At 65.6% G+C, this 57,249-nt stretch carries 53 protein-coding genes (2 of these 53 only partly in view); 22 read left to right on the forward strand and 31 right to left on the reverse strand.

Annotated features, from left to right (window positions below; translation table 11 throughout):
• Positions 1-440, forward strand: partial view of a hypothetical protein gene (locus U1708_RS05230; RefSeq protein WP_332743413.1) — the 3' portion only. 463 nt of this gene lie to the left of the window's left edge; only the last 440 of its 903 coding nucleotides appear in the window; its start codon lies beyond the left edge, outside the window; the stop codon is at positions 438-440.
• Positions 441-699: 259 nt separating this feature from the next.
• Here the strand turns inward: U1708_RS05230 and U1708_RS05235 are convergent, their stop codons facing one another.
• Positions 700-3,012: a S9 family peptidase gene (locus tag U1708_RS05235; RefSeq protein WP_332743415.1), complete on the reverse strand. Its 2,313-nt coding sequence runs from the start codon at positions 3,010-3,012 to the stop codon at positions 700-702.
• 220 nt (positions 3,013-3,232) lie between these two features.
• Here U1708_RS05235 and U1708_RS05240 point away from each other — a divergent pair, with 220 nt between their 5' ends.
• From U1708_RS05240 to U1708_RS05260, 5 genes are all read left to right on the forward strand, one after another.
• Entirely contained in the window at positions 3,233-3,907 is a 675-nt protein-coding gene (locus U1708_RS05240; protein WP_332743417.1) for a DUF6975 family protein, read from the forward strand.
• Positions 3,908-3,974: 67 nt separating this feature from the next.
• On the forward strand, positions 3,975-4,829 hold the full coding sequence (locus U1708_RS05245; RefSeq protein ID WP_332743419.1) for an AAA family ATPase: 855 nt from the start codon (positions 3,975-3,977) through the stop codon (positions 4,827-4,829).
• Between the two features lie 76 nt (positions 4,830-4,905).
• Complete coding sequence (locus U1708_RS05250; RefSeq protein ID WP_332743421.1) at positions 4,906-5,484, forward strand: CHAP domain-containing protein; 579 nt, start codon at positions 4,906-4,908, stop codon at positions 5,482-5,484.
• Between the two features lie 172 nt (positions 5,485-5,656).
• Entirely contained in the window at positions 5,657-6,829 is a 1,173-nt protein-coding gene (locus tag U1708_RS05255; RefSeq protein ID WP_332743423.1) for a vWA domain-containing protein, read from the forward strand.
• 90 nt (positions 6,830-6,919) lie between these two features.
• Positions 6,920-7,246 carry a hypothetical protein gene (locus U1708_RS05260; protein WP_332743425.1) on the forward strand — a complete coding sequence of 109 codons (327 nt, stop codon included), beginning with the start codon at positions 6,920-6,922 and terminating at the stop codon, positions 7,244-7,246.
• A 397-nt stretch (positions 7,247-7,643) separates the two neighbouring features.
• Here U1708_RS05260 and U1708_RS05265 read toward each other — a convergent pair whose 3' ends face one another.
• Positions 7,644-8,786: an anhydro-N-acetylmuramic acid kinase gene (locus tag U1708_RS05265; protein WP_332743427.1), complete on the reverse strand. Its 1,143-nt coding sequence runs from the start codon at positions 8,784-8,786 to the stop codon at positions 7,644-7,646.
• Positions 8,787-8,880: 94 nt separating this feature from the next.
• On the opposite strand from U1708_RS05265, the gene rimO reads away from it, so the two are divergent.
• Positions 8,881-10,233: a 30S ribosomal protein S12 methylthiotransferase RimO gene (gene rimO / locus U1708_RS05270; protein WP_332743428.1), complete on the forward strand. Its 1,353-nt coding sequence runs from the start codon at positions 8,881-8,883 to the stop codon at positions 10,231-10,233.
• Between the two features lie 84 nt (positions 10,234-10,317).
• Here the strand turns inward: rimO and U1708_RS05275 are convergent, their stop codons facing one another.
• On the reverse strand, positions 10,318-10,464 hold the full coding sequence (locus tag U1708_RS05275) for a lmo0937 family membrane protein (protein ID WP_107954842.1): 147 nt from the start codon (positions 10,462-10,464) through the stop codon (positions 10,318-10,320).
• A gap of 164 nt (positions 10,465-10,628) precedes the next feature.
• Here U1708_RS05275 and U1708_RS05280 point away from each other — a divergent pair, with 164 nt between their 5' ends.
• Positions 10,629-12,020: a serine hydrolase domain-containing protein gene (locus U1708_RS05280; RefSeq protein ID WP_332743430.1), complete on the forward strand. Its 1,392-nt coding sequence runs from the start codon at positions 10,629-10,631 to the stop codon at positions 12,018-12,020.
• Entirely contained in the window at positions 12,017-13,402 is a 1,386-nt protein-coding gene (locus tag U1708_RS05285) for a leucyl aminopeptidase family protein (protein ID WP_332743432.1), read from the forward strand. The genes U1708_RS05280 and U1708_RS05285 overlap by 4 nt, the downstream gene beginning before the upstream one ends.
• A gap of 138 nt (positions 13,403-13,540) precedes the next feature.
• Here U1708_RS05285 and U1708_RS05290 read toward each other — a convergent pair whose 3' ends face one another.
• Positions 13,541-14,239 carry a hypothetical protein gene (locus U1708_RS05290; protein WP_332743433.1) on the reverse strand — a complete coding sequence of 233 codons (699 nt, stop codon included), beginning with the start codon at positions 14,237-14,239 and terminating at the stop codon, positions 13,541-13,543.
• A gap of 185 nt (positions 14,240-14,424) precedes the next feature.
• The gene (gene tpiA, locus U1708_RS05295; protein WP_443029951.1) at positions 14,425-15,168 is read right to left on the reverse strand and encodes a triose-phosphate isomerase; all 744 of its coding nucleotides are present in this window, start codon (positions 15,166-15,168) and stop codon (positions 14,425-14,427) included.
• A gap of 173 nt (positions 15,169-15,341) precedes the next feature.
• Between tpiA and U1708_RS05300 the strand changes: the two genes are divergently transcribed.
• Entirely contained in the window at positions 15,342-17,297 is a 1,956-nt protein-coding gene (locus U1708_RS05300; RefSeq protein ID WP_332743434.1) for a SurA N-terminal domain-containing protein, read from the forward strand.
• A gap of 4 nt (positions 17,298-17,301) precedes the next feature.
• The gene (trpE, locus tag U1708_RS05305; protein ID WP_332743435.1) at positions 17,302-18,795 is read left to right on the forward strand and encodes an anthranilate synthase component I; all 1,494 of its coding nucleotides are present in this window, start codon (positions 17,302-17,304) and stop codon (positions 18,793-18,795) included.
• 84 nt (positions 18,796-18,879) lie between these two features.
• Here trpE and U1708_RS05310 read toward each other — a convergent pair whose 3' ends face one another.
• On the reverse strand, positions 18,880-19,284 hold the full coding sequence (locus tag U1708_RS05310; RefSeq protein WP_307085597.1) for a hypothetical protein: 405 nt from the start codon (positions 19,282-19,284) through the stop codon (positions 18,880-18,882).
• A gap of 238 nt (positions 19,285-19,522) precedes the next feature.
• On the opposite strand from U1708_RS05310, the gene U1708_RS05315 reads away from it, so the two are divergent.
• From U1708_RS05315 to moaC, 4 genes are read left to right on the forward strand one after another with little or no spacing between them, the layout of a single operon-like run.
• Positions 19,523-20,206, forward strand: a complete 684-nt coding sequence (locus U1708_RS05315; RefSeq protein ID WP_332743437.1) for an anthranilate synthase component II — start codon at positions 19,523-19,525, stop codon at positions 20,204-20,206.
• The gene (gene trpD / locus U1708_RS05320; protein ID WP_332743438.1) at positions 20,203-21,183 is read left to right on the forward strand and encodes an anthranilate phosphoribosyltransferase; all 981 of its coding nucleotides are present in this window, start codon (positions 20,203-20,205) and stop codon (positions 21,181-21,183) included. Before U1708_RS05315 ends, trpD begins: the two co-directional genes overlap by 4 nt.
• 1 nt (position 21,184) lies before the next feature.
• On the forward strand, positions 21,185-21,976 hold the full coding sequence (gene trpC / locus U1708_RS05325; protein ID WP_332743439.1) for an indole-3-glycerol phosphate synthase TrpC: 792 nt from the start codon (positions 21,185-21,187) through the stop codon (positions 21,974-21,976).
• Positions 21,973-22,440, forward strand: coding sequence for a cyclic pyranopterin monophosphate synthase MoaC (moaC, locus tag U1708_RS05330; protein ID WP_332743441.1), 468 nt, complete (start codon positions 21,973-21,975; stop codon positions 22,438-22,440). The genes trpC and moaC overlap by 4 nt, the downstream gene beginning before the upstream one ends.
• Positions 22,441-22,531: 91 nt before the next feature.
• Here the strand turns inward: moaC and U1708_RS05335 are convergent, their stop codons facing one another.
• Complete coding sequence (locus U1708_RS05335; RefSeq protein WP_332743442.1) at positions 22,532-23,272, reverse strand: energy transducer TonB; 741 nt, start codon at positions 23,270-23,272, stop codon at positions 22,532-22,534.
• A gap of 532 nt (positions 23,273-23,804) precedes the next feature.
• On the opposite strand from U1708_RS05335, the gene U1708_RS05340 reads away from it, so the two are divergent.
• The gene (locus U1708_RS05340; protein ID WP_332743443.1) at positions 23,805-24,986 is read left to right on the forward strand and encodes a molybdopterin molybdotransferase MoeA; all 1,182 of its coding nucleotides are present in this window, start codon (positions 23,805-23,807) and stop codon (positions 24,984-24,986) included.
• A 68-nt stretch (positions 24,987-25,054) separates the two neighbouring features.
• Positions 25,055-25,729: a transcriptional repressor LexA gene (gene lexA, locus U1708_RS05345; RefSeq protein ID WP_248520978.1), complete on the forward strand. Its 675-nt coding sequence runs from the start codon at positions 25,055-25,057 to the stop codon at positions 25,727-25,729.
• Here the strand turns inward: lexA and U1708_RS05350 are convergent.
• The gene (locus U1708_RS05350) at positions 25,720-27,885 is read right to left on the reverse strand and encodes a ComEC/Rec2 family competence protein (RefSeq protein WP_332743447.1); all 2,166 of its coding nucleotides are present in this window, start codon (positions 27,883-27,885) and stop codon (positions 25,720-25,722) included. The genes lexA and U1708_RS05350 overlap by 10 nt on opposite strands.
• A 90-nt stretch (positions 27,886-27,975) precedes the next feature.
• Here U1708_RS05350 and gltX point away from each other — a divergent pair, with 90 nt between their 5' ends.
• From gltX to U1708_RS05365, 3 genes are read left to right on the forward strand one after another with little or no spacing between them, the layout of a single operon-like run.
• A complete protein-coding gene (gene gltX / locus U1708_RS05355; protein ID WP_443029952.1) occupies positions 27,976-29,406 on the forward strand; it encodes a glutamate--tRNA ligase in 1,431 nt (476 codons plus the stop codon).
• A gap of 25 nt (positions 29,407-29,431) precedes the next feature.
• Entirely contained in the window at positions 29,432-30,715 is a 1,284-nt protein-coding gene (locus U1708_RS05360; protein ID WP_254687336.1) for a citrate synthase, read from the forward strand.
• A complete protein-coding gene (locus U1708_RS05365) occupies positions 30,715-30,918 on the forward strand; it encodes a hypothetical protein (protein ID WP_056058354.1) in 204 nt (67 codons plus the stop codon). Before U1708_RS05360 ends, U1708_RS05365 begins: the two co-directional genes overlap by 1 nt.
• On the opposite strand, the gene U1708_RS05370 is transcribed toward U1708_RS05365, so the two are convergent.
• Genes U1708_RS05370 through U1708_RS05380 form a run of 3 tightly spaced genes read right to left on the reverse strand, consistent with a single transcriptional unit; the run spans position 30,892 to position 34,585 of the window.
• Complete coding sequence (locus tag U1708_RS05370; RefSeq protein ID WP_332743451.1) at positions 30,892-32,274, reverse strand: sensor histidine kinase; 1,383 nt, start codon at positions 32,272-32,274, stop codon at positions 30,892-30,894. The two genes, U1708_RS05365 and U1708_RS05370, sit on opposite strands and share 27 nt — an antisense overlap.
• Positions 32,271-33,368, reverse strand: a complete 1,098-nt coding sequence (locus tag U1708_RS05375; RefSeq protein WP_332743452.1) for a DUF2336 domain-containing protein — start codon at positions 33,366-33,368, stop codon at positions 32,271-32,273. Before U1708_RS05375 ends, U1708_RS05370 begins: the two co-directional genes overlap by 4 nt.
• Before the next feature lie 35 nt (positions 33,369-33,403).
• On the reverse strand, positions 33,404-34,585 hold the full coding sequence (locus tag U1708_RS05380) for a hypothetical protein (protein ID WP_332743453.1): 1,182 nt from the start codon (positions 34,583-34,585) through the stop codon (positions 33,404-33,406).
• A gap of 277 nt (positions 34,586-34,862) precedes the next feature.
• Between U1708_RS05380 and U1708_RS05385 the strand changes: the two genes are divergently transcribed.
• Positions 34,863-37,148 carry a coiled-coil domain-containing protein gene (locus U1708_RS05385; protein WP_332743454.1) on the forward strand — a complete coding sequence of 762 codons (2,286 nt, stop codon included), beginning with the start codon at positions 34,863-34,865 and terminating at the stop codon, positions 37,146-37,148.
• 100 nt (positions 37,149-37,248) lie between these two features.
• Positions 37,249-38,028, forward strand: a complete 780-nt coding sequence (locus U1708_RS05390; RefSeq protein ID WP_332743455.1) for an SDR family oxidoreductase — start codon at positions 37,249-37,251, stop codon at positions 38,026-38,028.
• A 152-nt stretch (positions 38,029-38,180) separates the two neighbouring features.
• Here U1708_RS05390 and U1708_RS05395 read toward each other — a convergent pair whose 3' ends face one another.
• The 20 genes from U1708_RS05395 to U1708_RS05490 form a co-directional block, all read right to left on the reverse strand.
• Positions 38,181-38,462 (reverse strand): DUF1467 family protein, encoded by a 282-nt coding sequence (locus U1708_RS05395; RefSeq protein WP_248520993.1) that lies wholly within the window; start codon positions 38,460-38,462, stop codon positions 38,181-38,183.
• Between the two features lie 4 nt (positions 38,463-38,466).
• A complete protein-coding gene (locus U1708_RS05400) occupies positions 38,467-40,104 on the reverse strand; it encodes a ribonuclease J (RefSeq protein ID WP_332743456.1) in 1,638 nt (545 codons plus the stop codon).
• Between the two features lie 63 nt (positions 40,105-40,167).
• Positions 40,168-40,944, reverse strand: coding sequence for a type III pantothenate kinase (locus U1708_RS05405; protein WP_332743458.1), 777 nt, complete (start codon positions 40,942-40,944; stop codon positions 40,168-40,170).
• A gap of 10 nt (positions 40,945-40,954) precedes the next feature.
• Positions 40,955-41,686 (reverse strand): biotin--[acetyl-CoA-carboxylase] ligase, encoded by a 732-nt coding sequence (locus U1708_RS05410; RefSeq protein ID WP_332743599.1) that lies wholly within the window; start codon positions 41,684-41,686, stop codon positions 40,955-40,957.
• Between the two features lie 2 nt (positions 41,687-41,688).
• Complete coding sequence (nuoN, locus tag U1708_RS05415; RefSeq protein ID WP_332743459.1) at positions 41,689-43,134, reverse strand: NADH-quinone oxidoreductase subunit NuoN; 1,446 nt, start codon at positions 43,132-43,134, stop codon at positions 41,689-41,691.
• The gene (locus tag U1708_RS05420) at positions 43,134-44,669 is read right to left on the reverse strand and encodes an NADH-quinone oxidoreductase subunit M (protein WP_332743460.1); all 1,536 of its coding nucleotides are present in this window, start codon (positions 44,667-44,669) and stop codon (positions 43,134-43,136) included. Before U1708_RS05420 ends, nuoN begins: the two co-directional genes overlap by 1 nt.
• The gene (gene nuoL, locus U1708_RS05425) at positions 44,669-46,774 is read right to left on the reverse strand and encodes an NADH-quinone oxidoreductase subunit L (protein ID WP_332743462.1); all 2,106 of its coding nucleotides are present in this window, start codon (positions 46,772-46,774) and stop codon (positions 44,669-44,671) included. Before nuoL ends, U1708_RS05420 begins: the two co-directional genes overlap by 1 nt.
• 5 nt (positions 46,775-46,779) lie before the next feature.
• Positions 46,780-47,088, reverse strand: coding sequence for an NADH-quinone oxidoreductase subunit NuoK (gene nuoK / locus U1708_RS05430; RefSeq protein WP_082441002.1), 309 nt, complete (start codon positions 47,086-47,088; stop codon positions 46,780-46,782).
• Complete coding sequence (locus U1708_RS05435) at positions 47,085-47,696, reverse strand: NADH-quinone oxidoreductase subunit J (protein ID WP_056048540.1); 612 nt, start codon at positions 47,694-47,696, stop codon at positions 47,085-47,087. The genes nuoK and U1708_RS05435 overlap by 4 nt, the downstream gene beginning before the upstream one ends.
• Before the next feature lie 43 nt (positions 47,697-47,739).
• Complete coding sequence (gene nuoI, locus U1708_RS05440) at positions 47,740-48,225, reverse strand: NADH-quinone oxidoreductase subunit NuoI (protein ID WP_031393837.1); 486 nt, start codon at positions 48,223-48,225, stop codon at positions 47,740-47,742.
• Complete coding sequence (gene nuoH, locus U1708_RS05445; RefSeq protein WP_332743463.1) at positions 48,222-49,268, reverse strand: NADH-quinone oxidoreductase subunit NuoH; 1,047 nt, start codon at positions 49,266-49,268, stop codon at positions 48,222-48,224. The genes nuoI and nuoH overlap by 4 nt, the downstream gene beginning before the upstream one ends.
• Positions 49,265-51,259: an NADH-quinone oxidoreductase subunit NuoG gene (gene nuoG, locus U1708_RS05450; protein WP_332743466.1), complete on the reverse strand. Its 1,995-nt coding sequence runs from the start codon at positions 51,257-51,259 to the stop codon at positions 49,265-49,267. Before nuoG ends, nuoH begins: the two co-directional genes overlap by 4 nt.
• A gap of 1 nt (position 51,260) precedes the next feature.
• A complete protein-coding gene (locus tag U1708_RS05455) occupies positions 51,261-51,512 on the reverse strand; it encodes a hypothetical protein (RefSeq protein WP_332743467.1) in 252 nt (83 codons plus the stop codon).
• Positions 51,509-52,810, reverse strand: a complete 1,302-nt coding sequence (nuoF, locus tag U1708_RS05460) for an NADH-quinone oxidoreductase subunit NuoF (protein ID WP_332743469.1) — start codon at positions 52,808-52,810, stop codon at positions 51,509-51,511. Before nuoF ends, U1708_RS05455 begins: the two co-directional genes overlap by 4 nt.
• Positions 52,810-53,478 (reverse strand): complex I 24 kDa subunit family protein, encoded by a 669-nt coding sequence (locus U1708_RS05465; RefSeq protein WP_254687352.1) that lies wholly within the window; start codon positions 53,476-53,478, stop codon positions 52,810-52,812. Before U1708_RS05465 ends, nuoF begins: the two co-directional genes overlap by 1 nt.
• Positions 53,478-54,689 (reverse strand): NADH-quinone oxidoreductase subunit D, encoded by a 1,212-nt coding sequence (locus U1708_RS05470; RefSeq protein ID WP_443029966.1) that lies wholly within the window; start codon positions 54,687-54,689, stop codon positions 53,478-53,480. Before U1708_RS05470 ends, U1708_RS05465 begins: the two co-directional genes overlap by 1 nt.
• Positions 54,690-54,709: 20 nt before the next feature.
• Positions 54,710-55,558: an NADH-quinone oxidoreductase subunit C gene (locus tag U1708_RS05475; protein ID WP_332743475.1), complete on the reverse strand. Its 849-nt coding sequence runs from the start codon at positions 55,556-55,558 to the stop codon at positions 54,710-54,712.
• A complete protein-coding gene (locus tag U1708_RS05480; protein ID WP_332743477.1) occupies positions 55,555-56,103 on the reverse strand; it encodes a NuoB/complex I 20 kDa subunit family protein in 549 nt (182 codons plus the stop codon). Before U1708_RS05480 ends, U1708_RS05475 begins: the two co-directional genes overlap by 4 nt.
• On the reverse strand, positions 56,094-56,468 hold the full coding sequence (locus U1708_RS05485; protein WP_121903273.1) for an NADH-quinone oxidoreductase subunit A: 375 nt from the start codon (positions 56,466-56,468) through the stop codon (positions 56,094-56,096). The genes U1708_RS05480 and U1708_RS05485 overlap by 10 nt, the downstream gene beginning before the upstream one ends.
• A 475-nt stretch (positions 56,469-56,943) precedes the next feature.
• On the reverse strand, positions 56,944-57,249 hold the final stretch of the coding sequence (locus tag U1708_RS05490; protein WP_056048515.1) for an inositol monophosphatase family protein. Its footprint extends 507 nt past the window's final position; only the last 306 of its 813 coding nucleotides appear in the window; its start codon lies beyond the right edge, outside the window — the gene reads right to left on this strand; the stop codon is at positions 56,944-56,946.

Here is a 57,249-nt window from a genome sequence, read left to right on the forward strand (position 1 = left end):
TAGGCCCGGTCGTTGATGGAAGAAACGTGGAGCTAGGTCTCGTTTGTTTTGGAGACGGATCGAAGACCGGTTTCGCCAGCGGTACCACGTGGAATTGGAACCGTGATCGTGATCGATACGAGTCTGGCAACTACACCGAAACCAGAAAAGAGGTCTTCGACGCCTCGCTCACGGTGCAGACTTGGGCCGGTGGTGGACGTATACGACTGCCCAAATCGCTGATCCCGCCGATCAATTCTCGTGGAGATCAGGGATGGTGGGACTTGTACGACGTGTCCGTAAGCCCGGATACGATCCGGGCTAGCTATCGCCTGAACGGTTTGAATAAGCCAAAGATTGTGATCGATCGGCGTAGCGGTCGCATCACGGTCCAAGGCATGAGCAATTATGGCTTTCGTGGCACTTGCGACGCCATCGGGCACGAACCTCGCCGCTTCTAGAGTAGAGCGGCGGCGGCGCGCTTCCGACGCAACGATCGGCGATCGCTAAGCCCTCGACATCGATGGTTTGGGGGGAGCAGAAGTTGGTAACTTTCTGCGACGAGACGCTGCCGCTGGTAATTCGGACCTGAACGACTGACCGCTATCGGGAAGCGCAGAAGACCGAGCGAATGGCGAGAAGTGGGCGTTTTCAGCCGCAGTTCGCGAGCTCTTCGCGAGACGGTCGGATACCGACCGTCTCGACGAACCGCACCCGCGGTTACTTCACCGGAACCGCAGCAACCTCAGCCACCGGCTTATCCTTCACCGTCCGGTCGAGAAAGTTCAGGATCGTCCCCCAGACATGCTCGCTGATCCCCGGCCCCGACACGCGGTGCGTATAGCCTGGGTAGAACATCATCTCGAACGGCGTCGCGGTCGCCTGCATCCGCGCGGCGACCTTGGTCGAATTGTCGAGGAACACGTTGTCGTCCGCCATGCCGTGGATCAGCAGCAACGGATCGACGATTGTGTTCGCTTCCTCGACCGCGGCCGACGTCGAATAGCTCGCCGGGTCCTTCGCCGGATCGCCGAGATAGCGCTCGGTATAATGCGTGTCGTACAGCTGCCAGTCGGTGACCGGCGCACCCGATACGGCGGCGGCGTACACGCCCGGCGTCTTCTCCAGCATCTTCAACGACATATAGCCACCATACGACCAGCCATAGGTCGCAATCTTGCTCGGCTCGACGAATGGCAGCGACTTTAGATAGTTCGCACCCGAAAGCTGATCCTCGACCTCGACCGTACCCATCGCGTGATAGATCTGGTCCTCGAACGCCTTGCCGCGATTATACGAGCCACGATTGTCGATCTTGAAATAGATCCAGCCGCGATCGACGAGATACTGCGGCAGCGCACCCTGCCAGCCGCGCGTGACCTGTTGACCGGTGCCGGGTCCGCCGTAATGTTCGAAGAACACCGGGTATTTCTTGCCCGGCTCAAGCGGCGGCGTGATCATCTCGTAATGGAGCGTCATGCCGTTCTTCGCCTTCAGCGTCCCGAACTTGGTTTCCTGATGGCTGGCGAGATACGGGTAATACGGATGCCCCTCGACCACCGCATTCTCGTTGATCCACGAGATCCGCTTGCCGGTCGCGTCCGCCAGATACACCTGCGTCGGCTGCTTCGGGTTCGAGCGCGAGATGATGAACCGGCTCGCCGCCGCATCCCTCGTCGCGCTGTTCCACCAGCCCGCTTCGGTCAGCTTGGTGATCGCGTTCGGCTTGGCGACGTCGACCGAATAGAGCTGCTGCTCGAGCACGTCATCCTTGTTGCCGAGGAAGAACAACCGGCCCTTGGTCTCGTCCACCCCGACCAGATCGGTGACGACCCAGTCGCCCTTGGTCAGCTGCGTCCACTTGCCCGCCGCGAACCGGTAGAGCTGGCCGTACCCGCTCCGCTCCGAGCGCCAGATCAGGCTCCCGTCTTTCAGCACGTGATACGCGTCGGACAGGTTGAGCCAGCTCTTCACGCCCGACTTTTCGGTGAACAGGATCGTCGACTTGCCCGTCGCCGGATCGACGCGGAGCATCTCCAGCAGCTTCTGGTCGCGGCTCTGGCGCTGTACCAGCAGCATCCGGCCATCGGGCGTCCAGTCGACGCGGGCGAGATAGATGTCGGGGTTGGTGCCGAGATCGACCTTCACCTGGCCCGAGCCGTCGGGCTTCATGATATACAGGTCGACCAGCACGTTCGGCGTCCCGGCGGCGGGGTAGCGCTGTTCGTAGACCTTGGTGCCCGTAGCGCCGATCGAGGCACGCGTGGCGGTGTGGACCGGTGCTTCGTCGAACCGCTCGACCGCGACGTAGCGCTCGTCGGGCGACCACCAATAGCCGGTACGGCGATCCATTTCCTCCTGCGCGACGAACTCCGCCTCGCCGAAGTGGACCGTGCCGCCGCCACCGGTCGTGACGGCCCGCGCGGCACCACCGCTCAGCGGTTGGACGAACACGTTCTGGTCGCGGACGAACGAGACGAAGCTGCCCTTGGGGCTGACCACCGGGTTCAGCTCGCCGCCGGGCGTGTTGGTCAGCCGCGTGACCTTGCCGTCGAGACCGGCGAGATACAGGTCGCCGTCGAGCGGCACGAGGATCGACTTGCCGTCGGGCGCCCAGTCATACGCGACGATGCCCTTCTGTCCGCCGATCCGCGCCCGCTCGCGCTGCATCTTCTCGGCCTCGGTCAGTTCGGCGCCGCTGCCGACGGTCTTCGAATCGACCAGCATCCGCGCCTGGCCCGTCGCGGTATCGACCGCCCAGAGGTCGAAGCGCTCCTTCTCGTCGGCGCGGTTGCGCAGGCTCGTCAACAGTGTGCCGTCCGGCGACAGCCGCACCGCGCGGGGCTGCGATCCCGACAGGTCCGGGTTGCCGAACACGCGCGCCATCGTCAGGTCGCCGGGCATCGCCGCCTCGACCGGCCGGATGGGCGCAGGGGCGGGCGCGGCGGGCGCTGCCGGTGGCGTCACCTGATCAGCGGCCATCGCGGCGGTTCCGACCGAAGCAAGTGCAAGCCCGAGCAACCATGTGCGCATCCTGTAGTCTCCGTGGGATCATCCCGCCGGATACCGCCCGGCAGACCCGAAAATGTTCGGTCGCGCGTTATCGCGACGCCGCGGGTCGGCGTAAAGGGCGCATCCATCGAACGCGGCATAATGAACGCGGCGTACACTTCGTATTTACGACCTCCGTTTATGGAGCGCACAACATCGTCGCGGATTGGGCTTTCCGTGGTGCAGCATGGCCGGAAAAATAATGGTATCGAACGGGGGCATACAAAGCGGGGGGCCGGGGGAGCGGAGCGCATGGGACGCGCTCATCGGTCTCGCCGACGCCGACGGCAGCACGGTTCACCCGCATCACGCGCGGTTGCTCGCCGGCGGTCCCGGCCAGCGCAATCTCTCCGATGCGGTCCATGCGCTGTGTGCCGTCCACGGCGAGCATCCGGGCCTGATCGCAGACGTCCTCGCGCGCGCCGTCCAGCCCGAGGCGTCGGACTGGCTCGCGCGCGCAGCCAGCGGTTTCGCCGACGAACGCACCTATCTCGCCCAACTCACCGCCGCGGTGGGCCCCCTGCCCTCGACCCCCGGCCAGGCGGAAACCGAATCGGCATTGGTCGGCGAACGTCACGCGCTGGAGACCCTCGCCCGTTCGGAGCGGCGCGGGTGCGCAACCGGGGCGGTCGCGGCGTTGCTGATCGATTGGTGTTCGATCCGCCTCGTGCTCGACGTCGCGGCGGAACGGTTCGGGGTGGCCGTCCCCCTGCTTACCCTTCCGTCGGAAACCGACACCGCCGCGATCATCGCATCGCTCGGCGCGTCCCCCGGCCCGCAGCGCGCCATCCTGTTCGGCGCGCAGCAACTCTTCGCACAGCACCGCGGGCTGTGGTCGCTGCTCGAAGCACGGTCGAGCGCCCGCGGCGACCTGTAACCCGCTTGCGTCGACCACCCGACACCCTCTATCCATACCCGGTATTCAGAACTGGACGGGACATCGCATGAAGCGCTTCGAGGGCACCCAGAGCTACGTCGCGACCGACGATCTGAAGGTCGCGGTCAACGCCGCCGTGACGCTGCGCCGCCCGCTGCTGATCAAGGGCGAACCCGGCACCGGCAAGACCGTCCTCGCCTACGAGATCGCCAAGGCACTCGGCGCACCACTGATCGAGTGGAACATCAAGTCCACCACCAAGGCGCAGCAGGGCCTCTATGAATACGATGCGGTCGCCCGCCTCCGCGATGGCCAGCTCGGCGATGCGCGCGTCCACGACATCGGCAACTATATCCGCAAGGGCAAATTGTGGGAGGCGTTCACCCAGCCCGCGCCGCCGGTCCTGTTGATCGACGAGATCGACAAGGCCGATATCGAGTTTCCCAACGACCTGTTGCAGGAGCTCGATCGGATGGAGTTCCACGTCTACGAGACCAAGGAAACCGTCCGCGCGGTGGAGCGCCCGATCGTCATCATCACAAGCAACAACGAGAAGGAACTCCCCGACGCGTTCCTCCGCCGCTGTTTTTTCCACTACATCAAATTCCCCGATCGCCAGACCATGCAGGCGATCGTCGACGTCCACTTCCCCGGCATCCAGAAGATCCTCGTCAGCAAGGCGATGGACCTGTTCTACGACGTCCGCGACGTGCCCGGCCTGAAGAAAAAGCCGAGCACCTCCGAGCTGCTGGACTGGCTGAAACTCCTCCTCCACGAGGACACGCCGCTCGACATCCTCCAGAATCGCGATCCGACCAAGGCGATCCCCCCGCTCCACGGCGCGCTGCTCAAGAACGAACAGGACGTCATGCTGTTCGAACGCCTCGCCTTCATGGCGAAGCGACAGAAGAACCAGGGTTGAGCGGACGGATAGATATTGACGCACGTTAACCATCTGCGGCAACGATAATGCCACACCTCTCCTGCAAGGTTATGGCATGAGATTGTACGCTTTCCGTCGTTGGACGCCGGCACTGCTGGCAATCGCCGTGGCAGCGCCGGCCACAGCCTCGAAATCGGCGTCGCTGCTCGATTACGTCGGCCAGTGCGTCCCCTTCGCGCGGGCCGCCTCGGGGATCCAGATCTACGGTAACGCCTGGACCTGGTGGGACCAGGCGGAGGGCAAATACGAACGCACGCACGTCCCGAAGGAAGGCGCCGTCATCGTCTTCGCCAAGACCGCGAGACTGCCGTTCGGCCATGTCGCGGTCGTCAGCCGGGTCGTCGAGAAGCGCGTCGTCATGCTCACCCACGCAAACTGGTCGCGCCAGAACGGCGAACGCGGGCATGCGGAGCAGGATGTCACGCTGTTCGACGTCTCGCGCAACAACGACTGGAGCGACGTGAAGGTTTGGTACAAGGACGTGGACGGTCTGGGCGGCGGGATCTACCCGGTCTACGGCTTCATCTACGGTCGCGCGCACGCAGCCGCCGAACTGACCAGCCGCAACCCCGATTACGTCGGCGCACTCATCGACGCGTACGTACCGGTTAGTGGACAACCGATCGCGCGCTGATCTGCGGCATTGCCGTCGAGCGTCGAAACATGGCACCACCACAGCGTGGACATGGCGGGATCAACGATGCGGGCTGAAACTCTGACGATCACGCTGGTGCCGATCGCGCCTTCGGCACCTTCGACCGCCGCGGCCTTCGACGGCCGACGTGCAGCAGTGACGGAGTAAGGCCATGTTCCTGAACTTCCTCGACGAACTCCGCAGCGCAGGCATCCCCGCCAGCCTCAAGGAGCATCTCGTCCTACTCGAAGCGCTGGACGCCGAGGTGATCGAGCGGACGCCCGAGGATTTCTACTACCTCTCCCGCGCGGTGTACGTGAAGGACGAGGGGCTGCTCGACAAGTTCGACCAGGTCTTCGCCAAGGTCTTTCGCGGCCTAGCCAAAGGCACGGCGTCGAGCGAGATCCCCGAGGACTGGCTGAAGGCGGTCGCGGAGAAATTCCTGACCCCCGAGGAGATGGCGGCGATCAAGTCGCTCGGCTCGTGGGACGAGATCATGGAGACGCTCAAGAAGCGTCTGGAGGAGCAGAAGGAACGCCATCAGGGCGGCAACAAGTGGGTCGGCACCGGCGGCACGTCACCGTACGGCAACGGCGGCTACAACCCCGAAGGCGTCCGCATCGGTGGCGAAAGCACGCACAAGCGCGCGCTGAAAGTCTGGGACCAGCGCGAGTTCCGCAACCTCGACAACACCAAGGAACTCGGCACCCGCAACATCAAGGTGGCGCTCCGCCGCCTGCGCCGCTTCGCGCGTGACGGCGCCGCCGACGAGCTCGACATCGACGGCACGATCGCCGGCACCGCGCGGCAAGGCTATCTCGACATCGTCATGCGCGCCGAGCGCCGCAATGCGGTGAAGCTGCTGCTGTTCCTCGACGTCGGCGGTTCGATGGACCCGTTCGTCAAGCTCTGCGAGGAACTGTTCTCGGCCGCGACCACCGAGTTCAAAAACCTCGAATTCTTCTACTTCCACAATTGCCCGTACGAGGGCGTGTGGAAGGACAACACGCGGCGCTTCGCCGAGCGTACGCCGATGTGGGACGTGCTCCACAAATACGGCCACGACTACAAGCTGATCTTCGTCGGGGACGCGTCGATGAGCCCGTACGAGATCACCCACCCCGGCGGCTCGGTCGAGCATTTCAACGAGGAGCCGGGCGCGGTGTGGATGCAGCGGCTGACGAATACCTATCCGGCAGCGGCGTGGCTGAACCCCGTGCCCGAGGCGCAATGGGGGTATTCGCAGTCGGTGCGGATCATCCGCGAGTTGATGAACGACCGGATGTACCCGCTGAGCTTGGCCGGGCTCGACGACGCGATGCGCGAGTTGACGCGGAAACGGTGATCTTTGGTGCGGTAAGCGGGTGTCCGTAACGGAACCGTCACGGACGCGGTCGGTTTATCGGGCATCATCCCCCACCGAAGGACAAGCCCTATGTCGTCGATCCCCAACTCCGCCATGCCCCACGCCAAGGTCCATCACGACGACGACGACCACAAGCCGAAGCCCGACGCGAAGAAGACCGCAACGACCAGCGACTGGGTCGATGACGCAACCGACGCCGCCAAGGCCGGCCTCGCCACCGCCACCGACGCGGTAAAGTCGCACCCCAAGACCGCGATAGCCGTTGGTGCGACGGTTATTGCCGGGATCGCAGCAGCGATCGCCGCACCGGCGTTGATGGCCAAGGAAGCGGACAAGAAGGCCCCGACGCCGGCCGATCCGAAGCCCGGCAAGGGCAAGAAGGGCAAGGCTGCCTGAGTTTGTTTTTGGGATGCCGGACTTCGGTCCGGCATTTGCGGTCATGCGTTTGATGCAGCGCGTTGTTGGACACATTTTTATCAACGATAGCACCACCCCTGAGGCAGCGCGTTGTCGGACACAAGTCTACCAACGATAGCACCACCCCGGCGAAGGCCGGGGCCCAATTGGAAAGGTCGCAGTAACCAGGAACTGCCCTCGGTTAGCGCCGTCCCCCAATTGGGCCCCAGCCTCCGCCGGGGTGGTACAAGGTTTGGGTTTCTACGGCGGAGCAGTTAGAGCTTAACCGAGACGCCCGCCCCTTCTTGTTCTCCCGCGAAGGCGGGAGCCCAGCCTAGGCTCCCGCCTTCGCGGGAGAACAAGCTAACTACCGGTCAGGGGCAGGCCCCCGCCCCCCTCAAACCCGATCAACAACCCCACCAACCATCGCCACCGGCACGCCCGTAGTCCCCGGAAAACTGATCGCCAGCCCCTTCAACGTCCGAACAGCCATATACGCGAACCCCTCGGCCTCCAGCGCATCGCCGTTCCACCCGAGGACATCGGTGGGCTCCACCACCAACCCGGTCCGCTCGGCAATCATCGCCAGCATAGTCGGATTATGCCGACCACCCCCCGCGACCAGCAACCGAACCGGCCGCGCCGGCAAATGCCGCAAAGCCTCCGCCACGGTCGCCGCCGTAAACGCCGTCAAGGTCGCCGCCCCGTCCGCAGCCGAAAGCCCCCGCGCTGGCTGGATCGTAAAATCATTCCGGTCCAAAGACTTAGGCGGCGGCGCATCGAAAAACGGATGATCGAGCATCGCCGTCAACACCGTCTCATCCACCCGCCCGGACGCCGCCAGCGCCCCCCCGGCATCATACCGAGCACCAGTCTCCGCCTCGACCCAGCTATCGATCAACCCGTTCGCCGGCCCGGTATCGAACGCCACCAGCCCATCCCGATCCGCCATCTGCGCCCGCTCCGGCGACATCTCCCGCGAGTCATGCATGTCCGTCCCGCCCGGAATGAAGGTGATATTCCCCACCCCACCAAGGTTCAGCACCGCGACCGGCCCCTCCAGCCCAGCCGCCAACGCCGCATGATACACCGGCAGCAACGGCGCACCCTGCCCGCCAGCCGCAACGTCCGCCGAGCGAAAATCCGACACCGTCGTAATCCCGGTTGCCCGCGCGACCGCTGCCCCATCGCCGATCTGCCACGTCCACCGCCGATCCGGCCGATGCGCGATCGTCTGCCCGTGAAAGCCGATCACGTCGACCTCCGCCGCCGCAACCCCCGCATCCGCCAGCAGCTTGTGCACCGCAAACACGTGCGCCCGCGTGATCAGTTCGCCCGCCGCAACCACCGGCGGGCTCGCGCGCGGCTTGTCGAACGTCAGCGCCATCCGCGTTGCCTCCGCCAATTCCGCCCGCGCCGCGTCCGAATACGGCTCGCCGCGAAACGCGATCGGCCGCACGAACGCCTCGCCATCGGTCTCGATCAACGCCGCGTCGATCCCGTCGAGCGACGTCCCCGACATCAGTCCAATCGCCAGCATATCGGTTCCTTCCCGCGCAATCCGCCCACCCATGGCGGAAGCGATTTCGCGCGCCTAGAAAAAACCGAACTTTGCGCCTATGTGCGCAGGCTTCATGGCAACATTACTTCCCTCCCCGCCGAAGATCGGCATGGTCTCGCTCGGCTGTCCCAAGAACCTCGTCGACAGCGAGCGGATTCTCACCCAGCTCCGCGGCGACGGCTATCAGATGTCGCCCGACTATGCCGGCGCCGACATAGTGCTGGTCAACACCTGCGGCTTCCTCGATTCCGCCAAGGAGGAAAGCCTCGAGGCGATCGGCGAGGCCATCGCCGAGAATGGCCGCGTCATCGTCACCGGCTGCATGGGCAAGGAAGCCGACGCGATCCGCGCGCGCTTCCCGCAGGTGCTCGCGATCACCGGCGCTCACGAATACGAGCAGGTCGTCGGCGCGGTCCACGAAGCCGCGCCGATGCCGCCCTCGGCGTTCCTCAACCTGATCCCCGACGCCGGCCTCAAGCTGACGCCGCGCCACTACAGCTATCTGAAGATCTCGGAAGGCTGCAACCACCGCTGCTCGTTCTGCATCATCCCGAGCTTGCGCGGCGACCTCGTCAGCCGCCGCCCCGACGCGATCCTCCGCGAGGCGGAGAAGCTCGTCGAAGCCGGCACCAAGGAACTACTGGTCATAAGCCAGGACACGTCGGCGTACGGCGTCGACCTCCGCCACGCCAGTTGGCCCGTGAAGACCGGCGGCCCGATGTCGCGCAACGAGGCACGCGAAGTCCGCGCGCACATGACCGACCTGTCGCGCGAACTCGGCAAGATCGCGCCGTGGGTGCGCCTGCATTACGTCTACCCGTACCCGCACGTCGATCACGTCATCCCGCTGATGGCGGAAGGCCTCGTGCTGCCGTATCTCGACATCCCGTTCCAGCACGCCGCGCCGTCGGTGCTGCGCCGGATGAAGCGCCCCGGCAACGATGCCAAGGTGCTCCAGCGCATCCACAACTGGCGGACGATCGCCCCCGACATCACGATCCGCTCGACCTTCGTCGTCGGCTTCCCCGGCGAGACCGAGGAGGATTTCCAGTATCTGCTGGACTGGCTCGACGAAGCACAGCTCGACCGCGTCGGCGCATTCCGCTTCGAGCCGGTCGAAGGGGCGGCAGCGAACCTGCTCCCCGACCACGTGCCCGAAGAGCTCAAGGAAGAGCGCTACGCCCGCATCATGGAAAAGACCGCGGCGATCTCCGCGGCCAAGTTGCAGGCCAAGATCGGCCGCACGCTCGACGTGATCATCGATGCGGTGGACGAAGAAGGCGCAACCGGCCGGTCGAAGGCGGATGCGCCGGAGATCGACGGCGAAGTCTTCCTCCGCGATGCCGGTCACCTGACGGTAGGCGACATCGTCCCGGTCACGATCGAAGACGCCGACGACCACGACCTATACGGCGTGCCCGTCTAATGTTCTCCTGCGAACGCAGGAGCCCAGGATACCAAGCGATACCACCCGCAACCCTGGGCTCCCGCTTTCGCAAGAGAACAAGCGTCAGACCACGTTGCGCCCGGTGAACAGCTTCACCAGAACGACGATGACCGCGATCACCAGCAGGATGTGGATCAGCCCACCCGCGACATGGAAGGCAAAGCCCGCCAGCCAGAGGATGAGCAGGATGACGGCGATGGTATACAGCATGAGTGTGTCCCCTGAGACGTAAAAAACTCCCGGTCGCTCGATGAAACGTGCCTGGAACACGCCCTGTTCCGTCAACATTTCTGCCCTAGCCTAACCCCTTCAACCGCCGCGGAATTAAAATCGCGGCGTTGCGCGCGCGAGCCGCTTCTGCTTCGTTGCGCGCCATGATCCTCCGCCTTCTCGCCGTCGCCGCGCTGTTGCCCGCCCCCGCCATCGCGCAATCACTCACCCCCACCGAAACCGCGCAGATCGACACGCTGGTGACCGGCGCGCTAGGCGATAGCGGCGTGCCGTCCGCCTCGATCGCGGTGGTGCGCGGCGGCCGGATCGTGTTCGCCAAGGCATACGGCAAACCCTCCGAGGCGATCGCCGTCGCGGACCCCAAACTCCCCTACCAGATCGCATCGATCTCCAAGCAGTTCACCGCCGCCGCGGTCCTGCTGCTCGAAGACGAGGGCAAGCTCAGCCTCGACGACACCGTCGCCAAATACATTCCCGGCATCACCGGTGGCGACCGCATCACGATCCGCCAACTGCTAAGCCACACCTCCGGCCTCCAGGATTACTGGCCGCAGGATTACAGTTTCGCCGCGATGGCCAAGCCCGTCACGCCGCAGCAGATCGTCGATCGCTGGGCCAAGAAGCCGCTCGATTTCCAGCCCGGCACGCAGTGGCAATATTCCAACACGGGCTATGTCGTCGCCGGCATGATCGTCGAGAAGGTCGCCAAACAACCGCTGCTCAGCTTACTCCAGCAACGCATCTTCCAGCCACTAAACATCCGCGCGCTCGACCAGGACAAGGCGATCGGCAAGGCCTACCCGCAAGGCTATGGCCGCTTCGCCCTAGGCCCCGTCCGCCCCGAGACGCCCAGCGCGGACGGCTGGCTCTATGCCGCCGGCGAACTCTCGATGAGCGCGGAAGACCTCGCCAAATGGGACGTCGCGCGCCTCAACCGCACCACGCTCCCCGCCGACGACTGGGCCGCACAGGAGACGCCGGTCAAGCTCACCGACGGTAGCAGCAACGGGTACGGCCTCGGCGTCTTCACCGGCAGCGCCAACGGCCGCCGCTACATCGAGCACAGTGGCGAAGCAGTCGGCTTCCTGTCCGAAAATACCGTATACCCCGACGACAAGGCCGCCATCGTAGTCCTCACCAACAGTTGGTTCAGCGACGCCACGGGCCGCATCTCCGCCGGCGTCGCCAAGATCGTCCTGCCGCCCGCCGCCGCCAGCGCCGAAGACACCGCCGCGCTCGCCCACGCCCGCGCCGTCTACGACCAGCTCCGCACCGGCACGCTCGACCGAAAAGGGCTGACCGAAGATGCGAACTATTACTTCAAGCCGGTCGCGCTCGCCGACTACAAGACCAGCCTTGGCGCACTCGGCGAACCCACCGCGTTCGCACAAACCGGCAAGACCCGCTTGCGCGGCGGCTTCGTCAACCGCACCTACCGCATCACCTATCCCGACCGCGCGCTCTCGCTCAGCACCTATGCCGAGCCGGGCGCGACCGGCCGATACGAACAACTTTTGGTGGCGCCCGCTTCATGACCGATTTCGCTTCGATGCTCCAACCCGACCGCGGCCAGCCCGCGCGCACGATCCACGTCGTCCACCCCGATGTGTATGAAAGCTGGCTCGCCAAGCAGTCGCAGCGCATCCGCACGACCGTCGCCGCACACCGGCTGACCGGCAAACCCGGCGACCGCGCGGTCTTGCCCGGCGACACCGCCGACGACTGGTCGATGCTGCTGGTCTGCAACGAGGCACTTACCTCGCCGTGGCGGATCGCCTCGCTCGGCGCCTCGCTCCCCGCAGGATCGTATCGTCTCGCCGAAGGCCCGGTGGGCGCAGCCGGGCTCGGCTGGATGCTCGCCCAGCACCAGTTCACCCGCTACGTGAAGCCCGACGCGACCGGTCCGCGCATACTCCTGACCGCCGACGCCGCGCATATCGACGAGACGGTTCGCCTGGCCGAAGCCACCGCGCTCGTCCGCAATCTCGTCAACACCGGCGCGTCCGACATGGGCCCCGCCGACCTCGAAGCCGCCGCCGAGACGCTCGCCAAGCGCCACGGCGCGACGGTCACGACCACCCGAGGCGATGCGCTCGCGACCGGCTACCCGATGATCCACGCGGTCGGCCAGGCGGCGAGCAAGGACCGCGCGCCACGCCTGATCGAACTCGAATGGGGCGACCCGTCGCACCCCCGCATCGCGTTGGTCGGCAAGGGCGTCACGTTCGACACCGGCGGCCTCGACATCAAGCCCTCCGCGGGCATGCGGCTGATGAAGAAGGACATGGGCGGCGCCGCGCACGCGCTGGCACTCGCGAGCCTCGTGATGGCCGCCAAGCTGCCGGTCCGCCTCCACCTCCTGATCCCTGCTGTGGAAAACTCCATCGCCGGCAACGCCTTCCGCCCCGGCGACGTGCTCGCCACGCGCAAGGGCCTGACGGTCGAGAACACCAACACCGACGCCGAAGGTCGCCTCGTCCTCGGCGATGCGCTGACCAAGGCTGGCGAGAGCAACCCGGAGCTGATCTTCGACTTCGCGACGCTCACCGGCGCGGCCCGCGTCGCGCTCGGTCCAGACCTGCCGCCGCTGTTCACCGACGACGAACCGCTAGCCGCCGACCTGATCGCGGCCGGCATTGCGGAGGGCGACCAGATGTGGCGCCTGCCGCTCTGGAACGCCTATGACGAGATGCTGAAGTCGGACGTGGCGGACATGGTGAATGCTCCCGAAGGCGGTTTTGCCGGCGCGGTCACCGCCGCGCTGTTCCTGCGCCGGTTCGTGCCGAAGGGCACGGCCTGGGCGCATCTCGACGTGTTCGCGTGGCGACCGTCGGCGAAACCGGGGCGGCCTAAAGGCGGCGAGGCTTACGCCCTGCGCGCGGCCTTCGCGATGCTGGCGAAGCGGTACGGGCGCTAGTCGAAGACGTCACCCTTAGGCTCGTCATCCCCGCGCAGGCGGGGATCCATATCCTCAGCGGCCGGCGATCACATTGATACGTTAGCCAATATGGGTTCCCGCCTCCGCGGGAATGACGGCGGGGTTGAGTACGCGGCCTTAACTCGCCGCAAACTGCCCAAACGGCAGCAACTTATCCGCCAGCGCCTTCGTCGCATTCGCATCGCCAGCGCGAAGCGGCACCAGCACCGCCAACGCCGCTTTGCGCACATACCCGTCGATCGCACTCGGCGTCGGCGCCCTGCTCGCCGTCTCCAGCAGCGCACGCCCCCGCGCATCGTTCGGATCCAGCTCCAGCCGCAGCAACCCCGCCAACCCGGCGAACATCGCGCGATTACCACCCAGCGCCACCGAGCGGTCCAGCGCCTCGAACCCGGTCGCCTTCTGCGCACCCGCCACCGCACGCCCGACGAACCGCCCGAGCTTTGCGATCACCCCGACATGCCACGCCCCCAGCGCCGCCTGCGCCTCGGCATTGCGCGGATACCGCGTCACCAGCGCCTCGTACTGCTTCCGAGCGGCGATCGCCTGCCCGCGATTGCCGAGCAGTTTCGCGCGATAGCCGTTCGCCATCGCCTGCATGATCGCCGCCTCCTGGTCGTTCGGCGAGCGGCTCAGCGCCTGCCCCGCGACCGCCGCCGCCTTGTCGATCCGCGCCAGCGCAACGCCGCGGTCGCGATCGACGAAGCCGGCCTGGGTCAGCAATTCCCGCGGCGTCTCGGCCCGAGCGGGCATCGCAGACGCCACCGCACAGACCGCGATCGTGGCGCCTACGCATCCGGGAAACCATCTGGCCATAAAAACCCTCGCACGAAAGCCGCGTCACGCCGACCAACGATCAAGTCGCCGAATCGCCCACCAATCCTAAGATCCCACCAACCCTAAGATCCCACCAACCCTAAGATCCCACCAACCCTAAGATCATAGGGTTTATCGGGACTTAACGCTGTACGACGCAAGCATTCCAGGAACCCGCAGGTCCGTCAAAGAGAAGCCGCCGCCTCGATGATCGGCACGAACTTCTCCGCGGTCAGGCTGGCACCGCCCACCAGAGCACCATCGACGTTCGGAGTCGCCAGGATCGACGCCGCGTTCGCGCCCGTCACCGAGCCGCCATACAGGATCCGTACCCCCGCCGCGGCATCGCCGATCAGCATCCGCAGCTTGGCGCGCGCGATGGCGTGGATCGCCGCGATCTCGTCGAGCGTCGGCGTGCGACCCGTTCCGATCGCCCAGCGCGGCTCGTACGCCAGCGTAAACCAGCTTCCGTCCGCATTGTCCGGCACCGACTTCTCGATCTGCGCCTGCACGACGCGCTCGGCGCGGTCGGCGTCGCGTTCCGCCTCGGTCTCGCCGCAACAGAGGATCACGTTCAGCCCCTGTCGCCGCGCCGCCGCCGCCTTTGCCCACGCATCGTGGCTCGTCTCATGCTGGTCTGCACGCCGCTCGGAATGGCCGACGATCGTGAACGACGCACCGACCTCCTTCACCATGCCTGCCGACACGCACCCGGTATGCGCGCCCGAGTCCGCCTCGTGCACGTCCTCCGCACCGATCGCGAGGTTCGGCACGCGCTCCGACGCCGCCGCGATCAGCGTGAACGGCACCGCGACCGACACGTCGACCCCGGGTGCGGCGTTCGCCGCAGCAGCGATCGTATCGAGTTCGACGAGCATCGCCCGCGACCCGTTCATCTTCCAGTTTCCCGCTACCAGCTTGCGCCGCATCACTATCTCCCCGAGCATTTTGCCAAGCGATAGCGCCGCCCCCGTGCCGCACAACCCCCGCGCGCGCCAGTCGACGGCCGCCCGAGCCCGCACGACCTTGAAGCGCCCGACTTGAAGAGCCGCCCTCGCCCCCGTAAAGCAACCGCGTTCCCATCCCTGTCGATCGGCTGTCCATGCTCGCTTTCTTTCGCCGCCTTACCCATTCGAAGGTCGGCGTGGTCATCACCTTCATCGTGCTCGGCGTGATCGCGCTCGCATTCGCGGCCGGCGACATCACGGGCTTGAGCTCGATGACCGGCGGCGCAGGGATCACCGGCGGCGACGTGGCGAAGGTCGGCAAGGCCGAGGTCACCGAGAACGAACTGAAGACGCAGGCGCAGACCCAGCTCGAAGGCTTCCGTCAGGAACAGCCGACGCTCGACATGGCGACCTTCGTCAACCAGGGCGGGCTCGACGGCACGCTGGACCGGATCATGTCCAGCATGGCGCTCGAACAGTTCGGCCGTGCGCAGGGCATGGTCGTCAGCAAGCGCGCGGTCGACGGCCAGATCGCCAGCATCCCCGCGCTGCAGGGCCCGACCGGCAAGTTCGACGAGAATCTGTACCGCCAGGTGCTCGCCCAGCGGAAGCTGACCGACGCGCAGATCCGCAGCGACATTGTCCGCGACACGTATGCGCAGCAGCTGACGATCCCGAGCACCGGTGCGACGCAGGTCGCCAGCCAGCTCGCGCTCCCTTACGCCTCGCTGCTGCTCGAAAAGCGCACCGGCACGATCGGCTTCATCCCCGCCGCGGCCGTCCCCGCCGGCCCCGCGCCGAGCGACGCCGACCTCGCCACCTTCTACAAGCGCAACATCGCACGCTACACCGTGCCCGAGCGCCGCATCGTCCGCTACGCGGTCATCTCGCCGGAGCAGGTCAAGGCGCAGGCCGTCCCGACCGACGCCGAGATCGCCCAGACCTATCAGCAGGATCGCGTACGCTATGCCGCGACCGAAAAGCGCACGATCACGCAGGTCGTCGTCGCCGATCAGGCCGGCGCCAACGCGATCGCAGCCAAGGTGAAGGCCGGCACCAGCCTCGCCGACGCCGCGCGCGCCGCGGGTCTCGAAGCGTCGACCCAGACCGGGGTCGAGAAGGCCGCCTATGCCGGCACGACGTCCGCTCAGGTCGCCGACGCAGCTTTCGCCGCCGCCAGCGGTGCGGTGATCGGCCCGGTCCGTACGCCGCTCGGCTGGACCGTCGCGAAGATCGACAGAATCGAGAACGTCCCCGGCCGCACCCTCGATCAGGTGCGTGGCGAGATCGCCGCTGCGCTCGGCATCCAGAAGTCGGCCGCGGCACTGTCCGCGATCCACGACAAGATCGACGATTCGCTGTCGGGTAACGCCACCTTCGACGAGGTGGTCGCCGACCAGAAGCTGGCGCCCGTCACCACACCCGCGCTGATTGCCAGCGGCATCAATCCCGACGACGACGCCAGCAAGCCCGATCCCGCGATGGCGCCGCTCGTCGCCGCCGCGTTCCAGGCGGCCGAGGGCGATGGCCCGCAGCTCGTCCAGCTCGGCACCGATGGCGGGTTCGCCGTCGTCGCGCTCGGCCGGGTCGTTCCCGCCACCCCGCGTCCGCTGGCGCAGGTGCGCGCCGCCGTGCTGCGCGACGTGAGTGCCGACCGCGCGCGTCAGGCTGCGCGGAAAGTCGCCGCAGACGTGCTCGCACGGATCAACAAGGGCATGCCGATCGCGCAGTCGCTGGCGCAGACCAAGCTGCCGATCCCCGCGCCGCGTCCGGTGACCGCGTCGCGTGCGCAGATTGCCGCCGATCCGCGTGGTGCACCGCCTGCGCTCGCGCTGATGTTCAGCATGGCGCCGAACACCGCCAAGACGCTCGCCGCGCCCGACGACAGCGGCTGGTTCGTCATCAAGCTCGACAGCATCGCCAGCGGCAACGCGGCGGGCAACGACGCCGCGATCAAGGCCGCGCGCGCCAATATCGGCCGCTCGGTCGGTCGGGAATATGTCGAGCAGTTCGCCAAGGCGGTCCGCGCAGAGGTCGGCGTGAAGACCAACGCGGCATCGCTCGCGCGCGTCCGCGCCGACCTGCTCGGCCAAGGCGGCACCGGGAACTGATCGTATGACGAGCGCGCGGGAAGCCTTGGCCGAGGGGCGCCCGGCGCTCGTCTGGCGTCGTCAGGTCGCCGACACCGAAACGCCGGTCGCGGCCGCGCTGAAGCTTATCGAGCCGGGGCGTGGCGACTTCCTGCTCGAATCGGTCGAGGGCGGAGAAACCCGCGGTCGCCACAGCCTGATCGGCCTCGCCCCCGACCTGCTGTTCCGCGCGCACGGCCACAGCGCCGAGATCAACCGCCATTGGGCGACCGATCGCGATACGTTCGAGCCGTGCCCGGTGCCGACCCTGGACGCGTTGCGGATGCTGGTAGCCGAGTGCCGTGCGGACGTGCCTGCCGAGCTGCCGCGCGCGCTCGCCTGCCTCGTCGGCTATTTCGGCTATGAGACGATCGGGCTGGTCGAGGACCTGCCGCAGCCGCCGGTCGATCCGCTCGGCCTGCCGGACATGATCTTCGTGCGACCGACCGTCGTGCTCGTGTTCGATCGCCTGACCGATGCGCTGTACCTCGTCGCGCCGGCGTGGCCGGATCCTGCGCGTGATGCCGACGCGATCGTGACCGAAGCCGAAGAGCGTCTTGACGCGGTCGCGGCCAAGCTCGCCAGCACGCCTGTCCCCGCACCGATCCGCGCCGACGTCGCCGAGCCTGTCTACACGCCCGCACTACCCGAAGGCCGCTACGGCGAGATGGTCGCCACCGCGAAGGACTATATCCTCGCCGGCGACATCTTCCAGGTGGTGCTCGCCCAGCGCTTCAGCACGCCGTTCGCGCTACCCCCGTTCGAGCTCTACCGCTCGCTACGGCGCGTCAACCCATCGCCGTTCCTCTATCATCTCGACCTCCCCGGCTTCGCGCTGATCGGCTCGAGCCCCGAGATTCTCGTCCGCGTCCGCGACGACGAAGTGACGATCCGCCCGATCGCCGGCACCCGCCCGCGCGGCAAGACCGCCGCCGAGGACGAGGCGAACCGCGTCAGCCTGCTCGCCGACCCGAAGGAGCGCGCGGAACACCTGATGCTGCTCGACCTCGGCCGTAACGACGTCGGCCGTGCCGCGTCGCCGGGCTCGGTGAAGGTGACCGCCAGCTACGGCGTCGAGTTCTACAGCCACGTCATGCACATCGTCTCGAACGTCGTCGGAAAGCTCTCCCCCGACAAGGACGCACTCGACGCGCTGTTCGCGGGCTTCCCCGCCGGTACCGTCAGCGGCGCACCAAAGGTTCGCGCCTGCCAGATCATCGCCGAACTGGAACCCGAACGCCGCGGCGCGTACGCCGGCGGGGTGGGCTATTTCTCGCTCGACGGCTCGATGGACTCGTGCATCGTGCTGAGGACCGCGGTGGTGAAGGACGGCACGATCCACGTCCAGGCCGGCGCCGGCATCGTCGCCGACAGCATCCCCGAATACGAACAGCGCGAGTGCGAAGCCAAGGCCGGCGCTATCCTCGCCGCCGCCCGCGAGGCGGTGAGCAGGGCGAAAGCGCCAGGCTTCGGTCAGTAATTCATTAGACGGACTGTTTCCCCGCGAAGGCGGAGACCCAGACTGGACTCCCGCCTTCGCGGGAGAACAAGATTTTCTGTTCCCTTACGGCGTCGTATCAGTCTCGCTCGCCGGAGCCCGACGTTCCGCTGCATAAGCGTTGTTGCGTGCAAGGAAGCAGCCCGACTGGCCACCGGTGCCGACCGCCGAACACGTATCCGGCAACCCGCCTGCGACGCGGCCGATCTGGTCCATCGACGCCGCGCGGTTCACCCAGCTCTGGTTCTGCGCCGCGATCGGCTTGTCCTCGCGCAGCGATTTCGGAATGCGATACGGCTGATCGAGCGTCGAGCACACCACCACTTCACCCGCGGTCGACTTCGGGCATGCCTGCCCGCCCGTCAGCGTCACACTGCGGATACGCTGCGGCGGCGTGTCGACCTGCGCGTCCTGGGCATAGGCCATGCCGGGGAGTGCGATCAGTGCAGCGAGGACGACGGTACGAAACATCGGTTAAGCTCCTTTGAACGGATAACGTCCGTCCCGCGGCATTTGCTCCGCGCCGAATGATGCGCCGCCTGCAGAATGGATATAGGAACGACCCCGCCGATCCGCGACTGCCACGTGGCGAAATCGGGGCAGTCCGTCGCAACGTCATCGATCAGCGTAACATTCGCGCACCGCCGACTTGAGGGGGCAAGTTGCAGCGGCATGTTGCGCCCCGCCCCGCTTAGGCTATGGCGGCGCCATGATCCTCGTCGTCGACAATTACGACAGCTTCACCTGGAACCTCGTCCATTACCTGATGGAGCTGGGTGTCGAGGTGGAGGTCGTCCGCAACGATGCGATCTCCGCCGGGCAGGCTCTGTCGTCGGGCGCGGACGCGTTCCTCATTTCCCCCGGCCCCTGCACGCCGACCGAGGCGGGCGTCAGCCTCGACCTCGTCGCCGCCTGCGCGGATGCCGGCAAGCCGTTGCTCGGCGTCTGCCTCGGCCATCAGGCGATCGGCCAGCATTTCGGCGGCAAGGTCGAGCGCGGGGGGCTCATGCACGGCAAGACCTCGCCGGTTCTTCACGACGACACCGGGCTCTACGCCGGTTTGCCCTCCCCCTTCATCGCCACGCGCTATCACTCGCTGATCGTCAACGCGGTGCCGGAGACGCTGGTGGTGAACGCGACCGCAGAGGACGGCACGGTGATGGGCTTCCGCCACAAGACGCTGCCGATCCACGGCGTCCAGTTCCACCCCGAGAGCATCGCGACCGAACACGGCCACGAGATGCTCGCCAACTTCCTGAAGATGGCCGACATCCCCCACGTACTCCCCTCCCGCCTGCGGGAGGGGTCGGGGGAGGGCAGCGCCGCACGCACGACGTCTGCTGGAAAGAAAGCCCCTCCCCTGCCCCCTCCCGCAAGCGGAAGGGGAATATGAACCTCCCAGACCCGACCTCCCCCCTCTCGCGCGAATCCGCCCGAGAAGCGTTCGCCGACATACTCGACGCACGCGCCAGCGACGACGCGATCGCCACCTTCCTCACCGATCTCGCCACCCGCGGCGAAACCAGCATCGAGATCGCCGAAGCCGCGCGCGCACTCCGCAACCGGATGATACCGATCAACGCCCCCGCCGGCGCGATCGACGTCTGCGGCACCGGCGGCGACGGCCACCACACCTTGAACGTCTCGACCGCCGTCGCGCTAGTCGTCGCGGCGACCGGCGTCCCCGTCGCCAAGCACGGCAACCGCGCCGCCTCCAGCAAGGCCGGCGCCGCCGACACGCTCGAAGTCCTCGGCCTCGACATGGACCGCGCCGGCGCCACCGCGGAGGCGAGCCTCAACGAGATCGGCATCGCCTTCCTGTTCGCCGCCAATCATCACCCGGCGATGAAGCGCATCACCCCGATCCGCCAGCGCATCGGAAAGCGAACGATCTTCAACCTGATGGGCCCGCTCGCCAACCCGGCCGGCACCACCCGCCAGCTGATCGGCATCGCCCGCCCCGATTACGTCGCGCTCTACGCCGACGCGCTGGAGCAACTCGGCACCGAAGCCGCGCTCGTCGTCTCGGGCGAAGAGGGCCTCGACGAAATCTCGGGCGCCGGGCCCAGCATCGTCGCCTCGGTCGGCAGCGTCGCGCTTCCCCCCAGGATCACGCCCGAAGACGCCGGCCTCACCCGCCACGCCATCACCGACATCCGCGGCGGCGACGCGGCGCACAACGCCGACGCGCTCCGCCGCCTGCTCAAGGGCGAGGCGGGACCCTACCGCGACGCCGTCCTGCTCAACGCCGCCGCCGCCTTGATGGTCGCCGGCACCGTCCCCACTCTCGTCGAAGGCGCCGCGCAAGCCGCCGCCGCCCTCGACACCGGCAGCGCCGACGCGCTGCTCGCCCGCTGGATCGCCTACTGACATGACCATGCTCGACCGTATCCTCGAGACCAAGCGCGCCGAAGTCGCTGCGCGTAAAGCCACGACGTCGCTCGCCGATATCGACGCCGGCATCGCCCGCATGTCGAAACCACGCGGCTTCCGCGCCGCACTCGATGCGAAAAAGGGGGACGCCAAGACCGGCTACGCGCTGGTCGCCGAGGTCAAGAAGGCCAGCCCCTCGAAAGGCCTGATCCGAGCCGACTTCGACCCCGTCGCCCACGCCCGCGCCTATGAAGCCGGGGGCGCCGCGTGCCTGTCCGTGCTGACCGACGAAAAGTGGTTCCAGGGCTCCGACGCATACCTGACCGCCGCCCGAGACGCAGTCTCGATCCCGGTCCTGCGGAAGGATTTCATGGTCGACCCGTGGCAGTCGACCGAGGCACGCGCGATCGGCGCCGACTGCATCCTGATCATCGTCGCCGCGCTCGACGACATCCAGATGGCCGAGATCGAGGCCTCCGCGCTCGAATGCGGGATGGACGTGCTGGTCGAGGTCCATGACGCGCACGAGATGGAGCGCGCGCTGCGGCTCAAGTCGCGGCTGATCGGCGTCAACAACCGCGACCTGCGCGACTTCACCGTCGACTTCCAGCGCACCTACGACCTCGTCGGCAAAGCGCCCAAGGACTGCACCTTCGTCGCCGAGAGCGGCCTCACGACCCGCGCGGAACTCGACGCGATGGCCGAGCACGACATCCGCTGCTTCCTGATCGGCGAAGCGCTCATGCGCCAGGACGACGTCGAAGCCGCAACGCGCGCTCTCGTCGGATGACCGGCCTCACCCACATCGACGAAGCCGGCGCGGCTCGCATGGTCGACGTCGGCGGCAAGGCGGTCACCGCGCGCGAAGCCGTCGCCTCCGGCCGCATCACCATGTCCACCGAGGCCGCCGCGGCGATCGGCGCCGGCACCGCGAAAAAGGGCGACGTCCTGGCCGTCGCGCGCGTCGCCGGCATCATGGCCGCCAAGCGCACCAGCGACCTGATCCCGCTATGCCACCCGCTCCCGCTGACCAAGGTCGAGATCGACCTCGTCGTCGACGAAACCGGCGTAACCGCCACCGCCACCGCCTCGACCGAAGGCAAGACCGGCGTCGAAATGGAAGCGCTCACTGCCGCAACGGTCACGCTCCTCACGATTTACGACATGGCCAAGGCCATCGACAAAACAATGGTCCTCTCAGACATCCGCGTCCGAGCAAAGAGCGGCGGCAAATCCGGCAACTGGACCGCGTAAAAAAACCCTCTCCCTAGAGGGGAGAGGGAGAGACGCCGAAGGCGGCGAAGGGTGAGGGCAAGCCAAGCAAAGCGCGCTCGGCTAAAGCCCCTCAATCCCCATCCATAGACCAGTCGTGACTCTCCACGATGGTAGACTCCACCGGTCGCCCCGCCGCATCCAGCGAAGGGTCATACCGAAACCGCTGCTCGATCAGCCGGCACGTGAGATCATCCAGCACCCGGCTCCCGCTAGACCGCGTCACCCGGCACCGCGACACCCGCCCATTGGTCTGAACCAGATACCGCACGAACACCCGCCCCCGGATCCCCGTCTCGGCGGCCTCGCGCGGATAATCCGAGTCCCGCAACCGCCCGCTGCGCCACTCCGGTGGTGTTTCCTCACCCCCACCGCCGTCGCCATCGCCATACCCCCCGCTCCCGGTCCCATTACCGATCCCGCCACTCCCGGTCCCCGGCCCGCGAACGTTCGAAGCCCCCGAAGTCGCCTCCGCCCCCACCCCAGCCTTCTCCGCCACCACGACAGGCGGGGGCACGACGATCGGCACGATCGGCGGCGGCGCCACCACCTCGGTAGCCTTCGACTTCAGATTAGGCGGCGACGCAGCCCCCTCGGGCTTACGGCTAGGCGACGGCCGAGGCCTGACCTTCTCCTCGGGCGGCGGTGGCGGAGGCGGCGCAGCATCGAACACCTTCAACGCATCGGTAACCGCCGCCGGCATCGTCACCACCAGCCCCGACAGCAGCGCATAACCAAGCATCCCCGGCAGCAGCACCGCACCCACCGCCGCCCCGATCCTGTCTTTCGCCCGAGGCGTATAGCGTGTCATCATGCTGATCTGGTGTCTCTTTCCTCCAAACAAAGCCCCGCGCGCCATGAACGCGCGCTGGCCGAGCACCCAGAGGACCCGATCACGGACCAACCCACATCCGTCATCGCAGAAGAAGCGCGCCGCCCACCCAAATAAAATACCACCCCGGCGAAGGCCGGGGCCCAGTTGGGAAAGCCGAGGCAATAACGAGCGACGTCCGCCCAACACTTGTTCTCCCGCGAAGGCGGGGACCCAGACTGGACTCCCGCCTTCGCGGGAGAACAAGGAGGCGGTAACTAACGTATGATATCGATCGAGCCAGACTGCTCGCTCGCCGAGCCACCAACGCCCCTAGCGGGCCCGCACCCCACACCCGCTAACCCAACAACACCTGTCCTACACACCAGACCCATGGCAAAGCACGGAACATACCCACGCACCCTGCGCTTCCCCCATACGAAACCGCCCCAAGGCGCAAACCGCCAAACTGCTCCCAGCGTCTATACTTCCTATACTTCACTTTTCAGAAACGCCCGAAAACAGAGTCTTACGCATGACCCTAGTCCCCGTCGCCGAAGCCCAGACCCGCCTCTTCGCCATGGCCCCCCGCGTCGGCAGTGAGGCTGTGGCTTTACGCGAAGCCGCCGGCCGCTGGGCCGCAGAGGACATCCTCGCCCGCCGCACGCAGCCCGCCGCCGACCTCTCGGCGATGGACGGCTATGCGATCCGCTTCGAAGACCTCCCCGGCCCCTGGAAAGTCATCGGCGAAAGCGCCGCCGGCCGCCCCTTCACCGGCAAAGTCGCCCCTGGCCAGGCCACCCGCATCTTCACCGGCGCCGCGGTGCCCGACGGCGCCGACACCGTCATGGTCCAGGAAGAAGCCGAACGGGACGGCGCAACGCTGATCCTAGCCGGCGAAGGTCCGCCGACATTCGGCCGCAACACCCGCCGCAAAGGCCTCGACTTCTCGACCGGCACCCGCCTGATCGCCGCCGGCGACCGCCTCAGCCCCGCGCGCATCGCCGTCGCCGCGACCGGCGGCCACGGCAGCCTCACCGTCAACCGCCGCGTCCGCGTCGCCGTTGCCGCCACCGGCGACGAACTCGTCCCCCCCGGCTCGACGACCGACGGCGTCGCACTGCCCGAATCAAACGGCATCATGTTGGCGGCAATGCTCGCCGACATGCCCGTGGACATCGTCGACCTCGGCATCCTTCCCGACAATCTCGAAGTCCTGCGCGAGGCCTTTGCCAGCGTCCAGGCCGACCTGCTGGTCACCACAGGCGGCGCCTCGGTCGGCGACCACGACCTGGTCCGCCCCGCAATCGAGGCGGCCGGCGGCTCCATCGATTTCTGGCGGATCGCACTGCGCCCCGGCAAGCCGATGATGGCTGGCCGGATCGGCGAGATGATGGTGCTCGGTCTCCCCGGCAACCCGGTATCCGCGTTCGTCACCGCAACGCTGTTCGTGAAGCCGGTCGTCGCGCACATGGCCGGTGCGCGCGACCCGCTCCCCCAGTCGACCCACGCGCTGCTCGGCGAAGACCTCCCCGCCAACAATGCCCGCACCGACTATCTCCGCGCCGAACTGCGCGACGGCAAGGCCTATGCCTCGACGATCCAGGACAGCTCGATGCTCCTCACGCTCGCCCGCTCGACCTGCCTGATCGTCCGCGCCGGCAATGCGCCGGTGGCACGGACAGGCGAATCGGCGGAAATCCTCGTTATCGCGTGATACGGACGCTTGACGGCGTTAATTATGTTCCATAGAAGTTCCCAGTCTGTTCCGGACGGAGAACCGCCATGCTCACGCGCAAGCAGCACGAACTCGTCTGCTTCATCAACGATCGCCTCAACGAAACCGGCGTCTCGCCGTCGTTCGAGGAGATGAAGGATGCGCTCGACCTCAAGTCGAAGTCAGGCGTCCACCGTCTGATCAGCGCGCTCGAGGAGCGCAACTTCATCCGCCGCCTGCCGAACCGCGCGCGCGCGCTCGAAGTGCTGCGCATGCCGGAGCGTGCGGAGAAAAAGGCGCCGTCGAAGGCGTCGAACGTCAAGGCGGCCCCCACCGCCGCCACGCCACAACCGGCCAACGACGTCATCGAGATACCCCTCCATGGCCGCATCGCCGCCGGCGTCCCTATCGAGGCGTTCGAAGGCAGCACGATGCTAGCCGTCCCCGCCGCGCTGCTCGGCACCGGCGAACACTACGCGCTCGAAGTCTCCGGCGATTCGATGGTCGAAGCCGGCATCCTCGACGGTGACTACGCGCTGATCCGCCGCACCGAGACCGCCCGAGACGGCGAGATCGTGGTCGCGCTGATCGAAGACAGCGAAGCCACCCTGAAATACTTCCGCCGCGAAGGCGCCATGGTCCGCCTCGACCCGGCCAACCGCGCCTACGACCCCCAACGCTACGCCCCCGCGCAGGTTCGCGTCCAAGGCAAACTCTCCGGCATCCTCCGCCGCTACGACTGAACCGCTCCATCGCGGAGCCGAGCGTGCCGCGAACTGAACGAGCGCGCGGCACGCTCAAGAACAGGCGGATCGCGCCAGGAATGGCGATCGCCCGCATTCAGTATCGTTACGACCGTCCCCGTCCTCAAGGTCAGCGCGACCCCGCCCGTCCGTCGCAGAACGCGGCGATCCAGCTTCAGCCACCGAGGCACGCAACGTTTCGGCAGACCGCGTTCGCTGACCACGACGTCAGCGCTGCGACAGGCGGCGATCAGTTCGCCGATCGGCACCATATAAGCGCTGCGGGTCGCGAGGATCCGCCACATCCTTCCCCGAGCGGCGATATCGGTGACGCATAGATCATGACTACATCGAGCGTCGAGCTGATCCGCGAGCAACAGCGGCTCGCCATCCACCCCGCCATTCTCGGCGAGCATGTCCCGCGTATAGTCCCCAGCCCGATCACGCAGCATAGCCAACCCCGCCGCCGTCCGCACCGCAACATGGCGACCGTCACCCGTAACGAGAACGTCAGGCGCCGGCGTCGTCAGCGCCCAGATCGCTCCGGCCACCAGCGGCAGCAGTCCCAATCGCCGCAACCGCGTCCGCCACAATGCAATCCAAATCCCTCCAACGACCATCAGCGCAAACGCCGCCGTCGGCATCGCCGGCAAGGACCGCACCGAACCGGGGGCGCCAGCGACGATATGTGCAAGCCACAAAAGCACATCGAGCGAGCGCTGCACCAGCCACCAGATCGGCGCGCCCAAGCCGCCGGCGTCGAGCAGCAACGCGAGCGCTTCCAACGGCATCACGACGAATGTCGTCAACGGAATCGCGACGATGTTGGCGAACGCCCCGTACAGCCCGGCCTTGTGGAAATGATACACCGCGATCGGCATCAGCGCGAATTCGACCAGCAGCCCCGTCAGCAACAACGACGCGACGCCCCGCGCCAGCTTGCGCCCTCGCCCCTCGTCATGCGGCCCGAAGAACGCGCGGATCACCGGATGTTCGTGCAGCGCCATGATCGCGGTGATCGCCGCGAACGACAGTTGGAAGCTCGGCCCCGCCGCCGATTCGGGCAACACCAGCATGACGCACGCCGCCCCCGCCGCGACGAGCCGCAACGTCATCGCCTCGCGCCCCATCGCCAGCGCCGCCAGCACGAGCAGCGCCGCGACGCAGGACCGGATCGTCGGAACCTGGCTGCCAGTCAGCAACGTATAGCCGATAGCTGCCGCCGCACCCGCCAACGCGGCAATCACCGGCAGTCGCGCGTGCAAGGCCAGCCACGGACTGAGCGCCAGCAGACGCAACACGATCAGCATTGTCGCCGCCACCGCCGCAGTGATGTGCAATCCGCTCACCGACAGCAAATGCGCGAGACCCGCCCGACGCATCGCCTCCGAATCCTCCTCGCTGATCGCGCCGACGTCGCCGGTCGCAAGCGCTGCGGCGATTCCGCCCGCGCTGCCATCCAGCCGCGATACAATATGGTGCGACAGCGCGACGCGGATGCCGGCCCCCGATTCGCTCGGCCTTGTCACGACCACCGGTGCGAAGCCACGCCCGGTCGCACCGATCCCGCCGAACCATGCGACGCGCGCGAAGTCGTAGGCGCCCGGCACCGCGGGGAGCGGCGGTGGCATCAGCCGTGCTCGCAACTGGATGACCGCCCCCGTCCCCAGCAGCTTCGGCGCATCCGCTTCCGCCAGATTGACGCGGACGCGGTACGGCAAGGCGACCGGCTGCCCGCCGGTCTCCACCCCCTTCCCCACCGGCAATACCGTCAGCCGCACCAGCTTCCGCGCCACCAGTGGCTCGATCGCCTCGACCTTCGCCGAGAAAATTGCGATCGTCGGACCGCCCAGAACCGGCCGCGCCACCCATTCCGACCGCGCCCAGATCAACCCGAGCCCCAGCGCCGCCGTCAGCAACCCGATCGCCAGCGCGCGCGCCGCACGCCCGCCCTGCCCCACGGCCAGACATGCCAACCCGCCTGCGACCAACAGCAGCACCGCGACGCACCACGCCGCCGGGTCCGGCAACGCGAACCACAAAGCGATCCCGCCGCCCAGCATCACCGGCAGCCACAACACCAGCTGGTCGCGCTCTGCCTCCAGCCAGCGCTCCACGGCCAGCCCGACGATAGCCCCCCATCGCGGCACGCCCATTTGTCGCCGCCAAGGACGCATGCTAGGGGCGGCGACGGCTGTCATGGCCATCGTTTCTCCATTGTTTCATCAGTCTGGGAGCACCCGCGGTTGGGCGCAATATCTGATACGGGCACCGCCAATCCGGCCGCACCCGTGGTTACCCGTTTCGCTCCGTCGCCGACGGGGTTCCTGCATCTCGGCGGCGCGCGCACCGCGCTGTTCAACTGGCTGTTCGCAAAGGCGAACGGGGGTAAGTTCCTATTGCGGATCGAGGATACCGACCGGGTCCGCTCGACCCAGCCGGCGATCGACGCGATCATCGACGGGATGCGCTGGCTCGGGCTCGACTGGGACGGCGACGTCGTCATGCAGTTCGCCGGCGCCGAACGCCACGCGCAGGTCGCGCACGAGATGGTCGCGAACGGCCACGCCTATCGCTGCTACATGACCAACGACGAGATCGCCGCGATGCGTGCCGAGGCGCAGGCCGCGAAGAAGCCGCTTCGCATTCGCAGCCCTTGGCGCGATCGTCCGGCGAGCGAGGCCCCCGATCTTCCGCATGTCGTCCGCCTGCGCGCGCCGCAGGAGGGCGCCGTCACGATCGAGGACCGCGTACAGGGCGCAGTTACGGTCAAGAACGAAGAGATTGACGACCTCGTCCTGCTCCGTTCGGACGGCACGCCCACTTATATGCTCGCGGTCGTCGTCGACGATCACGACATGGGCGTCACGCACGTCATCCGCGGCGACGATCATCTCAACAACGCGTTCCGCCAGTTGCCAATCTACCGCGCAATGGGCTGGCCCGAACCGATTTACGCGCACATTCCGCTGATCCACGGCCCGGACGGAGCCAAGCTGTCGAAGCGTCACGGCGCGGTCGGTATCGAGGCGTACCGCGACGAGATGGGCATTCTGCCCGAAGCGTTCGACAATTACCTGCTCCGGCTCGGCTGGGGTCACGGCGACGACGAGATCATCAGCCGCGAGCAGGCGGTCGAGTGGTTCGACCTGTCGGGCGTTGGCAAATCGCCCTCGCGCTTTGACTTGAAGAAGCTCGAGAACCTCAACGGGCATTATATCCGCGAGGCTGACGACGCGCGCCTCGCACAGCTGGCCGCCGACCGACTCGGTCATCAATTGCCGGATGGCGGATTACAGCTTCTGGCTCGCGCGATGCCCGTCCTGAAGCCACGTGCCGCAAACCTGAACGAGTTAGCCGAAGGGTCGAATTTCCTGTTCAGCCAGCGCCCTTTGGCGATGGATGACGCCGCGGCGAGCCTTTTGCAGGGTGAAGCGAGTGCGATTTTGGCGAATGCGCATGCTGAACTTGACGCGCTCGACAAGTGGGATACGGAAGCGCTCGAAGGCGCGGTACGGCGCGTGGCCGAAGCCCGAGGGGTCAAACTCGGTCAGGTCGCACAGCCGCTTCGCGCCGCGCTGACGGGACGCAAGACGTCACCGGGAATATTCGATGTGCTCGACCTGCTCGGGCGCGACGAGAGCCTCGGTCGGATCGCCGACCGAATGGCTAGCTGATAAGATTTCGAGGAAGGATACAAGCATGAGCGAGACCGCAACCCTCAAGGTCGATGGCAAGGATTTCGATTATCCGGTGATGTCCGGAACGGTCGGGCCCGACGTCATCGATATCCGCAAGCTGTACGCACAGACGGACAATTTCACTTATGATCCAGGCTTCACCTCGACGGCGTCGTGCCAGTCGAAGCTGACCTATATCGATGGTGACGCAGGCACGCTGCTGCACCGTGGCTACACGATCGGTGAACTGGCGGAGCAGTCGAACTTCATGGAAGTCGCCTATCTGCTCCTCAACGGCGAACTGCCGAGCGCGGACGAGCTGGCGAACTTCTCGAACACGATTACGCGCCACACGATGGTGCATGAGCAACTCGCGCAGTTCTTCCGTGGCTTCCGCCGCGACGCGCATCCGATGGCGATCCTGTGCGGCGTCGTCGGGGCGCTGTCGGCCTTCTATCACGATTCGACCGACATCCACGATCCGGCACAGCGCGTCATCGCGTCGCACCGCCTGATCGCCAAGATGCCGACGATCGCCGCGATGGCGTACAAGTACAGCGTCGGCCAGCCGTTCGTCTATCCGGACAACACGCTGAGCTACACCGGCAATTTCCTGAAGATGACGTTCGGTGTCCCTGCCGAGAAGTATGTCGTGAACCCGATCGTCGAAAAGGCGATGGACCGCATCTTCATCCTCCACGCCGATCACGAGCAGAACGCGTCGACCTCGACCGTCCGTCTCGCCGGTTCGTCGGGCGCCAACCCGTTCGCCTGCATCGCCGCTGGCATCGCTTGCCTGTGGGGCCCAGCGCACGGCGGCGCCAACGAAGCCGCGCTCAACATGCTGCATGAGATCGGTACGGTCGACCGGATCCCCGAGTACATCGCGCGCGCCAAGGACAAGAACGATCCGTTCCGCCTGATGGGCTTCGGTCACCGCGTCTACAAGAACTACGATCCGCGTGCGGCCGTCATGCAGACGACCGTCAAGGAAGTGCTCGGCGAGCTGGGCGTCACCGACCCCGTGTTCGACGTCGCGATCGAGCTCGAGCGCCTCGCGCTCAGCGATCCGTACTTCATCGAGAAGAAGCTGTTCCCGAACGTCGATTTCTATTCGGGCGTGATCCTGTCGGCGATCGGCTTCCCGACCTCGATGTTCACCGTCCTCTTCGCGCTTGCCCGCACCGTCGGCTGGGTCGCGCAGTGGAACGAGATGATCACCGATCCCGACCAGAAGATCGGCCGTCCGCGCCAGCTGTACAGCGGCCCGACCGCGCGTGACTACGTCCCGATGGCGTCACGCTGATGAAGACGCTCCGGCCGATCCTGATGGTCGTCGGCGTGCTCTGCGCGCTGATGGGTCTGCTCTGGATCGGCCAGGGGCTCGGATACGTCCATTGGCCGCAGTCGAGCTTCATGCTCGACCAGCGGCCTTGGGCGGATCGCGGCGCATTCCTCGCCGCATTCGGCCTCGCGCTGATTTTAGTGGCGCGCCGGATCCGCCGGTAACGTCAGCACGAACCGCGCACCTTCTCCGGGTGCGCTCTCGATCGTAAGATCCCCCTGCATCGTCCGCGCGAGACGCCGTGCGATATACAGGCCGAGCCCGTTGCCGCCGGCCTCCGACGGGTCGACGCGCTCGAACTTCTCGAAAATCCGGACCTGATCCTCGGGCGCGACGCCCTTCCCCTTGTCCGCCACCACGACGACGGCGTGGCTTTGCGTACGCGTCACGGTGACGATCACCTGTGCGCCGCGCGGCGAGTAGCGGACAGCATTGCCGACCAGGTTGACCAGAATCTGCAGAACACGGCGGAAATCGCCGAGCGCTGGAGCGCACACGTCCAGAGCCGGACGCGTGATCGTAACGTCCGCATTCGCCGCGCGCACCGACAACAGTCCCGCCGCACGGCGCGCGACATCGGCAAGGTCAATCGGTTCAGGCCCAAGCATGAAATCGGGCCGCTCGACAGCCTGTAGATCGACGAGATCGTCGACCAGTTCAAGCAAATGCCGGCCCGCGCTGGCGATATCAGCGGCGTAGTCCGCGTAGTCGCCCTGGACAGGACCGTCCGCCTGCGCATTGATACTGTCGGCGTTCGCCACGATACGCGCGAGCGGCACACGCAATGCCTTGTCGAGACCACGCGTAAAGGTCGGCGACAGCGCTTCGGTAGAAACCGCTGTGTGCGGCGCGTCTTCGACCACCATCCGCGCGGCACCGACGAACCCGGCAAAGTCGCCCGCGGCATCGTGTCGAACATTGGCAGTGAGAGTCACCGCTCGCCCCGAACTACGCAGGCGCGCAGGTTGCGCCGTCATCGGACGTCGCCGGGCCAGCGAATCGAGAATCGGTAAGGCCCCATCAACGCCGGTATCCAGCGAGAACATCGCCGTCAGCGGCTGACCGAGCAACGCGAACGCATCGAACCCGTGCCTCGGCCCCGCGTCGAGCGTGACGAAGGTCAGTCGCAACGCCGAGTCCGTCTCCCACCGCCAATCCGTATCGCTGCCGTGAAAATCGTCCTGTGTGCCAGGCGAAGGTCGCTCCGGCCGCCATGCTGCGATCTCACGCCAGCCGCTGACGGTCAGCCGTACGTTCTCACCGTCAGGCTGAGCCCGAACCCAGAGGTCGACATCGGTCTCGTCGTCCGCAACGATGACCCCGCGCGACACGACGATCCCCAGCCGTTGCGCCAGCCGCGCTATCGTCGCTAGCTGAGGCACCGCCAGCGGCGCATCGCGCATCCCACCCGCACGCTGGTTAAGCGCCACCAGCGCGGGATCCGCGAATGACAGCGAACCGTCCGGCGCGACGATGGCGTGCGCGATCGGACTCTCGATGGAAGGGCCGAACCCGCTCATCGCCGATCCGTACGCGCCAGCGCGCGCAACGCCATCCGAAAATCGCGGCTCAGCGCCAACGGCACGAGCGTCGCGCGCGCATCCTCTACTCCCACCGACACAATCGCATCGAGCGCATCGGCGAACGCCTCGATATCCCGCCGCGGATCGGCCTCAGACAGCGCAAATCCGATCCGTGCGATGGTCGGCCGATCGAGATCCATCGCCCTCAACGCAAGCCAAAGGCGGTCGCCCTCGGGATCCAGCGTGATAGCCCGCGCTTGATCGAACGCTATGCCGACCGCATGCGCCAACACAGCTACGAACAACGACAGACGCCGGTCGCCGATCGATTCCACCAGCACCGCGGGAAGCTCGTTCGGTCGCGCATCCAGCGCCGCAGCAAGCCGCATCGCGACTGCATCGGGCCGCTCGCCTTCGTCATGCGCCGCCAGACTGCGTTGCGCCGCATCTGTGATCGCTCGGTCACTCTCATGTGTCACGGACTGCAAGCCGTCGCGCACAGCCGCAGCCACCCACCAGACTAATCGGTGATGCAGCTCAGCCGGCAACTCACTGCCCCCCACGGACCCCTGTTCATTCGACATGCGCCGTCGGCTCTCCGCAGCCAGCAACGCAGACGCCGCCGACGCCACGACGCTGTCAGGCACCCCCGCTAGCCTCACCAGCAAACTCGCTTCGTCGGGCTCGGCGACCTCGACTGGGAGGGAAGCGGCGATCAGGTCGTGCCGCACCCGCGCGATCAGTTCGTCCATCAGTTCTTCGTCGCGGAGCAGTCCGGCACGCGTAAGCCGATCGAGAACGCTCTCCGCCCCGGCCCTCAGCATCGCCTCGCCAGCCTGTGTCGCATCACCCGCTGATAGCAGACGCGCGGCATGTCGGCGGATGTCCCATTCGATCGCGCCGACGATCGCGCCGAGCACTTGCGCGAGCAGCAACCGCGTACGGTCGTCGAGCCTTGCATTCGCATCGAGAGAAAAATCCGCGATCGTCGCCGTCAGTCGGGTTTCCGCGCGCAGGCGTGCATCCTCCGCTCGCGCAACGGGATCATAGGGTGACATCACGTCACGCACTGGGCCTGGACCGACCGACATGATCCTGTGCTTAGCCACCGGACGTTAAGGTCCGCCTAAGGCGTGCGGCGAAGTCGTTCGATCACGACCGCCAGGGTCGCGGTCGCGTACACCGCAGTCACGCCGAGCCCAAAGACCGGAAACCCCAAGATCGCAAACAGCGCGACGATCAACAGATAGGCTGTTGGGCTTCCCCACCAAAGCTGCCGTTCGCGTTCGAGAATGGCACGTTCGGCCAGCGTGCCGATCGCGACGAGCGCGGTACCGATCGCCAATGCGGTGTTGTTCCCTGCATCGCCGCTAACAAAAAAGGCAAAGACCAGGATCGATGCCGCCGCCACGCCGCCGATGCCCAAGGTCTGCCAACGCGCCATCGGCGCATCGTCGCGAAGTCCGCTGAGCACCGATCCCAGTGCGAAGGCTATGCATCCAACCAGCGACAACATCAGGCCGATCGACGGAAGCCCGACGCCGATCGTGACCAATCCGGCGACGCCCAGCGCGGCACCGGCCGCCCCGACCGTCGTGCCGCCCGCACCGCGATCGACCAACAGTGGCAACGCCAGTCGTGCGATCGGCGCCAGCACAAACCGGTCGAACCAACCTCGCCGTCCCGACACGATCGTCATCAGCACGGCGCGCCCGCGTTCCTCCAGCGTCCTCGCCTGCCGCTCTATCCCATGCCCGCCGCGCACCGCATCGGTCGGCAACAACACGTGTGCTGCGCGCGACTGCACCGCGAACCGCAGCAGGGACGACTGGAGATCATAATCCTGCGGCAGGCCTGCGACTTCCGCGATCCGGCTCGAACTCAGCCGTGCGACACCGGCCCATGCCATCTGTCCGCCGACACGTTCGAACCCCGGCCCCGCATCGCTTTCGGGTACGACGAGCAGGCAATCGCCGTCTTCGACCGCCATCGCCTTGACGATCGCGTCGGTGGTAACGAGCCCATCGCCGAGCATCAGGACCGGCGCCAGCGGGTGAAGTTTCTCGCCTGCCTCCATCGCAGACCGTACCGTATCTACGCTGACGCCACGGCGCCCGATCCGGTTGATCGCACCGAGCAATTCCGGCGTCATCCGCGCGACGACGATGATGATCTGCGAAACACCCGCGGCGATTAGCAACCGCGCCTGGTATTCGATCAACGTCACCCCGCTAAAGGGCAAGGTCGCAGCAAGACGATCGGGGCGATCGTCGGCGTCATGAATCGCAAATAATAGGCCGGCAAGCATCGCAGGCTGTTAGGCGGTACGCGCCGTCCTGCAAAGCCCGCGTTCGGCCGAACCGCCCTACGCGAAGGCTGGGTTCGGCGTTACAGGGACAAAACCGGCCGCCAAAGGCTGAGGGTCCTCTCGCGTTCCCTCAATTGACGGTCCCTACGCTATAGTCATCAAATCGCACGCTGTGCCGCCCTCCTTACCGGACGGAAGAACGTGCGAGGATCGCATCATCCGTTTTGTCCGGCTGCAATCCATGATACTTCGACAGTTCATGAACGGGGGTTCGTCAATGATCGGGTTTCGCGCGTCGGCAGCCAATGCCCATCCCATTCGCGCGGATATCGTGATCGATCCGGTGATAGAAGACATGTCCGACACCGTCTCAGACCGCAGTTTCGACGAGGCGTATCAGGCGCCTGCTCCTGAACGCGGACGTCTCTACGCCGGTATCGCAGTGGCGATCATAGTCCTCTGGCTCGGCACCATGCTTTGGCTCGCGCGGGGATCGCTCGCGACGATCGAGCCGATCGCGCTGGCCCAGTTCATCGCCGCGCTTTGCATCGTGCCCGCGCTGGTCGGCATCGTCTGGCTGCTCGCGATGCGTACCAGTCGTAGCGAAGCGCACCGTTTCGGCATCACCGCACAGGCGATGCGCGACGAGGCTGCCAGTTTGGAGCGCACAGTCGCCGCGCTGTCGAACACGATCGACGCCAACCGCCAGCAATTGGCCGAGCAACTGAATACGCTGATGGCGATGGGCGGTAGCGCAACCGAGCAATTGGCGGCGATCGGCCGCGGCATGGCGTCCGAGATCGATCAAGCCGCCGCCCACGCGCGCAACCTCGCCACTTCGACCGCCGGTGCACAGACCAGCCTCGGCGTCCTGATCGCCACCCTTCCCCGTGCTCAGGCCGATATCGATGACGTCGCGAAGCGCCTCGAGCGCACGGGCCTGTCCGCAAGCGAGCATGCCGCCGCCCTCGATGCACAGATCGGCGCCCTTGCCGAACGCGGGCGCGATGCCGACGCGATGGCGAGCGGCGCGGCGCAACGCCTCGCCGCGCATATCGTCCGTATGGAAGCGACCAGCCAGACTGCAGGCTCGCATCTCGAATCAGTCACCAACGGTATGTCCGCCGCCGTCGACGCGCTGCTCAATCGCACTGCCGATGCGGTCGATCACTCGAGCCGGCGCATCGCTTCACAAGGTGAGGCGATGCTGGCGATGGTCGGCACGAACCAAGTCGCGCTCGACAGCGCCGCTCGCGACAGCGCCGAAGTGCTCGCTCGTCGCATCGCCACCGTCGAGGATGCGATCGAACGCGTCGCGATCCGTCTCGACCTGCAACGCAGTGCCGGCGACCGGATCGTCGACGACCTCCACACCGGGCTTGGCGAGGTGGAAGCGCGGATCGAACTGCTGCACCGCCACGGTACCGAGCGCACGCAGGACCTCGCCGCATCGATCGGCGAGCTCGGCGGGTCTGCCAACGCGATGACCGAAGCGCTGCGGGCTGGCGACGATATGGCGCACCGGACGATCACGACGACCGAAACGCTGCTGGTCGCGCTCGACGCCGCCGCCCGCGAGATCGACGAGACGATGCCCCATGCGCTCAGCCGCCTCGATGCGCAGGTCCTGGCCAGCAAGAACATCGTCGTCTCGGCACGCCCCGAACTGCTGTCGCTGGTCACTGCTGCGGACAGCACCCACGGCGCGATCGAGGCGATTGCGGGCGTCATCGGCGAACAACGACATGTGCTCGACACGCTCTCTACCGACCTGCTGAACACGCTTAACACCGGTCGCGAGAAGGCCGATGCACTGGGCCAGATGGTCGACGAAGCGATCGGCCGCACGCAGCATTTCGCCGAAGACGCCGCCCCGCAGTTGATCGAAGCGCTCCACCGCGTCCGCGAAACCGCCGCGGTCGCAGCCGACAAGGCCCGCGAGACGCTATCGAAGGTCATCCCGGAGGCCGCTGCCGCGCTTGAAGCCGCCAGTGCCGACGCCATGCGCCGCGCCACCAACGATACCGTCGAACGCCAGGTCAAGGCGCTCACCGACGCGACCGGAGCCGCTGTCGACGCTGCCACCGGCGCGACCGAACGCCTTGCGCGTGAAGTTCAGGCGATCGTCGACCAGACCGCGATCGTCGAAACGCGGATCCAGGAGGCTCGCACCGAACGCGAGGATGCCGACCAGGACACCTTCGCCCGCCGCGTCTCGCTCCTGATCGAATCGCTCAACTCCGCTTCGATCGACATCACCAAGGCCATCGCGCCGGAAATTTCCGACAGCGCGTGGGGCGCGTATCTTAAGGGCGACCGCGGGGTCTTCACGCGGCGTGCGGTGCGGATACTCGATGCCAGCGAAGTCCGCGAGATCGCCGGCCTCTATGACGACGACGAAGCGTTCCGCGAGATGGTCAACCGCTACATCCACGACTTCGAGGCGATGCTCCGCGCGATCCTGACCCAGCGCGACGGGTCGCCGCTCGGGGTGACGTTGCTGTCGTCGGACATGGGCAAACTGTATGTCGCGCTGGCGCAGGCGATCGAGCGCCTGCGCTGAGCTAGGCCAATAGGAGTTCTCGAGATGATCCAGCGGCACCGCTGACGCGACCCTCGCCTGCGGAGCAATCCGCCGACCGGACTCGAAATTCGAGGCTTGGATGCCAAGACTGAATACGAAGACATGCGTCGTTACCGGCGCAGCGCGGGGCATCGGCCGCGCGATCGCCGAGCGCTTCCATGACGAGGGCGCCATCGTCATCCTCACCGATACCGACGAAACCATTGGCGCCGAAACTGCGGCGGCGATCGGCTGCCGGTTCGAAAAGCTGGACGTCCGCGAAGAGGCGGACTGGCGACGACTGGCGGAGATCGTTCCGGTCGCCGACGTCGTCGTCAACAATGCCGGCGTGACGGGGTTCGAGCACGGCATGGTCGCGCATGATCCCGAACATGCGAGCTTGGCGGACTGGCGCGCGGTCCATGCGGTCAATCTGGACGGCACGTTCCTTGGCTGCCGCTATGCGATCGGCGCAATGAAGGCGGCGGGGACCGGCTCGATCATCAACATCTCGTCCCGGTCTGGGCTGGTCGGTATTCCCCTCGCCGCTGCCTATGCGTCGTCGAAGGCGGCGATCCGCAATCACAGCAAGACGGTGGCGCTGTATTGCGCGCAACAGGGGTGGAAGATCCGCTGCAACTCGGTGCATCCCGCGGCCATCCTGACGCCGATCTGGGAGCCTATGCTTGGGGATGGGCCGGACCGCGAGGCGCGGATGAGAGCGCTGGTGGCGGATACGCCGTTGAAACGGTTCGGAATGCCGGACGAGGTCGCCGCGGTCGCGGTTCTGCTGGCGTCGGACGAGGCGACATATATAACGGGGACCGAAATCAACATCGATGGCGGCTTGCTGGCGGGGTCCGCGGCCTCGCCGGGGTAACTACCCTCTTACGATCTTCCCCCGCCAGGGGAGGTGGCTGGCACTTGCCAGACGGAGGGGGAGGTAAGCGCAAACCGCTGTTGCGTGGTCCTCCCCCTTCGTCACCTTCGGTGCCACCTCCCCCTGGCGGGGGAGGATCGTGGGGTCGCCCCTCAGCGCGTGACCATGTTCCCGCGGTCGAACAGGTCGACGCTTTGCGGCGAAATCCAGCCATAGTGATAGTTCAGCTGGAACAGCACGAACAACACCGTCGCCACCACCGTTACCCGCCAAGCAGTCCGCCCCGACCGAAACTCGTGCGGCGCGCTTTCGGCCTGGCCGGGGACGTGTTCGCCCCCGACTTCACGCGTCGTCTTCACGCCGAACGGCAGGACCAGGAACACCGAGAACGCCCAGAACAGGACGTAGATCGCGAGTGCCGAGGTCCAGCGCATCCGATCAGCCCTCGATCAGTAGGACGTCGACGATCGGCTGCTTGCCGGTCCAGCGCTTGGCGACCTTGCGCACCGCAAGACGGATCTGCTCGCGCATCTTCTCGCTCTCGCGCTTGCCGCCGCGCACCGTGTCGGCCGCTGCCTGGACCGCGTCGGCGATGAATGCCGCCCGGTCTTCCTCAACCGGCACACCCTGCACGCGGACCTGCGGCTGGCCGACCATCCGGCCGTCCTTGCCGAGCGCGACACCGACCGAAATCTGGCCGTTGATCGCAAGCTTGCGCCGTTCGCTCAGCGTCGCGCCGTCCGCCGGCAGGATCACGTCGCCGTCGAGCACCAGGCGCCCGACCGTCGCATTGCCGATCTTCGCCGGGCCCTTGGGCGCCAAACGGATGATATCGCCATTGCTCTGCACGATCGCGCGTGGAATGCCCTGCTCGAGGCCGAAGCGCGCATGTTCCATCATGTGGCGCATCTCGCCGTGCGTCGGCACCAGCACATCGGGCCGCAGCCAGTCGTACATCTGCGCAAGCTCAGGCTGCCCTGGATGGCCCGACACGTGGACGTGCGCCTGACGCTCGGTGATCATGCGGATGCCCTTGGCCGCCAGCGTGTTCTGAATGCGCCCGATCTGGACCTCGTTGCCCGGGATCTGCTTCGACGAGAAGATCACCGTGTCGTCGGCGTCGAGCGTGATGGTGTGGCTGCCATTCGCGACGCGCGCGAGCGCCGCGCGCTCCTCGCCCTGACCGCCGGTAGCGATGATCAGCACCTTGTTCTTGGGCAGGCGCATCGCCTCGTCGGGGCTGATCGTGTCGGGGAAATCCTTCAGATAGCCCGTCGCGCGCGCCACCTTGATGATCCGGTCGAGCGAACGCCCGGTCACGCACAGCTTGCGCGCGGTTTCCTTCGCGACTTCGCCGAACGTGTGAAGCCGTGCGGCGTTCGACGCGAAGCTGGTGATCATCACGCGGCCCTTGGCCTTGCTGACTTCCTCGAACAGACCTTTCCGCACGGTGCTCTCGCTGCCCGACGCGGTCGTGTTGAAGATGTTGGTCGAATCGCAGACGAGGACGTCGACGCCTTTGTCGCCGATCGCCATGAAGCCCTCGGGCTTCGTCGGATTACCGATCACCGGGTTCGCGTCGAGCTTCCAATCGCCGGTGTGGAACACGCGACCATAAGGCGTATCGATCAGCAGCGCGTTGGCTTCTGGAATCGAATGCGACATCTCGACGAAGGTGAAGCCGAACGGCCCGAGCTGGAAATTGCCGCCCATCGGGGTCATCTTGAGCTTCACGCGGTTGGCGATGCCCTCTTCCTCGAGCTTGCCGCGAATCAGGCCCATCGTGAACGGCGTCGCGTAGATCGGCACGCCAAGGTCTTCGGCGAGGTACGGCAACGAGCCGATATGATCTTCGTGGCCATGCGTGATAACGATGCCGAGCAGGTCGTCGATCCGGTCCTCGATAAAGGACAGGTCGGGCAGGATCACGTCGACGCCGGGATATTGCGGATCGGCGAAGGTGATGCCGAGATCGACCATCACCCACTTGCCCTGGCAGCCGTACAGGTTGACGTTCATGCCGATTTCGCCGGAGCCGCCAAGGCCACAGAAAAGGAGTTCGTTCTTCGGAGTCATTGATTACTTTCAGGATTATACAGGAATATGGCCCGCAGGCCGGTCGGCGCGAGCCCAATGGCCCTAGATATGGTGACGATCCCACATCATCGCCAGCCCCTGGATCGTCAGGTCGGCTTCGATGACGTCGAACACGTCGGTCTGTTTCTCGAATAACTTAGCGAGGCCGCCGGTGGCGACGACCTTCACGGGACGGCCGATCTCGCGCTTCATCCGCGCGACCAGCCCCTCGATCATTGCGACATAGCCCCAATAGATGCCGATGTGCATCTGCGAGACGGTGTTGAGCCCGATGACGCTGGTGTCCGTCGGCGCCTCGATCGCGATCCGCGGGAGTTTCGCAGCCGCAGTGACAAGCGCGTCGAGCGAAAGGTTGATCCCCGGCGCGATGATCCCGCCCTTGTAGGCGCCGCTATAGTCGACGACGTCGAACGTGGTCGCGGTGCCGAAATCGATCACGATCAGGTCGCCGGGATGCAATGCATGCGCGGCGATCGTGTTGACCGCACGGTCGGCACCGAGCGAGGCAGGCTCGTCGACGTCGATCGCGATACCCCATTCGACCGGCGCATGGCCGGCGATCAGCGCGTCAGTGTTGAAGTATTTCGACGCGAGCACCTGGAGGTTGTGCAGCGCGCGCGGGACGACGGTGGCGACGATCACGCCCTGAACCGCAGTGCGATCATGCCCGCCAAGCTGCATCAACTGGCTCAGCCACACCGCATATTCGTCCGCCGTGCGCCGGGGATCGGTCGCGATCCGCCAACGCGCGACGATCTCGCCGGCATCCACCAGCGCGAACACGACATTGGTATTGCCGGCATCGATCGCGAGCAGCATCAGCGGGGCCTCAAAGCAGGAAGACGTCGGCAGCGTGAATGACACGCCGCTCGCCAGACGCCAAGCGGAGGATCAGCGCGCCGTCGGTGTCGAGCCCGACGAACAGGCCGTCGATCCCGCTGCCATCCGGGAGCCGCGCGGTCAGCGCGGTACCGGCTGGGTGCGCACAATCGACCCAACGCTCGCGGACGGGGGCGATCCCTTCGGTGCGCCAACGACCGATCCAGCGCGCGAAACTGTCGGCGAGAATGTCGAGGAACATCGCCGGCTCGACCAACACGCCGTGCGATGCGAGATCGGTCGTCGCGCGACCGGGCAGATCGGGATGATGCGCGATGTTGACGCCGTAACCGACGATCACCGCATCATCCGCGCGTTCGAGCAGGATGCCGGATAGCTTGGCGTCCGCGAGCAGCAGGTCGTTCGGCCATTTCAGGACGAGCGTCTCGCTCGCGTCGGTCGTGCCCTGACAGATTCCGGCGACGAGAAACGTCGACACGGTTTCCTGCAAGGCGACCGCGGCTACCAGCGCGAGGCTGGCCGCCGGCGAATCGGTCGGCCGCAGACGAACGAGCGTGCTAGCGTAGAGGTTACCCTCGGGCGACGACCAGTCCCGGCCTAGCCGCCCCCGCCCCGCCGTCTGCCTGACCGCACGCAGCCAAAGACCGTCTTCGGCACCGCCGCGTGCAAGCTCCAGCAGGTCGGCGTTGGTCGATCCTGTTTCCGCGACGGTGCGGATGATGCTCAGAACAGCGCCCGTGCGGCCGCCATCGTCCACGCGCCGAGCACGGGGATGAGGAGGTAGCCGGCTGGCGACACGAACACCGCGGCGATGGCAATCAGGCCACCCTCGACCTTGCTCTCCATCGGCGCGAACGCCGGTGCCGGATCGTCGAAGTACATCGTCTTGACGACGCGCAGGTAGTAATAGGCACCGATCACCGAAGCGGCGATACCGACCACCGCCAGCGGGAACAGCCCGGCGTCGACCGCCGCGCTGAACACCGCGAACTTCGCGTAGAAGCCGAACAGCGGCGGGATGCCGGCGAGGCTGAACATGAAGATCGCGAGGGCCGCGGCCAGTGCAGGCCGCGTCCGCGACATGCCGGCGAGGCTGTCGATCGTCTCAACCGGCTGGCCGTCGTCACCGCGCATCTGCAAGACGACCAGGAACGAGCCCAGCGTCATCGCGACGTAGATCGTCAGGTACATCAGCACGCCCGACACGCCTTCCGTCGTCCCAGCGGCAAGACCGATCAACGCGAAGCCGACATTGTTGATCGACGAATAGGCGAGCAGGCGCTTGATGTTGGTCTGGCCGATCGCGGCAACCGCACCGAGGATGATCGAGGCAAGCGCCGCGAAGATCACGATCTGGCGCCACTGGTCGGTCGCCGGACCCATCGCATCGACCGCCACGCGGACGCTGAGCGCAAGCGCCGCGACCTTGGGGGCAGACGCGAAGAACGCGGTGACCGGGGTCGGTGCGCCCTCGTACACGTCGGGCGTCCACATGTGGAACGGCACGGCGCTGATCTTGAACGCGAGGCCGGCGAAGACGAACACGAGGCCGAACAGCAGCCCGAGCGACTTGGAGCCGGCATAGGCTTCCGAGATGCCCGAGAACAACGTCGTGCCGCTGAACCCGTAGACCAGCGAGATGCCGTACAGCAGGATGCCGCTGGCGAGCGCGCCGAGCACGAAATACTTCAGGCCGGCTTCCGCCGAACGCCCGTCGCGCCGCATGAAGCTGGCGAGAACGTAGGCCGCAAGGCTCTGGAGCTCGAGACCGACATACAGCGTCAGCATGTCGGTAGCCGAGACCATGATCCCCATGCCGCAGGCCGACAGCAGGATCAGTACCGGATATTCCGGACGCAGATCGTCGCCGTGGCTACGTGCGAAGAAGCTAGGCGCCATGACGATGGCGACCGCCGAGGCGATGTAGATCAGCACCTTGGCGAACGCACCGAACGCGTCTGCGCGGTACAGGCCGTCGAACGCATAGCCACCCGACGAAGCCGGACCGACCAATGCGATCCCTGCGCCGACTAGCACGAACACGGCGGCGATCGAGACGGCGCGCGTCGATTTGTCCCCGCCCCAGGCCGAGACGAGCATCAGGGCAATCGCACCCAACGCCAGCACCAGTTCGGGCAGCGTCATGGCGATGTTAGCGGCGTAATCCATCAGTGTGCCTCCCCGTGCGCGGCACTATGGACGGTTGCGGCGGGCTTCCCCGCGGTTGGGTTGGAATCGTTGGCAGGCTTGGCGCGATCGACACGGTCGAGAAGCACGGCCACGTCCTTACGCATCGGTGCCAGGAAGCTCTCTGGATACACGCCCATCCACAGCACGACGGCTGCGATCGGTGCGAGCAGCCACATCTCGCGGCCCGACAGATCGACCATCGCACGGACGTCGTCCGCCTTGATCTCGCCGAACACGACCCGACGGTAGAGGAACAGCATGTACGCGGCACCCAGGATGATGCTCGTCGTGCAGAGCAAGGCGGTCCAGGTCGAGACCTGATACGTGCCCATCAGCGACAGGAACTCGGCGACGAAGCCGCTGGTCCCCGGCAGGCCGATCGACGCCATCGTGAAGAACAGGAACAGGATCGCGTATTTCGGCATGTTGATCGCCAGGCCGCCATAGCGCGAGATCTCGCGGGTATGGAGCTGGTCGTAGATCACGCCGACGCACAGGAACAACGCCCCCGATACCAGGCCGTGGCTCAGCATCATGATCATTGCGCCCTCGATGCCCTGCCGGTTGAACGCGAACAGGCCGATCGTGACGATCGCCATGTGCGCCACCGACGAATAGGCGATCAGCTTCTTCATGTCCGACTGCACGAGTGCGACCAACGACGTGTAGATCACCGCGACCGCCGACAGGCCGAAGATCAGCCAGGTCAGCTGGCCCGAAGCTTCGGGGAACATCGGCAGCAGGAAGCGCAGGAAGCCGTAGCCGCCAAGTTTCAGGAGCACGCCCGCCAGGATCACCGAGCCTGCGGTCGGTGCTTGCACGTGCGCGTCGGGCAACCAGGTGTGGACCGGCCACATCGGCATCTTGACCGCGAACGATGCGAAGAACGCCAGCCACAGCCAGGTCTGGACGTGCGCGGGGAAGTCGTAATTCATCAGTGCCGGGATGCTGGTCGTGCCCGCGGTCTTCGCCATGTAGAGCATCGCGATGAACATCAGGACCGAGCCGAGCAGCGTGTACAGGAAGAATTTGTACGACGCGTAGATCCGGTTCGCCCCGCCCCAGATACCGATGATCAGGTACATCGGGATCAGGCCGGCTTCGAAGAACACGTAGAACAGGAACAGGTCCTGCGCCGCGAACGTGCCGATCATCAGCACTTCGGTGAACAGGAACGCCGCCATGTATTCGGGCACGCGCGTCGTGATCGAGCGCCAGCTGGCGCCGATGCAGATCGGCATCAGGAACACGCTGAGCATGATCAGCATCAGCGCAAAGCCGTCGATGCCGAGCGACCAGCCGAACGGACCGAAGATGCCCGGCGCATGCTCGACGAACTGCCACTGCGCACCGCCGATGTCGTAATTCGCCCACAGCATGATGCCGAGCAAGAAGTCGATCAAAGTCGCTGCCAGCGCCAGCCAACGGGCCGTGTTCGCCGAGACGAACAGGCACGCGACAGCCGCGATCATCGGGACCGCGATCAGGACGGAAAGGATAGGAAAGCCGGTCATTACAGTCCGATCGCCCAGGTTACGGCTGCGGTCAGCCCGATCAGCATGACGAAGGCATAGGTGTAGAGGTATCCCGTCTGGAAGCGGTTGGCGACGCGGCTACCGATCTGGACGACCCAGGTCGCGCCGTCTGGCCCGAACCGGTTGATCGTCTTCTCGTCGCCGCGGTGCCACAGGAAGCGGCCGATCGCGAACGCCGGGCGGACGAAGATCAGGTCGTACAGCTCGTCGAAATACCACTTATGCAGCAGGAAGTCGTAGAGCACGCCAAACTGTTCGACGACCTTCGCCGGGAACGTCGGTGCCTTGATATAGGCGTACCAGGCGGTCAGCAGGCCGAGCAGCATCGCGATCGTCGCCGACAGTTTGATCAGCAGCGGCACGCCGTGCATCTCGTGCATCAGATGTTCGCGGAACGCGAGTGCGCCCTTCCAGAACTCTTCGCCTGCGGTCGGCTCGATGAAGAAGCCGTGGAATACGAAGCCCGCGAGAACCGCACCGACCGACAACACGATCAGCGGGATCAGCATCGGCAGCGGGCTCTCGTGCGGGTGATACCCACCATCGCCCTCGGCCGGTGCATGCGTTGCGTCGTGATGACCGTGCGGCGCGTGCCCTGCGTCCTCGGCCTGAGCCGGGTTCGCATGGTGATCGTCGACATGATGCGCGTCGTGTGCGTGGCCGTCATGGCCATCCGCGTCATGGAGCGCGTGCTGGATATGCTCCGATGCGGCCCAGCGCGGCTTGCCCCAGAAGGTGAGGAACATCACGCGCCAAGAATAGAAGCTGGTCAGCAACGCGACGAGCACACCGACGAACCACACGCCCGGCTGGCCCGCAGCCCAGCTCGCCTCGATGATCGCATCCTTCGAATGGAAGCCTGCGAACCCGATCGCAGTGTTGCCGAAGATACCGGGGATGCCGACGCCGGTGATCGCGAGCGTGCCCGCCATCATCGCCCAGAACGTCACCGGGATCTTCTTACGCAGCCCGCCATAATAGCGCATGTCCTGCTCGTGGTGCATCGCATGGATGACCGAGCCGGCGCCGAGGAACAGCAGCGCCTTGAAGAACGCGTGCGTGAAGAGGTGGAACATCGCCGCGCCGTACGCGCCGACACCCGCCGCAAAGAACATGTAGCCGAGCTGCGAGCAGGTCGAATACGCGATCACGCGCTTGATGTCGGTCTGCACGAGGCCGCAGGTCGCCGCAAACAGGCAGGTCGCGGCACCGATCGAGGTGACCACGGTCAGCGCGACCGGGCTCATCTCGAACATCGGCGACAGGCGGCAGACCATGAATACGCCGGCGGTAACCATCGTCGCCGCGTGGATCAGCGCCGACACCGGGGTCGGGCCTTCCATCGCGTCCGGCAACCAGGTGTGCAGGCCGAGCTGCGCCGACTTGCCCATCGCACCGACGAACAGCAGCAGACAGAGTACCGTCATTGTGTCGAAGCGGTAGCCGAGGAAACCGAGCGTCGAGCCCGCCATCCCGGGGGCGGCAGCGAGGATCTCGGGGATAGAGACCGTGCCGAACACCAGGAACGTGCCGAAGATACCGAGCATGAAGCCGAGATCGCCGACGCGGTTGACGACGAACGCCTTGATCGCAGCGGCGCTGGCCGAAGGCTTGCGGAACCAGAACCCGATCAAGAGGTAAGATGCGAGGCCTACGCCTTCCCAGCCGAAGAACATCTGGACGAGGTTGTTCGCGGTCACAAGCATCAGCATCGCGAAGGTGAACAGCGACAGATACGCGAAGAAGCGCGGCTGATCGGGATCCTCGTCCATATAGCCCCAGCTATACAGGTGAACGAGCGCCGAGACCGACGTGACGACCACGAGCATCACCGCGGTCAGCGCATCGACGCGCAGCGACCACGCGACGTTCATGTCGCCGGAGTGGATGAAGTCGAGCAGCGGCGCGACGGTGGCCGTGCTGGTGCCCGACAGGAAACCGATGAAGATCGGCCAGGACAACAGGCACGATGCGAACAGCGCAGCCGTGGTGACGAGTTTCGCCGGCACGTTGCCGATCGCGCGATTGCCGAACCCGGCAACGATCGCGGCCAGTAACGGCAGGAAGACGATAAGCTGGATCAACCGTATTACCCCTTCATCCGGTTGACGTCGTCGACCGCGATGGTGCCGCGACCGCGGAAATAGATCACGAGAATGGCGAGGCCGATCGCGGCCTCGCCCGCGGCGACCGTCAGCACGAACATCGCGAACACCTGTCCGACGAGATCGTGGAGGAACGCCGAGAACGCGACGAGATTGATGTTCACCGCCAGCAGGATCAGCTCGATCGCCATCAGGATGACGATGAGGTTCTTGCGGTTCAGGAAGATGCCGAGCACCCCCATCGTGAACAGGATCGCCGCGACGACCAGATAATGGACGAGACCGATCGTCACAGTTCGACTCCCTGCCCGACGACCGGGCTCGTGTTGCGCGTGGCATCCTGCGGACGACGCGCGTTCTGGCGGCTGATGTTCTGCGCCTTGACGCCGCCACGCTGGCGGTGGGTCAGCACGATCGCCCCGATCATCGCAACCAGCAGCACTAGGCCGGCGCCCTCGAACACGAACAGATAGCGCGTGTAGAGCAGGTTACCGATTGCCTGGATGTTTGGCACGGTGTCGTCGATCGGTGCGGCACGACGCGCGAGCTGGATCGGACCGGTGCTCCAGGCACCGATCGCGATCATCACTTCGGCGGCGAGTGCGACGGCGAGTGCGAGACCGATCCCGAAATACCGTGCAACGCCTGCGCGCAACTCGGTGAAGTCGATATCGAGCATCATGACCACGAACAGGAACAGAACCGCGACTGCCCCCACATAGACGATGACGAGCAGCATCGCGATGAACTCGGCACCGACCAGGATCATGAGGCCGGCCGCGTTGAAGAACGCGAGGATCAGCCACATCACAGAATGGACCGGGTTGCGCGACGCGATCGTCAGCGCGCCCGACAGGACGACGACGAAGGCGAAGAGATAGAAGGCCAAGGCCTGGATCACGATTGCAGCCCCTTAGACGCCCACGAGAAGAATGAGCGCGCCATTAACGGTACGGCGCATCGGCGGCAAGGTTCGCCGCGATAGCGCTTTCCCAGCGGTCGCCATTATCGAGCAGTTTCGACTTGTCGTAGATCAGCTCTTCGCGCGTCTCGGTCGAAAATTCGTAGTTCGGCCCCTCGACGATCGCGTCGACCGGGCATGCCTCCGCACACAGGCCGCAATAGATGCACTTGGTCATGTCGATGTCGTAGCGCGTGGTACGGCGCGAACCGTCGTCACGTGGCTCGGCCTCGATCGTGATAGCCTGTGCAGGGCAAACAGCCTCGCAAAGCTTGCACGCGATGCAGCGCTCTTCGCCGTTCGGATAGCGACGCAGTGCATGCTCGCCACGGAACCGCGGCGACACCGGGTTCCGCTCGTACGGATAGTTGATCGTCGCCTTTTCCTTGAAGAAATAGCGAAGCGTCAACGCGTGCGCCTTCACGAATTCCCACAGAGTAAACGACTTGATGATCTGAGCGACGCTCATGAACCCACTCCAACGCGCGTCAGCATGAGATAGCCCGACACGAGGAAAACCCAGAACAGCGAGACGGGGAGGAAGACCTTCCAGCCAAGCCGCATCAGCTGATCGTAGCGATAGCGCGGCACCGTCGCCTTCACCCAGCTGAACAGGAAGAAGAAGAACAGGATCTTGGCGAACAGCCAGATGATCCCCGGCACGTAATACAGCGGAGCCCAGTCGACCGGGGGCAGCCACCCGCCCCAGAACAGCGTCGCGTTCAGCGCGCACATCAGCAGGACGTTCGCATACTCGCCGAGCCAGAACAGCGCGAACGACATCGACGAATATTCGGTCTGGTAGCCGGCGACGAGCTCGCTCTCTGCCTCGGTCAAATCGAACGGCGCGCGCTGCGTCTCGGCAAGCGACGAGATGAAGAACATCACCGCCATCGGGAACATCAGCGGGTTCAGGATGTAGCCGTTGATAAACCAGACGTGCGACTTCTGCGCCATCACGATCGCCGACAGGTTGAAGCTGCCGGTCCATAGCACGACCGAAATCAGGATGAAGCCAATCGCGACCTCATACGACACCATCTGCGCGGCCGCACGAAGCGCGGAGTAGAACGGGTATTTCGAGTTCGACGCCCAGCCCGACAGGATGATCCCGTACACGCCCAGCGACGAGGCCGCGAGCACGTAAAGCAACCCGACGTTGATGTCTGCGAGCACGACGCCGACCCCGAACGGTACGACCGCCCAGACGATCAGCGCGACCGTAAAGGTAATGATCGGTGCCAGCAGGAACAGCGTCCGGTTGGCGGCTGCGGGGACGATCGTCTCCTGCAGGAACACTTTCAGACCGTCGGCGAAGCTCTGCAGCAGGCCGAACGGACCGACGACGTTAGGACCACGGCGTAGCGCCATCGCCGCCCAGATCTTACGATCGGCATAGATGATCATCGCGACCGCCAGCATCAGCGGCAGCGCGATCACGAGGATGTCGATGATCGTCGCGAGGAAGAACGCCCAGTCGTAACCGAGCGAGGATTCGAACCAGGAGATCATTCGGCTGCCTCCGCGTAATCTTCCCCGTGGAGAAGTTCGGCCGAGCAGCGCTGCATCGTCGGCGATGCGCGGCAGATCGCGTTGGTCAGGTAGAAGTCCTTGATCGGATAGCCGGCAAGAACGCCCTGCCCTTCGCCGCTAATCGAAGGCGGGTTCCACTCGAACGTCGCGAGCGCCTGATGACGCAGCGCAGGCACGTTCGCGTACATCTCCTCGCGGAGACCCTCGAAGCTGTCGAACGGCAACGTGTGGCCGAGCGTGTCCGACAGCGCGCGGAAGATCGACCAGTCGTCACGCGCGTCGCCCGGTGCGAACACTGCCCGCTCGCCGCGCTGGACACGCCCTTCGAGATTGACCCACGTCCCCGACTTCTCGGCATAGGTGACGCCCGGCAGGATGACGTCGGCAGCCGCCGCGCCCTTGTCGCCGTGATGACCCACGAACACCTTGAAGCCAGCGAACTTCGAATAATCGACCTCGTCCGCACCGAGGAAGAAGCCGAGCTTCGCCCCCATCACGTCGGCGATGCCGCCCTTCTGCGCATAGCCAAGCATCAGCCCGCCCATCCGCGACGCCGCCATGTGCACGACGTTGAAGCCGTTCCAGTCATCCTTCACGAGACCCAGCGTGTCGACGAGCTTCAGCGCAGCCGCATGGCCACCCTTCAGCGCACCGCCACCGACGATCACCATCGGGCGTTCTGCTTTCGCGAAAGCCTCGGTCACGGCCTCGGGCAGAGTGCCGAGCAGCGCCAGATCGTCGCCGAGCCACTCGACCTTGTACGTCAGGTCCGTCTCCGGCCCGATCGCGAAGACCTTCGCACCCTTCTTGATCGCCTTGCGCACCCGCGTGTTCACCAGCGGCGCTTCCCAGCGCAGGTTGGTACCCACCAGCAGGATTGCATCCGCACGCTCGGTGCCGGCGATCGTCGTGTTGAAATTCACTGCGGCGATGCTCGTCGCGTCGTAATCCATGCCGGTCTGACGGCCTTCGAGCAGGGTCGACCCCATCTTCGCGAGCAGTGCCTTGGCGGCGTACATCGTTTCGCAATCGACGAGATCGCCGGCGACCGCGGCAACACTCGACCCGGCGTTGACCGCCTTGATCGCCGCAAACGCCTCGTCCCACGTCGCAGGCTGGAGCTTACCATTCACGCGGACATAGGGCTTATCGAGACGACGACGGACGAGACCGTCGATCGCGTGGCGCGTCTTGTCGGTCGCCCACTCCTCGTTCACGTCCTCGTTGATCCGCGGAACGCAGCGCAGCACCTGGCGACCACGGCTGTCGAGCCGGATGTTGGTGCCGACCGCGTCCATCACGTCGATCGTCAGCGTCTTGCGAAGTTCCCACGGACGCGCCTCGAACGCGTACGGCTTCGACGTCAGCGCACCGACCGGGCACAGATCGACGACGTTGCCACTCAGCTCGCTCTTGACCGCGTTTTCGAGATACGAGGTGATCTGCATGTCCTCGCCGCGGAAGATCGCCCCGATCTCCTCGACGCCGGACACTTCCTCGGCGAACCGGATGCAGCGCGTGCACTGGATGCAGCGGGTCATGACCGTCTTGACGATCGGCCCCATATACTTCTCGGTGACCGCGCGCTTGTTCTCGTCGTAGCGCGAATGACCACGGCCATAGGCGACCGACTGGTCCTGAAGATCGCACTCACCGCCCTGATCGCAGATCGGGCAATCGAGCGGATGGTTGATCAGCAGGAATTCCATGATGCCCTCGCGGGCATTCTTGACCATCGGCGAGTTGGTGAAGATCTCCTGCTTGTCCGCCGCCGGCAGCGCGCACGACGCCTGCGGCTTGGGCGGACCAGGCTTCACCTCGACCAGGCACATCCGGCAATTGCCGGCGATGCTCAGGCGCTCATGATAACAAAAACGCGGGATCTCCTTGCCGGCAAGCTCGCACGCCTGCAGCACGGTGGCGCCCTGCGGCACCTCGATCTCTACGCCATCGACTTTGACTAAGGGCATATCAGTGTTCCGTGTCGGTCAGGCCGAGGCGACGCTCGATGCGATCAACCCGGTCCTTCAGATGCGCGACGTCGACCTCGACGCCGTGAATGGACGTAACGACGCCCATCAACGACGTGATCATGCCACGCTGATGATCTTCCATCGCCAACAATCGCGTGCTCTGCGACGTCTGCTCGCGACGCCCCAGGGAGACGTCCGATTGGATCTTCTTCAGTATTTCCAGCATGAAGTCGGCACGGTCATCGGTCATTCCGCAGCCTCCATCATGGGGTTCAGATCGCCACCACGTTCGCGGATACGGCGTTCCATTTCTGGGCGGAAATGCCTGATCAGGCCCTGGATCGGCCATGCGGCTGCGTCACCGAGCGCGCAGATCGAGTGACCCTCAACCTGCTTGGTGACCTGCTGGAGCATGTCGATTTCGGACAGTTCGGCGTCGCCGGTGCGCATCCGCTCCATCACGCGCCACATCCAGCCGGTGCCTTCGCGGCACGGCGTGCACTGGCCACAGCTCTCATGCTTGTAGAAGTACGAGATGCGGCTGATCGCGCGGACGATGTCGGTTGACTTGTCCATGACGATGATCGCCGCGGTGCCGAGGCCTGAGCCAACCGCCTTCAGGCCATCGAAGTCCATCGCGCAGTCCATAATCTGCGCGGCGGGCACCAGCGGCACGGACGAACCGCCCGGGATCACGGCAAGCAGGTTGTCCCAGCCGCCACGAATGCCACCGCAATGCGTTTCGATCAGGTCGCGGAACGAGATGCTCATCTCTTCCTCAACGACGCACGGCTTGTTCACATGGCCGCTGATCTGGAACAGCTTCGTACCGCGGTTATTCTCCGCGCCGAAGCTGGAGAACCACGCCGCGCCACGCCGCAAAATCGTCGGCGCAACCGCGATCGACTCGACGTTGTTGACCGTCGTCGGGCAGCCATAGAGGCCAGCGCCCGCCGGGAACGGAGGCTTCAGCCGCGGCTGGCCTTTCTTGCCCTCGAGGCTCTCCAACATCGCGGTCTCTTCGCCGCAGATGTAAGCGCCAGCGCCACGGTGCACGAACACGTCGAAGTCGTAGCCCGACCCGCATGCGTTCTTGCCGATGAAGCCGCGATCATACGCCTCGGCGACCGCCGCGAACAACGTCTCGGCCTCGCGGATATATTCGCCACGGATGTAGATGTACGCGGCGCGCGCGCGCATCGCGAACCCGGCGATCAGCGCGCCTTCGATCAGCTTGTGCGGATCATGGCGGATGATCTCGCGGTCCTTGCAACTGCCCGGCTCGGATTCATCAGCGTTGATGACGAGGAAGTTCGGCCGGTCGGGCTTCGGCTCCTTCGGCATGAACGACCATTTGGTCCCGGTCGGGAAGCCCGCACCGCCACGGCCGCGCAGACCCGACGCCTTCATCACGTCGATGATCGCGTCCTGGCCGAGCGCCATCAGATCCTTGGTCTTGTCCCAATCGCCGCGCATGATAGCGGCGTCGATATTCCACGGCTGGAAACCGTAGACGTTGGTAAAGATGCGGTCCTTATCGGCGAGCATCAGGCCCACTCCCCCCGGTAATCGTGGTTCGCGTCGACCATCGCCTTCAGCGAGGTCGGCCCGCCCTCTGGGCAGCTTGCGCGACGGCCGAACTGCGGCCCTGGCGTTGGGGTGCCGCCATTGGCCAGCGCTTCGAGGATCTCGGTCGTCTTGTCGTAATCGAGGTCTTCGAAGTTATCGTCGTTGATCTGTACCATTGGCGCATTCGCGCACGTGCCAAGGCACTCGACCTCAGTCAGCGTGAACATGCCGTCGGGGGTAGTACCGCCCTTGACCAAGCCGCGGTTCTTGCACGCGGCAAGCACGTCATCCGACCCGCGCAGCATGCACGGCGTCGTGCCGCAGACCTGCACGTGGAAGCGACCGACCGGCGCCAGATTGAACATCGTGTAGAAGGTCACGACCTCGTAAACGCGCATGTACGGCACGCCAATCTGGCGCGCGACGAACTCGATCACCGGCACCGGCAACCAGCCCTGCGTCTGCGTTTCGGCACCGACCTGCCGCTGCGCCAGATCGAGCAACGGGATCGACGCCGACTGCTCGCGACCCTTGGGATAGCGCCCGAGGATCTCGTTCGCCTTCACCTGGTTCTCGTCCGTCCACGCGAACGAACCCCAGCGAGCGCGGGTTTCGGCCTCGTCGGGAATTTTTGGAGCTTCAGCCATTAGCGGTCACATTCACCAAAAACGATATCCATCGCGCCGAGGATCGCGGTCGTATCCGCCAGCATGTGGCCCTTAGCCATGAAGTCCATGGCTTGCAGATGCGAGAACGCGGTCGGGCGGATCTTGCAGCGATACGGCTTGTTCGAGCCATCGGCGACCAGATACACGCCGAATTCGCCCTTGGGGCTTTCGGTCGCGACATAGACGTCACCGGCGGGCACGTGGAAGCCCTCGGTATAGAGCTTGAAGTGATGGATCAGCGCTTCCATCGACTGCTTCATCTCGGCGCGCTTGGGCGGCACGACCTTGCGGTCGAGCGACGCGATCGGCCCCTCGGGCATCTCGGCCAGGCACTGCTTCATGATCCGGGCGGACTGACGCACTTCCTCTACGCGCACCATGAACCGGTCATAGCAATCGCCGCGCGTGCCGACCGGCACGTCGAAGTCCATCTTGGCGTACACGTCATAAGGTTGCGACTTGCGCAGATCCCAGGCGATGCCCGAGCCACGGATCATCGGGCCCGAAAAACCCCACTTGATCGCGTCGTCGCGGCTGACCACGGCGATGTCGACGTTGCGCTGCTTGAAGATACGATTGTCCGCGACGAGCGAGATCGCATCCTCGAACAGACGCGGCAGGCGCGTGTCGAGCCAGTCGCCGATGTCGGCGAGCAGCTTCAGCGGTGCGTCCTGATGTACGCCACCCGGACGGAAATAGTTCGAATGCATGCGGGCGCCGGACACGCGCTCGAAGAAGTTCATGCAGTCTTCGCGAATTTCGAACAGCCACAGGTTCGGCGTCATCGCGCCGACGTCCATGACGTGCGACCCGAGGTTGAGCATGTGGTTCGAGATGCGCGTCAGCTCGGCGAAGAACACGCGGAGATACTGCGCACGCTCGGGCACTTCGAGATCGAGGAGCTTCTCGACCGCCAGCACCCAGCTATGCTCCATGCACAACGGCGAGCAGTAATCGAGCCGATCGAAATACGGCAGCGCCTGCGTGTAGGTCTTGTACTCGATCAGCTTCTCAGTGCCGCGGTGGAGCAGGCCGACATGCGGATCGACGCGTTCGACGATCTCGCCGTCGAGCTCCATGACGAGACGCAACACGCCGTGCGCCGCGGGATGCTGCGGACCGAAATTAATCGTGTAGTTCTGGATCGTGACGTCGCCGGTCGTAGGATCGGCTGCGTCGGCTTCACCCAGAAGCTCTTCGACATACAGACTCACTGGTTCTGTCCTCCGCCCTTGGTCGGGATGACATCCGACTCCACGGGCTTGTCCTGCTTTTGGTTGCCAGCATTGGCGTCACCCGAACCGGTTTGCGCCGTCCCTCGCGCGTCCTTCTTGGCATAGGACTCGCTCGGTGCGTCCGGCGCCTTGGTCGCGCTCTGGGTCGCATCGGCCTTGACGATCGCATCAGCCTTGAGAGGCGTAGGTGCGCCCTTGGCCTCGGGCAGCGCGCCCTTCTCGTCGCCGGGCAGCACGTATTCGGCACCTTCCCACGGGCTCATGAAATCGAACGTCCGGAAATCCTGCGCGAGCTGCACCGGCTCGTACACGACGCGCTTCGACTCTTCCGAATAGCGCAGCTCGACATACCCGGTCAGCGGGAAGTCCTTACGCTGCGGATGACCGCGGAAGCCGTAATCGGTTAGGATGCGCCGCAGGTCCGGGTTGCCGCTGAACAGCACGCCGTACATGTCATATACTTCGCGCTCCAGCCAGCCGGCGACCGGCCAGATGTCCGTCACCGACGGCACCGGCTTTTCCTCGTCGGTCGCGACATGCACGCGCAAGCGGTGGTTCCGCGTCAGCGACAGCATGCAATAGACGACCTCGAACCGCTCGGGGCGATCCGGATAGTCGACGCCGGCGATCTCCATGAGCTGCTGGTAGGCAAGCCCCGGCGTGTCGCGCAACGCGATCATCGCGTCATACAGGTCTTCGCGACGAACGTGTAGCGCGACTTCGCCGACATGGTCGACCGCATCGAGCAGCATTCCACCAAGCGCGGCGCGCGCCGTGTCGATCACGCCGTCGTTCGACGCATAAGCGGGTGCGGGAGCCCTCAACGCTCGATGCTCCCGGACCGCCGGATCTTCCGCTGCAACTGCATGATGCCGTACAGCAGCGCCTCAGCCGTCGGCGGGCACCCGGGGACGTAGATGTCCACCGGCACGATCCGGTCGCAACCACGGACGACGCTGTAGCTGTAATGATAATAGCCGCCGCCGTTCGCGCACGATCCCATCGAGATCACGTACTTCGGCTCCGACATCTGGTCGTAGACCTTGCGCAGCGCAGGCGCCATCTTGTTGCAGAGCGTGCCGGCGACGATCATCACGTCCGACTGACGCGGAGATGCGCGCGGCGCGGCGCCGAAGCGCTCCAGGTCGTAGCGCGGCATGTTGACGTGGATCATCTCGACCGCACAGCATGCGAGCCCGAACGTCATCCACCACAGCGAGCCGGTGCGGGCCCACTGGAACAAGTCTTCGGTCGACGTGACCAGGAAACCCTTGTCGGTCAGTTCGCCGTTGAGGCTATCGAAAAAGCCCTGGTCGGGCGGCACCAGCGAACTGCCGGCACCGGGCGACGGCTGAAGCTCTACTCCCAATCGAGTGCTCCCTTCTTCCATGCGTAGACGAGGCCAAGAGCCAATTCGCCGATAAAGATCATCATCGAAATCCACGCCGTCCAGCCGAGCGTGAAGACCGAGACGGCCCAGGGATACAGGAACGCGGCCTCAAGATCGAAGATGATGAAGAGGATGGCGATCAGGTAGAAGCGAACGTCGAACTGGCTGCGCGGATCTTCGAATGCGGGGAAGCCGCACTCGTATTCGCTAAGCTTCTCGGGCGTAGGCTTGTGCGATCCGGTGAGGCGCGAGACAGCCATCGGCAGGAACACGAACGTGCTCGACAATGCGATGGCGACCCCGAGGAACAGGAGGATCGGAAGATAGTGCGACAGGTCGACCAAATTGCTTCTCGCAAGTGCGAACGGAACGGGGCCGCTTTAGGCCGATGGGGGGTTCGGGGCAAGGCTAGGAGGGTGTGAGAATCACTCGCAACACGAGAGACGGGGTGGCAGGAAACATGCGTTACTTGATGCGCGTGCGCATGCCGCGGTCGGCGATGACGGCTTCGTCCCTGATCTTGATCCGTCGCCTCGGACGTTTCGGCGTGCACCCCTAAAGGAACGATGAGACCGCCTCCGAACGACAACCCTCTCTTCCTTGTTCTCCCGCGAAGGCAAGAGCCCAGTCTGGATCCCCGCCTTCGCGGGGAATGCTACCGCTCCAAGCGGATTGGCGCCCCCACTGCCCGTCATGCTGACGAACGTCAGGATCCAGGGCCACGAAAGTTGCCGTTTGGAACCCTGGATCCTGACTTTCGTCAGCATGACGGACGAAGAAGCCAACCCGCCTTGAAACCGTCGTTACGGTCCGTCGGCCTTAGCGCAGCGCGCCGGCCACCAGCTTATGCAGTCGCGAATGCAGCGCATCGTTAGCCGCAAGAAACTCATTACGCTCCATCGCACGATCGCCGCCACGGAAGTCGGTAACGAAACCGCCGGCTTCCTTCACCAGCAGCATGCCGGCCGCGACGTCCCAAGGCTTCAGGTTCGATTCCCAGAAGCCGTCGAACCGGCCGGCCGCGAGCCATGCCAGATCGAGGGCCGCAGCACCGAGGCGACGGATACCGGCGACCTCAGGTGCGACCGCGCCGAAGATCCGGCTCCACTGTGCGAAGTCGCCATG

The sequence above is a fragment of the Sphingomonas arabinosi genome, from assembly GCF_036663715.1.
Lineage (GTDB): Bacteria > Pseudomonadota > Alphaproteobacteria > Sphingomonadales > Sphingomonadaceae > Sphingomonas.

What these genes read in the sequence shown, in the direction of transcription:
- U1708_RS05235 (WP_332743415.1), bottom strand. Translation starts at nt 3,012, where the DNA reads ATGCGCACATGGTTGCTCGGGCTTGCACTTGCTTCGGTCGGAACCGCC.
- U1708_RS05240 (WP_332743417.1), top strand. Translation starts at nt 3,233, where the DNA reads ATGGTATCGAACGGGGGCATACAAAGCGGGGGGCCGGGGGAGCGGAGC.
- U1708_RS05245 (WP_332743419.1), top strand. Translation starts at nt 3,975, where the DNA reads ATGAAGCGCTTCGAGGGCACCCAGAGCTACGTCGCGACCGACGATCTG.
- U1708_RS05250 (WP_332743421.1), top strand. Translation starts at nt 4,906, where the DNA reads ATGAGATTGTACGCTTTCCGTCGTTGGACGCCGGCACTGCTGGCAATC.
- U1708_RS05255 (WP_332743423.1), top strand. Translation starts at nt 5,657, where the DNA reads ATGTTCCTGAACTTCCTCGACGAACTCCGCAGCGCAGGCATCCCCGCC.
- U1708_RS05260 (WP_332743425.1), top strand. Translation starts at nt 6,920, where the DNA reads ATGTCGTCGATCCCCAACTCCGCCATGCCCCACGCCAAGGTCCATCAC.
- U1708_RS05265 (WP_332743427.1), bottom strand. Translation starts at nt 8,786, where the DNA reads ATGCTGGCGATTGGACTGATGTCGGGGACGTCGCTCGACGGGATCGAC.
- rimO (WP_332743428.1), top strand. Translation starts at nt 8,881, where the DNA reads ATGGCAACATTACTTCCCTCCCCGCCGAAGATCGGCATGGTCTCGCTC.
- U1708_RS05275 (WP_107954842.1), bottom strand. Translation starts at nt 10,464, where the DNA reads ATGCTGTATACCATCGCCGTCATCCTGCTCATCCTCTGGCTGGCGGGC.
- U1708_RS05280 (WP_332743430.1), top strand. Translation starts at nt 10,629, where the DNA reads ATGATCCTCCGCCTTCTCGCCGTCGCCGCGCTGTTGCCCGCCCCCGCC.
- U1708_RS05285 (WP_332743432.1), top strand. Translation starts at nt 12,017, where the DNA reads ATGACCGATTTCGCTTCGATGCTCCAACCCGACCGCGGCCAGCCCGCG.
- U1708_RS05290 (WP_332743433.1), bottom strand. Translation starts at nt 14,239, where the DNA reads ATGGCCAGATGGTTTCCCGGATGCGTAGGCGCCACGATCGCGGTCTGT.
- tpiA (WP_443029951.1), bottom strand. Translation starts at nt 15,168, where the DNA reads ATGCGGCGCAAGCTGGTAGCGGGAAACTGGAAGATGAACGGGTCGCGG.
- U1708_RS05300 (WP_332743434.1), top strand. Translation starts at nt 15,342, where the DNA reads ATGCTCGCTTTCTTTCGCCGCCTTACCCATTCGAAGGTCGGCGTGGTC.
- trpE (WP_332743435.1), top strand. Translation starts at nt 17,302, where the DNA reads ATGACGAGCGCGCGGGAAGCCTTGGCCGAGGGGCGCCCGGCGCTCGTC.
- U1708_RS05310 (WP_307085597.1), bottom strand. Translation starts at nt 19,284, where the DNA reads ATGTTTCGTACCGTCGTCCTCGCTGCACTGATCGCACTCCCCGGCATG.
- U1708_RS05315 (WP_332743437.1), top strand. Translation starts at nt 19,523, where the DNA reads ATGATCCTCGTCGTCGACAATTACGACAGCTTCACCTGGAACCTCGTC.
- trpD (WP_332743438.1), top strand. Translation starts at nt 20,203, where the DNA reads ATGAACCTCCCAGACCCGACCTCCCCCCTCTCGCGCGAATCCGCCCGA.
- trpC (WP_332743439.1), top strand. Translation starts at nt 21,185, where the DNA reads ATGACCATGCTCGACCGTATCCTCGAGACCAAGCGCGCCGAAGTCGCT.
- moaC (WP_332743441.1), top strand. Translation starts at nt 21,973, where the DNA reads ATGACCGGCCTCACCCACATCGACGAAGCCGGCGCGGCTCGCATGGTC.
- U1708_RS05335 (WP_332743442.1), bottom strand. Translation starts at nt 23,272, where the DNA reads ATGATGACACGCTATACGCCTCGGGCGAAAGACAGGATCGGGGCGGCG.
- U1708_RS05340 (WP_332743443.1), top strand. Translation starts at nt 23,805, where the DNA reads ATGACCCTAGTCCCCGTCGCCGAAGCCCAGACCCGCCTCTTCGCCATG.
- lexA (WP_248520978.1), top strand. Translation starts at nt 25,055, where the DNA reads ATGCTCACGCGCAAGCAGCACGAACTCGTCTGCTTCATCAACGATCGC.
- U1708_RS05350 (WP_332743447.1), bottom strand. Translation starts at nt 27,885, where the DNA reads ATGGGCGTGCCGCGATGGGGGGCTATCGTCGGGCTGGCCGTGGAGCGC.
- U1708_RS05360 (WP_254687336.1), top strand. Translation starts at nt 29,432, where the DNA reads ATGAGCGAGACCGCAACCCTCAAGGTCGATGGCAAGGATTTCGATTAT.
- U1708_RS05365 (WP_056058354.1), top strand. Translation starts at nt 30,715, where the DNA reads ATGAAGACGCTCCGGCCGATCCTGATGGTCGTCGGCGTGCTCTGCGCG.
- U1708_RS05370 (WP_332743451.1), bottom strand. Translation starts at nt 32,274, where the DNA reads ATGAGCGGGTTCGGCCCTTCCATCGAGAGTCCGATCGCGCACGCCATC.
- U1708_RS05375 (WP_332743452.1), bottom strand. Translation starts at nt 33,368, where the DNA reads ATGTCGGTCGGTCCAGGCCCAGTGCGTGACGTGATGTCACCCTATGAT.
- U1708_RS05380 (WP_332743453.1), bottom strand. Translation starts at nt 34,585, where the DNA reads ATGCTTGCCGGCCTATTATTTGCGATTCATGACGCCGACGATCGCCCC.
- U1708_RS05385 (WP_332743454.1), top strand. Translation starts at nt 34,863, where the DNA reads ATGATCGGGTTTCGCGCGTCGGCAGCCAATGCCCATCCCATTCGCGCG.
- U1708_RS05390 (WP_332743455.1), top strand. Translation starts at nt 37,249, where the DNA reads ATGCCAAGACTGAATACGAAGACATGCGTCGTTACCGGCGCAGCGCGG.
- U1708_RS05395 (WP_248520993.1), bottom strand. Translation starts at nt 38,462, where the DNA reads ATGCGCTGGACCTCGGCACTCGCGATCTACGTCCTGTTCTGGGCGTTC.
- U1708_RS05400 (WP_332743456.1), bottom strand. Translation starts at nt 40,104, where the DNA reads ATGACTCCGAAGAACGAACTCCTTTTCTGTGGCCTTGGCGGCTCCGGC.
- U1708_RS05405 (WP_332743458.1), bottom strand. Translation starts at nt 40,944, where the DNA reads ATGCTGCTCGCGATCGATGCCGGCAATACCAATGTCGTGTTCGCGCTG.
- nuoN (WP_332743459.1), bottom strand. Translation starts at nt 43,134, where the DNA reads ATGGATTACGCCGCTAACATCGCCATGACGCTGCCCGAACTGGTGCTG.
- U1708_RS05420 (WP_332743460.1), bottom strand. Translation starts at nt 44,669, where the DNA reads ATGACCGGCTTTCCTATCCTTTCCGTCCTGATCGCGGTCCCGATGATC.
- nuoI (WP_031393837.1), bottom strand. Translation starts at nt 48,225, where the DNA reads ATGAGCGTCGCTCAGATCATCAAGTCGTTTACTCTGTGGGAATTCGTG.
- nuoH (WP_332743463.1), bottom strand. Translation starts at nt 49,268, where the DNA reads ATGATCTCCTGGTTCGAATCCTCGCTCGGTTACGACTGGGCGTTCTTC.
- nuoG (WP_332743466.1), bottom strand. Translation starts at nt 51,259, where the DNA reads ATGCCCTTAGTCAAAGTCGATGGCGTAGAGATCGAGGTGCCGCAGGGC.
- U1708_RS05455 (WP_332743467.1), bottom strand. Translation starts at nt 51,512, where the DNA reads ATGACCGATGACCGTGCCGACTTCATGCTGGAAATACTGAAGAAGATC.
- nuoF (WP_332743469.1), bottom strand. Translation starts at nt 52,810, where the DNA reads ATGCTCGCCGATAAGGACCGCATCTTTACCAACGTCTACGGTTTCCAG.
- U1708_RS05465 (WP_254687352.1), bottom strand. Translation starts at nt 53,478, where the DNA reads ATGGCTGAAGCTCCAAAAATTCCCGACGAGGCCGAAACCCGCGCTCGC.